The organism is Massilia soli, assembly GCF_016809835.1.
GTDB classification, from domain to species: Bacteria; Pseudomonadota; Gammaproteobacteria; order Burkholderiales; family Burkholderiaceae_D; genus Telluria_A; species Telluria_A soli.
Map to the genome: position 1 here is coordinate 569028 of NZ_JAFBIL020000002.1, position 54821 is coordinate 623848.

The window sequence follows — 54821 nt, forward strand, 5'->3', positions numbered from 1 at the left end:
CCGTGCGTGCGCTACGAAGGGCGCACGCTGGACGTGGGGCCGATCGCGACCCTGGCGCGGGATCGCTACCTGGCGTTCATGCTGCAGGAATAGGGCAGCCGCCGGCCGGCCTGGCTACTTCGCCGTCGGCTTGATGCTGCCGCAGTCGGAGGTCAGCCAGCGGCCGGTCATGTTCATGTGCATTACTTCCGGGGTGCCGGTGGCCGTCGTCGTGACCTTCATCTTCATCGTGTAATCGGTGTCGGTATTGAACGTGACCTGGCCGTCGCCGCTGGCTTCCGGCTTGCTGCAGGCGAACGAGACCTTCATGGTCTTGCCCACGACGGCCGAGCGCTTCTGCGTGCAGTGGCCGACCTCCTGCATCGGCAACTGGTTGGCCGCCGCCATGTCTGGCGTAATGCACATCTTGATCTGCAACGCCCCGTCCTTGCCCTGGGTCGGCATCTGCATGCCGTTTTTGGCCATCATGCCCTCAAGCTGCTTGCGCTGGTCGGGCGGCAGGTTGGCCAGGTGCTGGTGCACCATGCTCACCGCTTCGTCCATCTGCCTATTGTCGCTTTGCATCTTGTTATTGACTTCCCACAAACCTGGCTTGATGTTTTGCGCAGAAGATGGCACGGCGATCAAAAGGGTTGACGTGAAAACGGCAAGTGCGATCGGTCGGACTGGCATGGCGACTCCTGAATGGTTGAATCGGTCCAGCATAGCGGAAAACGCGCAAACGCCACCACGCGCTCGCGCGATGTATGCACATAAAAGAGGTTTGCCAGCCCATCCGCGTATGGCATACTTTTCTCTCGTCACTTACTCTTACCGATAGGAAGTACCACGTGAAATTACTCACCGCTTTCATGCTCAGCGCCGGCATCCTGACGCCCGCTTTCGTTTCCGCCGCAGGCGCGCCAGCCGCCCCGGCCGCAGTGAAGTCCGCGCGCCTTGCGGCGCCGGTCAAGGTGACGAGCGTGGAAGGCATCACCGAATATCGACTGGGCAACGGCATGCGCGTGCTGCTGTTTCCTGACAATAGCAAGCCAACCCTGACCACCAACATCGTCTACATGGTTGGATCGCGCCACGAAAATTACGGCGAGACCGGCATGGCGCACTTGCTGGAACACTTGCTGTTCAAGCCGACCGCCAACTTCGGCATCAAGAAGGGCACCAAGACCCCGGTCGAAGTGCTGAACTCGACCGGCGCCGAATTCAACGGCACCACCTGGTACGACCGCACCAACTACTACTCGACCTTCCCGGCCAACGAGGAAAACCTCGCCACCATGCTGGCGCTCGAGGCCGACCGCATGGTCAACGCGCCGATCGACCAGAACGACCTGTGGAACCCGAAGACCCAGAAGGGCGAGATGACGGTCGTGCGCAACGAGTTCGAGATGGGCGAGAGCGATCCGATCGGCGTCACGACCGAGCGCCTGCAGGCGGTCGCCTTCGACTGGCACAACTACGGCAAGTCGACGATCGGCGCGCGCTCGGACATCGAGCAAGTCAACATTCCGCGCCTGCGCGCGTTCTACAAGAACTACTACCAGCCGGACAACGCGGTGCTGATGGTGGCGGGCCGCTTCGATGAAGCCAAGGTGCTCAAGCAGGTCAACGACCGGTTCGGCCGCATTCCCAAGCCGGCGCGCGTGCTGCAGCCGACCTACACGGCCGAGCCGACCCAGGACGGCGAGCGTTCCGTCACGGTGCGCCGCAACGGCGGCACCCAGTTCGTCGGCGCCGGCTACCACGTGGCGCCGTCCGGCCATGCCGACGAGGCGGCGTTGTCGCTGCTGGCGCGCATCCTGGTCGACGCGCCGGGCGGCCGCCTGCACAAGGCGCTGGTCGAGACCAAGCTTGCCACCCGGGTCCAGGTCGATGCCGTCAACAACCTCGAGCCGAGCTACCGCATCTTCGGCGCCGTGGTGCCGAAGGACGTCAAGCTCGACGCCACCCAGGACGCGATGCTGAAGGTGCTGGAAGACCTGAAATCGCAGCCGATCACCGAAGCGGAAGTGGAGCGCGCGCGTATCGCCATCAACAAGCAGATCGAACTTGCCACCAACGACACCGCCCAGCTGGCGATCGCGCTGACCGAATCGATGGCGGCCGGCGACTGGCGCCTGTTCTTCCTCGAGCGCGACCGGGTCGAAAAGACCGACGCTGCCGCCGTGCAGGCGGCGGCGCTGAAATACCTGAAGCCGACCAACCGCACGCTCGGCCGCTTCATCCCGACCGACACGGTCGACCGCACCGAGGTGCCGGGCACGCCGGACATCGCCGCCCTGGTCAATGGCTACAAAGGCCGCGCGGTGGTGGCCCAGGGCGAAGCATTCGATCCGAGCCCGGCCAATATCGAAGCGCGCACCGAACGCTTCACCTTGCCGAACGGCCTGAAGGGCGCCTTGCTGCCGAAGAAGACCAAGGGCGGCATGGTCAGCGCCAACCTGGTGCTGCGCACCGGCAGCGCCGACAGCCTCAAGGGCAAGGCCGATGCCGGTTCATTTGCCGCAGGGCTGCTGATGCGTGGCACTGAACGCCTGTCGCGCCAGGAAATCAAGGATGCCTTCGACAAGCTCAAGGCACAAGTGTCGGTCGGCGGCGGCGCCGAAGGCGTCAGCGCATCGGTCACCACCACGCGCGAGAACCTGGCGCCGGCGCTGGCGCTGCTGGCCGAGGTGCTGCGCAAGCCGGCCTTTGCCGACAGCGAGTTCGCCGAACTGCAGCGCGAGCGCGTCGGCCGCATCGAGCAAGACATGCCGGAGCCGCAACCGCTGGCCTTCAACGCCTTCCAGCGCTTGCTCGACGCCACGCCGGAAGGCCACGTCAAGCACGTCGACACCTTGCCGCAGAAACTGGCCAACGTGCGCGCGCTGAACGTCGCCGACGTCAAGGCATTCCATGCCGCGTTCTACGGCGCGGGCGACGCGACCTTTGCCGCGGTGGGCGACTTCGATCCGCAGCAGGTCAAGGCGCAGCTGGCGAGCTTGTTCGGCGACTGGAAAGCGGCCCAGCCTTACCAGCGGATTCCAAGCACCATCAAGAACGCCGCGGGCGAGAAGATCGCGCTGGAAACACCGGACAAGGCCAACAGCGTGCTGATCGCCGTGCATCCGCTGGCGCTGAAGGATGACGCGCAAGCCTTCCCGGCGCTGCTGATGGCCAACCACATGCTCGGCGGCGGCGCGCTGCGCAGCCGCCTGGCGGACCGGATCCGCCAGAAGGAAGGCCTGTCGTACGGGGTCGGCTCGCAGCTCAACATCCCGGCGCGCGACCCGGCTGGCCTGTGGCTGGCGTACGCGATCAGCGCACCGCAAAACACCGCCAAGGTCGAAGCGGCGCTGCGCGAAGAGATCGACCTGGCGATCAAGGATGGCTTCACCGAGGCCGAACTGGCCGAAGCGAAAAAGGGCTGGAAGCAGGGCGAGGAAGTGTACCGCACCGAAGACGGCCCGCTGGCAGGGCGCCTGGCCAGCTACCTGACGCTGGACCGCACGATGGCCTTCGACAAGGACCTCGACGCCAAGGTGGCTGCGCTGACGGTGGCGCAAGTCAACGACGCGCTGCGCAATAACGTCAAGCCTGGCGCGGTGTCGATCGTCAGCGCCGGCGATTTCTCGAAGGCAGGCAAGCCAGCCGACGCCAAGAAGTAAGCGCCATCGTCGTTCCCGCGAAAGCGGGAACCCATCCTGACAACGCGCTGTCCTGTGCTGCTCCGATGGTATGGGCTCCCGCCTGCGCGGGAACGACGTTGTTGATCGAGGCAATAAAAAAGGACGCCGCGCCCCGCGAAACATCGCGGTGGCGGGGCGTCCCCGGCAGCCAGTCCCGCGAACGGGAGGCCGTTATTTAGCCGCGTTCCGCGACGTAGATCTCGACACGGCGGTTGCGTGCACGGCCGTTTGCGTCATCGTTGGACGCGATTGGCTCACGCTCGCCGCGGCCTTCGATGGTGATGCGGTTCGGCGATACGCCGCGCTGCGCCAGGTAGCTGCGGGTGCTCGCTGCGCGGTTGACCGACAGCGGCTGGTTGATCGATTCGCCGCCGACACTGTCGGTGTGGCCGATGATGGTCACGGTCGCGCCAGGGTTTTCGTTCAGCGTCTGGGCGAAGCGCTCCAGTACCGGGCGGAAGTTCGACTTGATGTCGTAACGGCCGGTGTCGAACGACACGTCGGCCGGGATTTCCAGCTTCAAGCGGTTGTCCGAGGTCTGGGTAACCTGAACGCCGGTTCCCTGGGTTGCCTGTTCCATCGCCTGCTTCTGCTTTTCCATGCGGTTCGACCAGATGTTGCCGATCAGCGCGCCAGCTGCGCCGCCGATGACAGCGCCTTTGGCTGCGCGGCTGCCGCCGCCGCCGCCGGTGGTGCCGCCAAGGATGGCGCCGAGGCCCGCACCGACGCCGGCGCCGGTTGCGGTGCCGCGCTGGGTGGCGGACATGTCAGCACAACCCGATGCGACCAGGGCGAAGACAGTAGCTGCGATGATGGACTTGTTCATAATTTTTTTCATGGGGTGCTCCTTATAATTTGATCCGTTTCGCCGTCACACCAGGCTGCGCCTGGCACGACCGCGAAACGGATCTTAGCGAACATCAAACGATGTCTATTGTCGTAATTGTTACTAAATCCCTCGGCCGGTGATCAGGCGCACCAGGATCATGATGACTGCGACAACCAGCAGGATGTGGATGAAGCCGCCTACGGTGTAGGAAGTAACCAGGCCCAGGAGCCAGAGAATCAGGAGAATGACTGCGATTGTATAAAGCATGATTTGTCCTCGGTGGATGTTTTAGAAGACCCGTAGGCCGTAACTGCAGTATGGACAGCGGTGTATTTGCGCTCTGTACGGTGCCGTACATTAAGCGCAAGAATTTTGTTCATTGCGCAACCCCGGCACCCAGCCCATCAATCCCATCAGGCCAACCAGGCCGATCAGGCAGGTCAGCAGTCCGCCGGCGATCAGGAAGACCACGTCTTGCGCCTGCATCGCCGCCTGCGCTTCCGGCGGCCCGGCCATGGTCAGGCCGAAGACAGTCAGTACCAGGCCCCAAACGATAATGCCAATCCAAGCAAGGCTATTCATAGTGTCGACCCTCAATGTTATGTTCCCACCGGATTTGTTTCCGACGTGAATCTATTCTGGGCTTTGCTCAGCAATAGGTCCGTGCGGTGGCTCACATTGCACAAATGAAAAGACAAACGCCCCGGGGCGCAGGCCGCGGGGCGTTGTTTTTCGTGGTCAGGCGGCGCTGCCGCCCGCTTCAGGAGACCGAACGCAGCTCGCCGTTGACGATCTTGACGCGCTGGCCGGTGCTCCAGCGCGGCGCATTGTCCTGGCGGAAGCTGCGCGAGCTGCCATCGTCGAGGCGGACCGTGATTTCATAGCTGGTCGTCGCTTTCATGTTGCCCTCGACCTGGTTGCCGACCACGGCGCCGCCGACCGCACCGGCGACCGTCGCCAGTTTCTTGCCGTTGCCGCCGCCTACCTGGTTGCCCAGCAGGCCGCCGAGCACCGCGCCGCCAGCTGCGCCCAGGCCGCTGCCTTCGGCACGCTGCTTGATCGCGCGGATCGACTCGATGTTGCCGCAATTGCCGCACCATGCTTTGGTCGCGGCAACCTTGGCAGGCGCGCGCTTGACCGGCTCTTCATAACGGTCGGCACGGGCGGCGCGTTCGGTCACGCGTGGCTCGTCGCGCAGGTCGATGCCGGCCGGGGCCAGCTGCGAGGCGGTCGCCGGCGCCATTTGCGACGACAGGGCCAGGCGGTCCGCTTCGGTCAGGTCGCCGCGCGGGGTGGTGCCGCCGACCGACGACGGGATCCAGCCCATGATGGCGGCAGTGCCGGCCAGGCAGAACAGGATGACGGCGATTGCTGCCAGGATCAGCATCGGATGCATGCCGCTGCGGGCTTGGGTGCTGTTGATTGGTGTATTCATGATGGTGGTTCCTTTTTTTTAGTACTTGCTGTTTTTGTTATCCGGCCATTACCGGTGGCAGACAGGCCCAGCACGTGGTCCGTCCGATGCCGCCATTCTCCCTATGTAGTACGGGCGCTTCCGTGCGTCACCGTACATACCTTTACTATTATTGCCGCTACGCTGATTGAAATTGTTTGCAAATGTAAGCTCTACTACAAGCAAGCTCCATTCACGTATGTTTGTAACCGGTCCCGAATTATGTTTGAACACACGCAACGCATTCGGGAGGGGCCGATGAAAGCAATTGCTCCTCCCGACTCAGCGCAGCCCAATGACAACAAGTTGCTGGCGGCGCTACCGGAGAATGATTTTGCGCGCCTCGCTCCCATGCTCGAGCAAGTACATATCGACGTGGGCGCGGTGCTGTGCGAACCGTCCGAACCATTGCAGCACATCTACTTTCCGCACGACAGCCTGATCTCCTTGCTGGGTGTGGCCGAAGGCCGGATGACGCTCGAGGTGGGCCTGGTCGGCAGGGAAGGGATGCTTGGCGCCACCGTGGCGCTGGGCCATGAACTGCCGCAGGTGCGGGCGGTCGTCCAGCGTGCCGGCCATGCCAGCCGCATGGACAGCGCCGAGTTCCGCAGCGAGTTCGCGCACAATCCGTCCTTGCAGCGGGTGCTGTACCGCTACACCGACACGCTGCTGGCACAGGCCATCCAGATCGCCGTGTGCAGCCGCTTCCATGTGCTGGAGGCGCGGCTTGCGCGTTCGCTGCTGGTCACGCGTGACAGGTTGCAGTCGGATAAGTTCCACCTCACGCACGAATTCCTGGCGCATGCGCTGGGGGTGCGGCGGGTCGGCGTCACCAAGGCGGCCAGCGCCCTGCAGCAGCAGGGATTGATCATCTACAGCCGCGGCAATATCGAGATCCTCGATGTGCCGGGACTGACCGCGGCCTCGTGCAAATGCTACGAGATCGTCAAGGATGCCGGCGAGGAAGCGCTTTCCACGGCGTTCGTGTAGGCCACGCCACGCAACGCGGGTGGCGCCGCGCCGTTGGTGCAACAGGCGCGACCGCCAGCCGGTCGCGCATTCGCGCGGACTATCGCCTGAGCGTGCCGTTCGTCGCATTGGCCGCCCGGCTGCTGGTCGTTTCTGCAATGATGAATCTTTCATTATTGCAAAGGAAAGCCAGTGGGCACTCTCGCTTTTGACCGTTCATCCGCTTGGCGGCTGCCGTTGACGCTTGCCCTGTTGGCATCGGTTGCCAGCGGCGCGGCGTCGGCGGCCGCGGCGCAGGCGCGCATCGACCTCATCGATGGGCGAAAGGTGGAATCGGTGACGATCAGGCACCCGGACTCGCACAATGTGGTGGTGTTCGAGAACGGCTTGCGCGGCACGCTGGACCAGTGGGGCAAGGTGCTCGATGGCGTCAGTGCCGAGGCCTCGGTGTTTGCCTACAATCGCCCCGGTTACGCCAACAGCGAGGCCAGCGAGACGACCCGCGACGGCCAGACGATTGCCAAAGAGCTGCGCCAGGTGCTCAGGCACAAGGGCCTGGCGCCGCCGTATGTGCTGGTGGGCCACTCGCTAGGTGCGCTATACGTGCAGCAATTTGCCAGGATGTATCCACAAGAGGTGGCGGGCATCGTGCTGGTTGATGGCCTGTTGCCGCGGATGGTCAAGAAGCCGGAGGAATTCCCGTTCACGACCCGCCTTGCCAAGCGGGTGCTGCTGTCGAACACCGTCAGCCGCGAGGTCGACAACATCCATGCGACCGGCGAGCAAGTGCTGGCCTTGCCCGGGATCGACAGCAAGCCGATGATCCGGCTGATCAATGTGCCCACGGCGAGTACCGCCATTCCGGTCGACTTCGGCGCCTTCAACCGCGATGCCAGCAATCTGGCGTTCATCCGGGCACTCTATCCGAACGCCAGGAAAGTCATGGTCGATTCCGATCATCAAATGCAAAGCGCCAATCCGGAGGCGGTGGTCAAGGCGATCCGCGAGCTCCTCGAGCGCCAGCCGGCCGCGCATCCCCACTAGATCCGGCGCGCCATGAAAAACGCCCCGGCCAGCGGGGCGTCAGGTAAGCGTGCTAACAGATCACTTCGATGGCTTGACCTGGTTGCCGATCACGCCGCCGACGGCTGCGCCGCCAACGGTGCCAACGGTGCTGCCGCCGGTCAGGACGCCGCCGATCACTGCACCGGCGCCAGCGCCGATTGCGGTGTTCTTGTCCTGTGCGGACATGCTGGAGCAGCCGCCCAGGCCCAATGCCACGGTTACGAGTGCTGCGGTTGCTGCGAGGTGTTTAATGGTTTTCATCTTGGGTACTCCTTAGTTGGTTTTATTTCAGGCGGATGTCGTTTTTGACCGATTTCACGCCCTTGACACTGCGCGCGACCGATGATGCGGTAGCGACGCTGTCCGCCGACGACACAAAGCCGCTCAGCTGGACCACGCCCTTGAAGGTCTCGACATTGATCTCGGAGACTTTCAGGGTAGGTTCGTTCAGGATTGCTGCCTTGACGCCGGCAGTGACCGCTGTATCGTCGATGTATTCGCCCACGCTGGCTTGTTTGTCAGTGGCGGCGCAGCCAACCACTTGGGTCAGCATCATGGCGGCCAGCAGGGGGGCGGCAAACTTCAGGTTTTTCATATTGTTATCCTCTGTCGTGGTGGAGTCGCTTGTTGCGGTGCGGCCAGGCCAGCACCGTTATGGCTAGATTAGAGGCAGGCACGTGCGTGGTCTGTACGCCAACGCACGTAGTGCTGATGAGCTAATTCCCTTGGGTATCAGCGACCTTTGCGCTTGCCTGGCGGCGGGGCGGTCGGCTTTTCGCGCGATGCGGCCAGCAGCTTGCCGCACTCGCTTGCTTCGCCGGGACCGGAGTTGACCAGTGGCAGCAGTGCGGCGGCCGGCGCGGCCAGCGTGGCCAGCGCCAGCGCACCGCCGGCCTTCATCGCCAGCACGCCCTTGTCGACGCTGACCGATGGCTTCTTGAACGGGCCGCGCACATACAGCGGCGAGCGCAGCGAAATGATGCGCAGGCCCTTGGTCTTCGGGTTGATGGTCAGGTGCAAGGTTTCGTCGGCCAGGCTGATCACGCCGTCGACGTTGATGACCGCTTCTTCGGTGTCGATGATGAAGGTGCGCGAATACATGATGCCGCGGTCGACCGCGAAGTCGGTCGCCATGCAATTGATGCGCACCTGCTTGTCGCCGAATAAGGTGGTCAGCACGATGTTGCCAATATTGAGGCCCATCTTTTCCAGCAGCATCTTGCTGACCGTGCCCTGGTCGATCAAGGTATGGATCTCGCCGTTGGCGCCGCCCAGCAGGGTGGCGATCGAATTGCCGGTCGCCGACAGCGCGGCGTCGCCGTTGATGTGGCCCACCGAGGCCTGCAGGCCTTCGATGGCAGGGAACAGCTGCTTGATCTGCAGGCGCCGCGCGGTCACCTTGGCGGTGGCCTTGATGGCGTTCTTGCCGCCGCGTCCACTGCCGTCGAGCTTGATGGTCGAGTTGAGCGTGCCGCCGGCCATGTCGAAGGTCAATGGCGCCAGCGTCAGCACGCCGTCCTGCATGATCAGGTGAGTCGAGAGCTTGCGGATCGGCAGCTGCTTTTCGCGCACGATGCTGTCGGCCGAGTAGCGCACATCGGCGTCAATGGCGGTCCAGCGCTCGGTGCGGAAGGTTTCGACCGGCAACACCTTGTTGGCCGGCTGGACCGCCGGCATCCCGCGTTTGAGCTTGCTGGCGTTGGAATCGGCGCCGATCAACGGGCCCAGATCGTCGAACTGCAGCAGCTTCGAGCGCACGCTGCCGCTGAGCTTGCCGCGCGGTTTGCCGGTCTGGAAGGTCAGCGTGCCGCCGAGGTCGCTCGAACCGACCTTGCCGGTGAATTTTTCGTAGGTCCAGCGGCGGCTTTCCGGGCCCAGCGCGCCGATCAGCCTGCCGGAGGTGCTGTAAGCCGGCGTTTCCGGCAGCAATACACCGATCAGCGGATACAGGCGCGCCATGCTCGGGCCCGACAACTTCAGGTTCATGTCGAGCGCCGCCAGCCTGGTCGGCTTGGTCAAGGTGCCTTCGAAAACGATGCGGGTGCCGCCCATGCGGAAATCGCCCTGCAGCGGGTAGGGCGTGGTTTGCTGCTTGAGCGAGAGCACCGCGCCGGCTTTGCCGGTGCCGGTCACCCGGGCGCCATTGGAGGTGCCGCGCACGGTCCAGCCGATACCGTAGTCGGCGTCGCCCGACAGCGTGGCGACATCGGCGCTGGCGTCGATGTTCCGCACCGCATCCTTCAGCGAGACGACGCCCTTGGTGAACACGATCCGCTCGAGGTCGAGCACCCAGGGCGACTTCTTTTCCTTCTTCTCGAACGTCCAGTTGTTGATGCCGTCGGCATTGCGCCGCAAGTGCACCACCGGGGCCTGAAACTGCAGCAGCGGAATCGCGATGCGCTTATTGAGCAGCGCGAGCGGGTCTAGCGAGAACGAAAACTGTTTTACGCTGGACATGTCGCCAGCGGGCATGCCTTCCGGGTTGCCGACATGGACATCGTTGGCGACAAGATGCGGCCAGGGAATGAAATCGCGCCAGGTACGGTTGCGTTCCGCCATGTTTTCCGCCGGCCGCTCCCATGACAGCGACAGGTCGCCGTTGATCGCGAATGGCCTGCCGATCGCCTCGCTGGTGCGTGCGTTGAGCCACGGACGCGCCTTGTTCCAGTCATAGGTCAGCAGGATCGCCAGCGCGATGGCGGGGACCGCCACCAGTATGGCGGCGATGGCGAGCGCGATCTTGGTGCGGCGCGCCATCGGTTTGCGGGTTCCGCTGCCAGCTGTAACGTCGGTCATGGTAGTCCTTCCATTTCGAGGAGCCCAGCTTAGCCTGATTTTTAAGCGCTCTTTGTGCGCTGACGCACCCATTGCCCCGCTGATTTTTGTTATCTGGATGCTATGTGCGTCAGCGAACCGAACTCGCTCTTGATTCCGCTTATAAAGTTAACACGACATCAATAACGATGAATGGAGAACGAAATGAATATGGAATCGAAGAATCGTCTGGCAACGGTGCTGTGCGGCTCGCTGCTGCTGGCCATGGTGGGTTGTGCGTCGTCGCAAAAAGCGCCAGCTACCGCCGATGTCGCGGTCTCGAAGGCTGCGGTTGCCAACGCAGTCAGCGCCGGTGCATCCGACCTGGCCCCTGAAGAAATCAGCATGGCACGCGCCAAGATGCAGCGCGCCACCCAGGCCCTCGCCGCCAAGGATTACACCCTGGCCCGCGACCTCGCCAACCAGGCCCAGGCCGACGCCAAGCTGGCCCAGAGCAAGGCCAACTCGGCCAAGGCGACCGCCGCGTCGAACGTGCTGCAGGAAGACTTGCGCGTGCTGCGCGAAGAAGTTGAGCGCGCCAAGTAAGCAGGGCGTTGTGGCGCGCCCGGCGCGCCGGCACTTCCATCAATAACAATAAAGGAACGACCATGAAACATCATTTGCTCAAATCGGCCATCCTCGCCAGCGCCGTCATGCTTGCCGCCTGCAGCAGCACCCCGTTGACCACCCCTGTGCTGGACCAGGCCCGCGGCGACTTCATCGCGGCGAACAATAATCCGCAGGTAGCGAGCTACGCGCCGCTTGAATTCAAGCAGGCAAGCGATGCGCTGGACCAGGCCAATGCCGCCGCAGCCAAGAAGGAAAGCCTGGAAACGGTCGACAAGCTTGCCTACCTCGCCAAGCAGAAGATCGCGATCGCCCAGGAAGTCGCCAAGCAGAAGGCAGCTGAAGCCGATATCGCCAATGCCGGCCAGCAGCGCGACCAGGTGCGCCTGGAAGCGCGCACCGCCGAAGCTGAGCGTGCCCGCGCCGCCGCCGCAGACGCAGCGGCCGCCGCCGCCGCCGCCCAGGCCCAGACCGCCGAAGCGCAGCGCCAGGCAGCGGACGCCGAAGCGATGGCGCGCGCGGCCCAGGCCAAGACCGCCCAGCTGGAGTCGATGATGGCCGAGCTGCAAGCGAAGAAGACCGAACGCGGCATGATCATCACGATCGGCGACGTCCTGTTCGCCACCAACCAGGCCACGCTGACGCCGAACGGCGTTGCCACCGTGCGCAAGCTGGCCGAAGTACTGGTGCAGAACCCGGAACGCACCGTGTTGGTCGAAGGGTTTACCGACTCCACCGGCAGCGATGCGTATAACCAGGCCCTGTCCGAGCGCCGTGCCGGTTCGGTACGCGATGCGCTGCTGGGCATGGGTGTGGCCCGCGACCGCGTCGCCGCGCGCGGCTACGGCAAGGCCCATCCGGTGGCGTCGAACGATACCGCCAGCAGCCGCCAGCTGAACCGCCGCGTCGAGATCGTGCTGTCGAACGAAGGCCGCACGATTCCGCAACGCTAATTGCATGTAACGTAAGGAAGATACGATGACTGAACAGACCAACCAGCCGGCCGGCCATGGATTCGACGTCGAGGCGATCCGCGCCGCGGCGCGCGACATGGACGACGGCGCGGTCACCCAGGGCTACGCAGCCGACCGCGAAGCCGTGATCGCCATGCTCAATGACGCGCTCGCCACCGAACTGCTGTGCGTGCTGCGCTACAAGCGCCATTACTACACCGTCAGCGGCCCGAACACCGGCCACATCAAGGCCGAGTTCCTCGAGCATGCGCAGCAGGAACAGGAGCACGCCGACACGATCGCCGAGCGCATCGTCCAGCTGAACGGATCGCCGAACTTCGACCCGGCCACCCTGACTGCCCGCAGCCATGCCGAGTACGACGAATCGGAAGACGTGCAAGCCATGGTGCGCGCCAACCTGATCGCCGAACGTGTCGCCATCGAGTCTTACCGGCAAATGATCGCCGCGATCGGCGACAAAGACCCAACCACCCGCCAGATGCTCGTTGGCATCATGGCCGTGGAAGAAGAGCACGCGGATGACATGCGCGACCTTCTGTCCCAGTAATACCCCTTTTTTTAATCAACTACGGAGTCCATCATGATCGATACCAATATCCGCACCAACGGCACCTCGGCTGCAGTGAACCACAACCTCGACAACGTCCAGAGCGATGTCAAGACCCTGGTCAAGGACGCGCAGTCGCTGCTGACCGCAGCCGCTTCGCTGACCGGCGAGAAAGCTGAAGAAATGCGCGCCCGCGGCATGCAACTGCTGGACCAGGCCATGGGCAAGGGCAAGGAATACCAGGGTCAAGCTATGGTACGCGGCAAGGAACTGGCACACACCGCCGATGTCTACGTTAAGGACAACCCATGGCGCACCATCGCCGCCGCTGCGAGCGTCGGCCTGCTGGTCGGCGTCATCCTGGGCCGCAAATAATTTACGCCGGGAGAAGCCATGGACAACACGACGACAACAGTACATGGCCCCGGCTTGTTTAGCGGCCTGACCGGGCTGGCGAAAAACATCCTCGGACTCGTGGTGTCGCGCCTTGAACTGGCGGCACTCGAGCTAACCGAGGTGCGCAACCACGCCATCGCACTGGTGGCGGTCGGCGCGATGGCGCTGGTGTGCAGCTGGTTCGCGATCGCGTACGGCACCGCGACAATCGTCGCGCTGGCGTGGGAATCGATGGGATGGACGATCCTGTTGGTGATGTTCCTGGTATTCATCGCCATTACCGCGGCCCTGGTATTCAAGGCCAAGGCAATGCTCAAGGAGGGCAAGCTTGCTTTCCCCGAGACGATGAACGAACTCAAGAACGACCGCGACATGCTGCTGTGACCGGCCAATAACAAGAGGGGAACCACATGGACAAAAACAGCGAACTGATCAAAAAGGACGGCGCACCATCGGACGCGTCGGAACGCAAGGCGCGCTTGTTGCGCCAGGGCGATTTCTACCGCGCCGGCATCGTCCAGGCCAAGGCCCACATCAAGCATGGGGCCAAGCCGGAGACGATTTTCCACAATGCCATGGACCACGCTGGGTTCGCGCTGCGTTCCAGGGTCGATGGCTTGCTGCGGCCGACCGGCATCAATGTCGGCACCATCATGCCGTACGCGCTGAGCGCCGTGAGCTTCATCAACCGCCGCCGGCTGGCCAAGCCTGCGCTCGGCGTGGCGGTGCTGCTCGCCGCCGCGGGCTGGTATGCCAACCGCCACCAGGACCGCTTCGCCCACCTGCGCGCGCCGCTCGACTACCTGCGTGCGCGCTTCGCGCACATGCACGTGTAAGCGGCAGCAACATACTTTCTTTTATGGTGGGGCTTGGGCGGCGTCGCAATCGCAGATTCGGCGCCGCTTTTTTTATGGGAACCGCATGCGCTTACTTGTTTCTAACCAACTGACGGCTGGCGGCGAGGCATTCCCGTGAGCGCGCCGAATGAGCTGAACCCGCGCGGCTTGCGCATCGTGCTGGTGCTGCAGGGCGGCGGCGCGCTCGGCGCTTACCAGGCTGGCGTGTACCAGGCGCTGCACGAGCACGGGCTGGCTCCCGACTGGATCGTCGGCACCTCGATCGGCGCCATCAATGCGGCGCTGATCGCCGGCAACCCCAAGGAAGACCGGCTGGCGCGGGTGCGCAGTTTCTGGGAACGGGTGTCGCGCCAGGACCTGGTCGACATGTCGCGCATCAGCGACGCCGAACGGCGCACCCATATCCGCTTCGGCACCACCCAGACCGTGTTCCAGGGCGTGCCCGGCTTCTTCACGCCGCGCCTGTTCAGCGGCTTCGGGTTTGGCCTGGCAGTCGAGCCGGAGGCGGCATCGTTCTACGACACCACGGCGCTGGGAGAAACCCTGGCCGAGCTGGTCGACTTCGACTACCTGAACAGTCCGGAAAGCACGCGCCTGACGGTCAATGCCGTCAACGTGGCGACCGGGCAGCTGACCCATTTCGACAGCCGCGCCATGCGGCTCGGTCCCGACCATGTGCGCGCCAGCGGCAGCCTGCCGCCGGCCTTCGCGCCGGTGCGCATCGACGGCGAGCTGTACTGGGACGGGGGACTGTATTCGAACACGCCGCTCGAATCGGTGCTCGGTACCTTGCAGGAAGGTGATGCGCTGTGCTTCATGGTCGACTTGTGGAGCGCGCACGGTCCCGAGCCGACCACGCTCGACCAGGTCGAGACACGCCAGAAAGACGTGGTGTACGCCTCGCGCTCGACCCGCCATATCGCCGACTACGCCAAGACGCACCGCCTGCAGGACAAGCTGCGCGACCTGTACACGCGGCTGCCGCCGGACCAGCGCACGGTCGAGGATGAGCGCGAACTGGCGGCGCTGGGCTGCGAAAGCACGCTGCACATCGTGCGCCTGCCGTATTCCGGGCGCGACTGGCACATGGCGGCGAAAGACATCAATTTCTCGAAGGGCTCGATCGACTGGCGCTGGGGGCAGGGCTACGCCGATGGCATGCGCGCGGTGGGCGACGCGGCCTGGCTCAGGCGCGTGGAAGAAGACACGGCAGTCGTGGTGCATGAGCTGCCGTCGGACCGCGACCGCCGCCACGGCCAGCCCGGCTAGGGTCGCCGCGTTACTGGGCGGCGCCGGCCATCGACCTGGCGCGGACTTGCGCCATTTCCGTCTGATAGGTGGCGCGCGCCGCCTTCATGCAGGCCGCGCGCTCGGCGGTCGGCTGGCGCTTGCAATTTCCCTGCGCCTCTTGCAGCCCGGCGGCAATTTCCTTTTGCATCGTGCGCATGCGGGCCGCCGCTGTCATGTCTTCGCGGTACCAGCGCTGCGGATCGCCACTGGCAACCTCGGCGGCCTGCTTGCGTGCGGTCGCTGCCGGGACGTTCTGGTCGCTTGAATCCTGCGCCACCACGGTGGCGTCCGCTTGCGCCCGTGCTGTCGCGGACGCGGCAGGCTGGTCGGCCTGCTGGGCCTGCGCAGTCGCAGCAGCGAGCATCAGGGTGAGGACGGCGGGAATCGCGTGCAGCAAACTGTGCTTCGGAAATTTCATGTCAGCTCCTGTAAACGTATGTTGGAAAAGAAAAACCGGCGCACGCGGCGCCGGTTCGACTTGCTTTACAACCGCCCGGTAAGCAGCAGGATAATCAGGATGATCACCAGTACACCGGTGATCCCGACTGGCCCGTAGCCCCAGTTTTTGCTGTGGCCCCAGGTCGGCAGCGCGCCGATCAGTGCCAGGACCAGAATGATCAGCAGTATTGTTCCCATGCGTAGCTCCTCAGTAATTTCCAGACGAGATAAGCTTCGCCATCATTGTGTGTGACTGCTGTCAGATCGGTCGATTAATAGCGGTAAGCGCGGCCATCGACGATACGGACGCGGTTGCCCACGCGCAGGTCATAGACGCTGTCCTGCATCACCGAGCGGTACTCGCCGTTGTCCATGCGAATATTGATCTGGTACATGTCGCGGCCACTGTTGGCTGCGCGGTCGCCTTCGACCTTGTTACCCAGTGCTGCACCGCCGACCGCGCCGGCGACCGTTGCTGCGGTACGGCCGCTGCCGCTACCAACCTGGTTACCCACCAGTGCGCCGACCAGGCCGCCGACGACCGCGCCGGTACCGCTGGTGCTGGCCGAGCCGCGGGTGACCTGGATCGAGTCAATGGTGCCGTAGCCCATCGCCGCGGTCGACGGCGAGCCGTAGACGCTGCCGGTGTTGTACGGATTCGAGGAGGTGCTTGCGCAACCACCCAGGAGTGCTGCGCTGGCAATCATCAGTGTGGCGATTTTGGTGTTTGTGGATTTCATTTTGTTCTCCTTTTGCAAATGTGTGAGCTCAGGATAGTCCTGCCAGTTTGACAAGGTCTGTGCGTTTCCGCACCTTGGACACAGCGATTTCTCACCAGTTCATTTTTTTCATGCGCGTTTGCGTTGCGTCGTCGGCACGTTTGCGTAAATAAAAACTCCTGTGTTCGCCAGCGTACAGATCAGTAAGCGCAACACGCGTAAAACATCAACATACTGATCGTTTTGATAACTGGAGAGAAAACAATATGAGAGCTCACCTCGCCATTGCCCTGCTGTGTAGCGGCGCCTGGATGTCCGGGCTGGCCCAGGCAGCGACGGCGGAAGCGAAAGTTGCGTACAACGAAGCGCGCGACCGCGCCGCCCTGGAATACAAGACCTCGCGCGCCAAGTGCGGCTTGATTACCGGCATCCCGAAGGATGTCTGCCTGGCCGAAGCGAAAGCGATCCGCGTGCACGCCGACGAACAAGCCCAGGCGCACTACAAGAACACGCTGAAGGCCTACACCCAGGCGCGCCTGCGGATTGCCTCGGCCTATTTTGATGTCGACAAGGCCAAGTGCGCTGCCGTGACCGGCAACGAGAAGGATGTCTGCCTGCAGCAAGCCAAGGCAACGCTGGTGGCGGCCCAGGCCGACGCCCGCGCCGACCGGAAGACCATTGAAGCGCGCAACGATGCGCGCGACGATAAAAGAACGGCTGAATACAAAGTCGCACTGGAAAAGTGTGATGCGTTTGCCGGTGCGGCCAAGGACACTTGTGTCACTACCGCGAAAAACCAGTACGGAAAGTAAGGCTGTCGCCGTACCGACCAGCTCATTTGAGCATTTTTTGATTAACCACTGAAGGAGTTACACCATGAAAATCGCACAACGCATCGCTCACATGATGATCGCAGCATCCGTCCTGACCACCATGGTTGCTTGCGCACCAACGGCACAGCGTGAAGGTACCGGCGAGTACATCGACGACGCCGTCATCACCGGCAAGGTAAAAGCTGCTTTCGCTGCCGACCCTAACGTCAAGGCAACCGAAATCAACGTCGAAACCTTCAAGGGCGAAGTTCAGCTGTCCGGTTTCGTGGCTCAGCCAGGCGACGCATCGCGCGCTGCTGATATCGCACGCGGCATCAAGGGTGTAAAGTCGGTAAAGAATGACGTACGCGTAAAATAAACATTGGTCCGGCCGGACCAATCCCGGGCCGGCCAATTGGCCGGCCCTTTTTTTTTGTGAATTCACCATGCAAGTAGCAGACACGCAAGCGGTTCGCGCCACCGACGCAGTCGTCGTGGACGCCAATGTCAACGGCGCCGCCAGTTCCGATTTCCCCGATGCCGCGCCGGGCCACCCGGCCCACCTGCGCCTGCCGGTCCACGTCAATGCGCGCGGCCTTGCGCTGGGCATCATCGCCACCGTCGCCTTCATTTTCGCCCTGCAGTGGTCGCAGAAATTCCTGGTGCCGCTGCTGCTTGGCATTTTCATCGCCTATACGCTCAATCCGGTCGTGGTCTGGCTGGAACGCTGGCGCATCAAGCGCGCCATCGGCGCGACCCTGGTCACCGTGCTGATCGTGGCCATGATGGGGCTGGTGATCCACCGCGTGCAAGACCAGTTTTTCAATATTATCGACGAGCTGCCGCAGATTACCGAGAAGCTCACCCGGGTGCTGGCCAAGACCTCGGGCGGGCAGCCGAGCACGATCCAGCAGGTCCAGGCCGCCGCCAACCAGATCGAGCAGGCCACGGCCAGCGCTGGCCTTGAAGGCAAGCGCGCGGCGCCGCGCAAGCCGCCGCCGGCCGTTGGCGCCAGCAGCAGTTTCAAGGTGATGGACTGGGTGCTGGCCGGCTCGATGGGACTGGTGACCTTCGTCACCCAGGCCACGATGGTGATCTTCCTGGTGTTCTTCCTGCTCCTTGCGGGCGATACCTTCAAGCGAAAGCTGGTCAAGCTGACCGGGCCCTCGCTGACGCGCAAGAAGGTCACGGTCCACATCCTGGACGACATCAATACCTCGATCCAGCACTACATGTTCATGCTGCTGGTGACCAATACCTTGCTGGCGCTGATGATGTGGGTTGCGCTGCGCACCATCGGGCTGGAAAATGCCGGCGCCTGGGCGGTGGTGGCGGGCTTGACGCACATCATGCCGTATTTCGGCCCGCTCTTGATCACCTCGCTGACCGCGCTGGCCGCCTTCATGCAATTCGAATCGGTGCAGATGGTGCTGCTGGTAGCGGGCACGTCGCTGGCGATCGCCACCCTGGTCGGCAGCCTGATCGCCACCTGGATGACCGGCCGCATCGCCAAGATGAATGCGGCGGCCGTGTTCGTCAGCCTGTTGTTCTGGGGCTGGCTGTGGGGCATGTGGGGTTTGCTGCTCGGCGTGCCTGTGGTCGTGATGATCAAGGTCGTCGCCGAGCGGATCGAAGGAATGGAAGTTATTGCGGAGCTGTTGGGCGAGTAAGATTGGCCTGGTATTCCTCGACTTTTTCCGCCTTTTTGGCGGCGCCGGTTTCCTCGTCCGACTTGTGGCGCAGGCTGCCCAGCTGCAGCGCATACTGGCGGGCAAACTCGGCGCCGAGGAAGAAGATCTGCGCCGAGTAATACACCCACAGCAGCAGCGCGATCATCGAGCCGGCGGCGCCAAAGCTGTCGGCCACGCCGCTGTTGCCGATATACAGTCCGATCACAAATTTACCCAGGGTGAACAGGGCCGCCGTGCCGAGCGCGCCGACGACCACGTCGCTCCACGAGAGCTTGATGCGCGGCAGCAGCTTGTAGATGGTGCCGAACAGGGTGGCGATCACCAGGAAGCTGATCAGATGGGCGATCCATGACAGCAGCACGGTGGCGTTTTGCCACACGCCGGTGAAATAATTTTCCAGGATCGCCAGCACCGCGCTGACCACCAGCGACACCATCAGCAGGAAGCCCAGCACCAGGATCAGCCCGAACGACAGCAGGCGCGTGCGCACGATGTTCCACCAGCTGGCGTTCTTGGGCGGCGGGACATTCCAGATCTCGTCCAGACTGTCCTTGAGCTCGGCAAACGCGCTGGTGGCGCCGAACAGCAGCAGGGCGGTGGCGACAATGGTCGCCCACATGCCGCTTTCCTTGTCGCGCGCGCCGGCCAGCACCAGCTGCACGGCTTCGGCGCCTTGCGTGCCCACCAGGCCTTTGAGCTCGCTGATCAATTGCCCCTGGGCCGCCTCATGCCCATAGAAAAAACCGGCCACGGCGATCACCACCACCAGGATGGGCGCGATCGAAAACAGGGTGTAGAAGGCCAGCGCCGCTCCCTTGCTGGCGGCGCGGTCGGCGAACCATTCGGTCACCGTGCAACGCAGCAGTTGTACCATTTTTGTGGAACTCGGCGCCCAGTCCTTCGCTACATCCATCGATCGTTCTCCTAAAAAAATAAATGGGGCAGGATTTGCCCCGGGTTGTCACCGGCCGGCTTATGGCGAGATCCGCCGCTCGATCGTGATCTGCTCGACCTCGACGCGGCGATTCGGCTCCAGGCATTTAATTAGTTCAGCCCGGTTCTTGTTATCGCAGGTTACCACCGGGTTGGTCTCTCCCTTGCCGTACGCTTTCAACCGTGCGCCATCGATTCCCTTGGCGACCAGGTAATCGCGCACCGCGTTGGCGCGCTGCTCGGACAATGTGAGGTTGTATTTTTCCGAGCCCAGGCGGTCGGCGTAGCCGGTGATGTCGACGTCGGTGATCGACGGGTCGGCCGTCAGCGCGGCGGCGATCTCGTCGAGGCGCGGCTGTACCGGACCCAGCTTCGCGCTATCGAACTCGAACAGCTCGGTGGCCGTCAGCGTGATTTTTTCAAACCGCGGCGGCGGCGGCGGCGGCACCGGGGCCGGCTCGGGCGGCGGCGCCGGCTGCTCGACGGGCGCGGGCGGCGGCGGCGGTGCGGGCGGCTTGTTGAAGGCGTAATTGAAGCCGATGGTCAGGTATTTATTGTTGGACTTGTCGAAGCCGAAATCTTCGTCATGGCGCAGGCGCCCGCGCACGCTGCGCAGGTCGGCCTGCATCGACCACTGCTCGGTCAATCCCACCTGGAAGCCGAGCCCGGCGGTGAGATAGGGCGAGGTCGCATGGACCCGGCGCAGCGGGTTGTCGACCTTGTCGTGCTGGATCCCGATGCCGAACAGCAGGAATGGGCGGAAGGTGCGGCGCGACATCATCAGCAGCGCGTCGGCCCCCAGCAGCGACTGGCGGTAGCTGGCCGGGCCGGTCTCGGTGCGCGCATGGCTGGCGCCGATCTGCAGGTCCCACATGTCGGACAGCGGCTTGCCAAGGCGCAGGCTGCCGCCGTAGTCGCGCTCGTCGACGCCGAACTCGGTGTCCGGTTCAGCATAGGTAATGCCGGGCTGAATGTACCAGGAGGGGTTGACGGTCTGGGCGATGGCGCCGGCGCAACAGCTCAGGCCGGCAGCAAGGGCGATATTTTTAATATTGTTCACAGGAACTCCCAAAATGTAATCAAACGTAATTGTTGACAGTGTTCTGTGAGGTTCGACTGGAGAATACGGGCACGAGTTCAACCGTTTGGCGCGGCGGGTTCCGGTGACGCGTTGGTTGTCATTTTTTTACAACAAACCGTGGGTTTCGGACAACGCAGGACGAAAAAAAGCGCTGTACCTGAACTTATCGGGTACAGCGCGGTCTGTTACTACGAAAGCTTACTTCGCTGGCTGTTCCGGAACGACGATGACGGTATCGCCTTCCTTGCCTGGCTCACCAGGTTCGCCTTTTTCGCCAGGAGCGCCAGGCGCGCCGGCAGGGCCTGGTACTGGCACTGGTACCACGGCAGGCGAGGCTACCGGGGTTTCAACGACGGTGGTCGATGGCGGCATAACGGTGGTGCTTTCGGTCTTTTCGCAAGCGGTCAGGCCGACGACGGCCATCAGTGCTGCCAGTAGGGTGATCTTCATGGTGGCTTCCTTATAAAAATTGTTCATCGATGTCGCTGCGCACGCTTGCAGCGCGGACAACCACAGAATAAATACTTTGACCCGCTCGCTCTGTACGGGAACGCACACAGCAGCGCCTGCTTTCATGATCGTCAGAAAAAGATGACGGGAGGCAGGAAATTTCTTGAATGTTCGATGGCGCACAGACCTGAAGATGTGAAACAGGCATTCTTCATCACAAGGAGTACGGAACCAGCGATGTTGTCAGGCAGTCAAATGGCATAGGCGGTTCGTACCACATGACTATCTTAAAGATGGAGTAACTCAACATGCATGCAACGACACCTCAATCCCACGCGGCGCAAGGCGACATGAATGTCTCGCGCTCGGCAAATTCCACCCTGATCGAGCGCGTCGCGCCTCAGCCGGCGGAACGTGCCCCGATTTCGATGGCGCCGATTGAGCGCGTGCGTTCGACCTCGGCCACCCAGCGCCGGATTGAAAATATGCAAAAGCTGATCCAGGAACTGTCGACCCACGAAATGCTGGCAGACGAAATCGCCTGGTTCCTGAAGTTTTCGCCGTCCGGCGCACGTAAATATATCCGCGACCTGCGCGAAGCGGGCGTGATCGAACTGGCGCGCTATATCGAAGGCACCGCTACCTACCTGGGCAAGGCGGTCTACCAGATCTCGCCAGACCCGGAGCGCGTCAAGGCCTTCCTGGCCGCGATCGTGCAGCCGAAGCGCGAAGGCGCCGCTCCGCGCAAGGAGCGTCCAGGCCTGCGCGAGCAGAGCATGGCAGGCAGCGGCCGCCACTTCCACATCCTGGCCGACGACACCCATTATGCGATCCGCGTCAACCGCAGCCCGGTGGCCCGCGACCCGCTGGTGGCAGCGCTGTTCGGCGCCGCGCCGAATGCCAAGCAAGAAGGCAACTCGTAATTCCCGACCGGGCCCTGTCCTTCGCCCGAGCAACGCCGCCGCACCACCTGGTGCCGCGGCGTTTTGCATTTTGCGAAGCAATGATTGAAAAGACGCCAACACACCCCACCTGAGCCACTGCGGCGCCCTTGACGCCATCCACCCACGAACATCTTCGAAAAGGCACACCATCATGTTACCGACTCCCGAATCCCTGGAAGGCAAACCTGTCCCGCACGTCACGTTCAAGGCCAGGCCGCACGACCAGTGGCAGGATGTCAGCACCGAGCAGTTGTTCAAGGGCAAGACCGTGATCGTGTTCTCGCTGCCGGGCGCCTACACCCCGACTTGTTCGTCCAGCCACTTGCCGCGCTATAACGAGCTGGCGCCGGTATTTCGCGCCAGCGGCGTCGACGATATCGTCTGCATGGCGGTCAACGATGCCTTCGTCATGAATGAATGGAAACAGGGCCAGGACGCGGCCAGCATCACCTTCATTCCTGACGGCAACGGCGACTTCAGCGAAGGGATGGGCCTGCTGGTGGACAAGCGCAACCTCGGCTTCGGCATGCGTTCGTGGCGTTATTCGATGCTGGTGCGCGACGGCATTATCGACAAAATGTTCATCGAGCCGGAGAAGGAGGGCGATCCGTTCGAAGTATCGGACGCCGAAACCATGCTGCGCTACCTCAATCCGCAGGCCAAGGTGCCCGAGCCGGTGGTCATATTTTCCAAGCCTGGCTGCCCGCACTGCGCGCGCGCCAAGGCGGCGCTGGATGAGCGCGGCCTGCGCTACACCGATATTTCGCAGAGCCAGCACATCAATTCCAGCGTGCTGCGCGCGGTGGCGGGCGCCTCGACCTGGCCGCAGGTCTTCATCGGCGGCACCCTGATCGGCGACGCCGACGCCCTCGAACAGCACCTGGCCTCGACTGCGGTTTCCGGCACGCCATGAGGCTGTCCGTCCTCGACCAGTCGCCGGCCATCGCCGGTATCGACGCTGCGGAAGCGATTCAAGCCTCGCTGGCGCTGGCGCGCCATTGCGACGCGCTCGGCTACAGCCGCTACTGGCTGTCCGAGCATCACAACAGCACCAGCATCGTCGGCAGCGCCCCCGAGGTGCTGATGGGGGCGATCGCCGCCACCACCCACCGGATCCGCATCGGCAGCGGCGGCATCATGCTGCCGCATTATTCCGCCCTCAAGGTGGCCGAGCAGTTTCGGGTACTGGAAGCGCTGGCGCCCGGCCGCATCGACCTGGGCGTCGGCCGCGCGCCGGGATCGGACCGCCTGACGGCGCGCGCGCTGAACCCGCACGCCACCCCGGGCGCCGATGACTTTCCCCAGCAGGTGCTCGACCTGCGCGACTGGGTCGAGGGCCGGCGCCTGCCGCCCGACCATCCGTACCGCGCGATCAGCGCGCAGCCGCAGGGCGCCGGCAGCCCGGCCATCTGGATACTGGGCAGCTCGCTGTATGGCGCGCAGCTCGCCGCCCATCTCGGCCTGCCGTATTCGTTCGCCTATTTCTTCAGCGACGGCAAGGGCGTCGAACAGGCGCTCGACCTGTACCGCAGCAACTACCAGCCAAGCGAGCGCTATCCGCACCCGCAGGCGACGATCAGCGTGTGGGCGCTCGCTTGCGAGACCGAACAGGAAGCGCTGCACCAGCTGCAGACCCGCGAGCACTGGCGCGTGCGCTTCGAGCAGGGCCTGCCCGGGCCGCTGGTGTCGCCCGAGGACGCCGCCGCCTATCCCTACACCACGGCCGAGCTTGACCGGATCGCCGAGATGCGCCGCAGCGCCATCGCCGGCAGTGCCGAACAGGTCGCCGAAACGCTGCGCGCGCTGGCCGCGCGGCTCGATTTATACGAACTGGTCGTCAACACCTGGGCGCACGAGCGCGCGGTGCGGTCGCGTTCCTACAGCCTGCTGGCGCAGACCTTCGAACTGACGGCGGAGGGCCCATGGAGGCGCTGATCCTGTCGCTGGCCGCGGCCCTTGTGCTGGGCGCGCTGGCGCTGCCGAAGTGGCGCCTGCGGCGCGCGCTGGCCGAGCCGATGTCGGCGCACCACCTGCAGATCCTCGACGCGAACGTCCCGGTGTACCGCCACATGGACGGCGCGCTGCAGCTGCAGCTGCAGCGCCTGATCAAGCAGTTCCTGTACCAGAAGAAGTTTATCGGCTGCGCCGGCCAGCACATCGACGATGAAGTGCGCGTCACCATCGCCGCCCAGGCCTGCATGCTGCTGCTGAACCGGCCCAGCCGGGTCTATGGCGGCCTCGAGACCGTGCTGGTGTATCCGAGCGCGTTCATGGCGCCGCGCAAGCACGTCGATGCCGCCGGCGTCGTCACCGAGGCGCGCCAGGACTTGCTGGGCGAATCGTGGGGCGATGGCCGGGTGGTGCTGGCCTGGGACCATGTGCTGCAAGGCACCCTGAACTGGACCGAAGGCCACAATGTGGTGCTGCATGAATTCGCCCACCAGCTCGACAGCGAGTCGGGCAGCAACAACGGCGCGCCCTGGCTGGGCGACCGCGCCAGCTACCAGCGCTGGTCCGAAGTGCTGTCGCGCGACTTCGCCAACCTTCAGGTGGACGCGATGTACCGCCAGCAGAGCGTGCTCGACCATTACGGCGCGAGCAGCCCGGCCGAGTTCTTCGCGGTGGCCACCGAAGCGTTTTTCGCGCGGCCCTACGAGATGGCCAGCCATCACCCGCAATTGTTCGACCAGTTCCTGCGCTATTACCGGGTCGACCCGCGCGCCTGGCTGGCGCCGCCGGTTGCGCCTGAGCCGGCCGCGTATTACGGCCAGCCGGCGTATGGCCAGTGGCAATGACGCGATCGCGTTTCGGACCCATTAGTGCGTTAGCGAACAGAGAAATCCGGGCAAAAGGCGCATCCTGAGAACATCATTGATGCAGGAGGGTTTGAGCATGTCCACAATTATTGCAGGTCATTTCCAGCTCCAGGACGAAGTCGACCTGGCGCGCCGCGAGCTGGTCAACGCGGGCTTCCCGGAAGACCGCATCAGCGGCTTCTTCGTTAACCAGCCGGGGCAGCACGACCTGACCGAAATCGGCGGCGACAACATCCTGTCGCCAGGCGCCAAGGAAACGCCGGAAGGCGTGGTCGAAGGCGCAGTGGCTGGCGGCGCGGTCGGCCTGGCCATCGGCGCGGCGACTTCGCCAGTGACCGGCCCGATCGGACCGGTCGTCGGCGGCTTGCTCGGCGCCCACGTTGGATCGCTGTTCAGTTTCTCGAAAATGAAAGATGCGGGCGAGCGCGAAGAGGGCGGCGAAAACCGCGTCGAGCCGCGCATGTCTGGCATGCTGCTGGCCGTCGCGCTGCCCGACGGCGCCGACGAAGACCGCGCACTCGAGGTGCTGCGCCGGGTCGGCGCCCACCACATCGAACGCGCCGAAGGCACCGTGGAGAATGGCGACTGGGTCGACTTCGATCCGCTGAGCATCCCGGTACCGGTGCGCTAAGCGTACGCCGCCTACAAAAAACCCAGCTGCGTGCTGGGTTTTTTGTTGCTGCATCAGGTCCTGCTCAGGCCGTCATGCGCGCTTCCTCGGGGCGCAGCGTCAGCACCGACACGCCGGCCGCGGTCACCGCAACGGTGTGCTCGAACTGGGCCGACAGCGAGCCGTCGCGGGTCACCACGGTCCAGCCGTCGGCCTCGGTCCTGACGCTGCGCCCGCCCTTGTTGAGCATCGGCTCGATCGTAAATACCATGCCCTCGCGCAGCACCAGGCCGGTGCCGCGCTCGCCGAAATGCAGCACCTGCGGTTCTTCGTGCATCTTGCGGCCAATGCCATGGCCGCAGTATTCGCGCACCACCGAATAGCCGTTGCGCTTGGCGTGGCGCTCGATCGCCCAGCCGACGTCGCCCAGGCGCGCGCCAGGACGCACGGCGCGGATGCCTTTCCACATGGCTTCGTAGGTGGTCTGAACCAGCCGCCGGGCGGCCAGGTCGACCTCGCCCACCAGGTAGGTCTTGCTGGAGTCGGCGATATAGCCGTTCTTTTCCAGCGTCACATCGAAATTGACGATGTCGCCGTCCTTGAGCACCTCCGCCTGCGATGGCACGCCGTGGCATACCACCTGGTTGACCGAGGAATTCAACACGAAACCGTAATCGTACTGGCCCTTGCTGGCGGGCCGCGACGCGAGCTCGCCGACAATGAACTGCTCGACCAGGGTGTCGACCTGCAGCGTCGTCATGCCAGCCAGCTGGAGCCGGTCCAGCATGCCGAACACGCGGGCCAGCAGGCGGCCCGATTCGGCCATCAGGGCAAGCTCGTGCGGCTGCTTGGTCATGCCGCGCTCAGCATCGGTTGGTCGGCGGACACGCCGGCGGACTGGTACTCGCGCCGGATGATCTCGCTGAAACCGAGGGTCGGGTTGGTTTCGCACAGCATGCCGACCTTGATCCAGAATTCCGCCTGCGCGTTGATGGAACGGCAAGATACTTTGCTGGCCCTGCGCAGCTGCTCGTGCAGGTCCTGGTCGATGTTGACAATGCCCATTTGTTGCTCCATATACGTTTCGTATGCGAATTGTATACGTTCCGCATAGAAAAGCAAGCCGGCTTGCCTCCGTCAATGGGCCATCAGTACCGGGACGGTCATGCCTTCGAGCACAGTGCGGGTGGCGCCGCCCAGGATGGTTTCGCGGAAGCGCGAATGGCCGTACGCCCCCATCACCAGCAGGTCGGCGCCGCGATCGGAGGCCAGCGTCAGCAGCGCATCGCCCACCTCGTGGCGCCGGTGGCCGCGCTTTTGCTCGACCGGCACCACCGTCAGTGTCGCCTGAATGCCGTGCCGGGCCAGGTAGCGGACCGGATCGGCCGCGGTCGCGTCGGCCACCGTGCGGGTTCCGCTGCGCGTGTCGAACACGGCGATCGTGACCGAGTCGGCGCGCGCCAGCAGCGGGATCGCCAACTGCATCGCGCGCGCCGCCTCGCGGCTGGCGTCCCACGACACCAGCACATGGCGGCCGGGATCGGCTGCCCCGATGGCATACGGCAGCAGCAGCACCGGCCGCCCCGAGTGGATCACGACGTAGGCCGGGAAGTCGGCCATCAGCGGGGCGGTGGCCTGGCCGGGCTCGGCCTGGCCGATCACCACCAGGTCGGCGGCGCGCGCGTGCAGGCTGATGCCGGCGCCGGCTTCATCGTCGATCAGGCGGCCCTCGTACGAGGGCACGCCGCTGGCCGCCATGTGGCCGTCGAACAGGGCCAGCGCATCGCGGCCGCGCTCGCGCAGGAAGTCGAGATGCAGCGCCAGGGTCGGGTCGTTCGCTTCCGATGGCATCGCCTGGTACAGGAAGCGCGACACGCCGCTGAGCGCGGCGCCGATGACATGCGCGCCGCTGCGCCTGGCGATGGCCGCCGCCGCGCCAAGCCGGTCGGCGCAACGCGCGCCATCGTCGACATGCACCAGGATCGTCTTGTAGTCCATCTGTTACCTCCGTCGTGGTGAATTCTTCAGTCCGATTGATCTTTTGATATCGCTCAATGTTACGGGGCGTAAGCACTCCTAGACTTGGCCCTTCACGCCGCGCGCACACGCGTGAACGGACAACTGAGAATGGAGACAAGCAATGGAAAACAATAAAGTAGCTTTGGTCACGGGCGGCATGGGTGGCCTCGGAACCGCAATTTGCCGGCGCCTGCACGATGCGGGATTCAAGGTCGCGGCGACCTTCTCGCCTTCCAATCCTACACCCGAAGCCTGGATGGCGGCGCAGCGCGACGACGGCTACCGCTTCATGTCGTACAAGGTGGACGTGAGCAACTACGCCGATGCCGAATGGATGATGCAAAAGCTGCTGTCCGAGTGCGGCCGCCTGGACGTGCTGGTCAATAACGCCGGCGTCACCCGCGACCAGACCATGCGCAACATGGAATATGCCGACTGGAGCGCGGTGATCCGCGCCAACCTCGACAGCGTGTTCAACATGAGCAAGCAGGCGATCGAGCCGATGATGGCGCAGAAGTGGGGCCGCATCATCAACATTTCGTCGGTCAACGGCCAGAAGGGCGCCTACGGCCAGGCCAACTACGCGGCGGCCAAGGCCGGCATGCACGGGCTGACCAAGTCGCTGGCGCTGGAGCTTGCGCGCCACGGCGTCACCGTCAACACCGTCTCGCCAGGCTACCTGAACACCAAGATGGTGCAGCAGGTGCCGCAGGATATCCTGGTCGGGCGGATCCTGCCGCAGATCCCGCTGGGCAGGCTGGGCGAGCCGCGCGAAGTGGCGGCGCTGGTGGCTTACCTGGCCTCGCAGGAAGCCGGCTTTGTCACTGGCGCCAACATCGCCATCAACGGCGGCCAGCACATGTCGTAGCGCCGTCAGGGCGCGCGCTTTTCGGCGCGCGTCTGGCAGGTGATGCACAGGCGCGCGTCGGGCCGCGCCTGCAGGCGGGAAAAACCGATCGGGTTGCCGCATTCTTCGCACTCGCCATAGCTGCCGTCGGCCAGCTTGGCGATGGCGTGCTTAACCGACAGCATCTGCGCGGCGTTCATGCCGGCCGCTTCCAGCGCGAGGTCATTCAGCAGGCGCACGGTGGCCTTGTCGGCGGGCGATGTTTCCACCTCCTGTACCGGCAGGTCGTGCGCGCTCTCGACGACGTCGATATCGTCCTGGCGCGCCAGCGCCGCGCGGCGCTGCTCCAGCAAGCCCGCGAGAGTCGCGATCTGGCCCTGGTCGAGACCATGCATGGCGTGCAGGCCGCTCATTGTGTGTACCCCGCGTTGTGGAAAAAAAGCGCGCTGCCGCCATGGCAGGCTGATACCAGTGTAGCGCGTTCAGGCGGTAATGAACATGGGCGCACGCACGTGCGCGGCTGCCGCGGCCGGGCGGCCTCAGGCGGATTTCTTGACCTGGTGGGCGTCGAGGGCCTCGACCTTGTTCTTGATTTTCTCAAGCGCAAGAATGATCGGCGCCGGCTGGCCGGTGGCGACCGCTCCGGCGAGCCCGAGCACGCTGGCAACCAGCCCGCTGATGTCCTTGATCAGAGCGATCTTGCGGATTTTCTCGGCGGCCCTGGTGGTCAGCTCGGCCAGCTGGCGCTGCGGCTGGCCAAGCGCGCTGACGACCAAGCTGGCGGCGTCGGCATACAAGCCGTTGGCGCGCTGGCGCAGCACCAGTTCCTGGTCGAACAGGGCGCGCAAGGCCGCCTGCCGCGTCGCGCTGGGCGGCTTGCTGCGGTCTTGCCTGATTTCATCCATGATGCGCTGGTGCAGCTCATCGGCAATGACCGACAGCTGGTCGGCCAGCGCCTCGACTTCTTCCACTGTGGACAGGCCGTCGGTTTCCTTGTTCATCGCTCACCTCGTGGTTTCAGTTGTCGGACAGGTTGTCGCGAATCACGCGCAGGTCGCGGCCAAAATTCCTCAGCACGCCGCGCAGCTCGGCGCCGGACACGTTGTTCAGGTTTTCGCGCAGTTTCTGGTGCCCCAGCGACACCTTGGTCAAGCCCTGCTGCGCCAGCGAATAGCGCTTGTCGACCAGCTTGTATTCGCGCGCCTTGTCGAGGTAATGCACTTTCGCCAGCGTCACCAGCATGCGGTCGTTGGGCCGGCTCGCATACGGGATCTCGATGTCGAAAATACCCAAAATCGTCTTTTTCTCATTCTCGTTGGTCTTGGCGTACAGCCGCGTGATCGAGATCATGGCCCCAAGCAGGGTCTGCAGGTCGGCGTCGCCGTCGCGCACCATCGTCTCGACGCTGCGGCCCTGGTAGCCCGAGGCGATGGCCCGGGTCAGCAGCCGCGTCAAGCCGGTGTAGGCGGCGATGTGGCGCTGCTCGAGGCCGCTTTCGGCATTGGCTTTCAGGCCATTGCCAAGATCGTCGAGCTGGGGCGTGAGGTCGAAGCGGTCCTCGCCTGCCAGCAAGGCCAGCGTCTGCATGTACAGCACCACCGATTTTTGCAGGCTGCGGAAATCGTCGTACACGGCGCGGCGCTTGGCGTCGTTTTCCTTGGCGATCTTGTCGGCGGCCGGGGTCAGGTAGGGCTGTTCGCGCAGGTAGGTGTCGCGGTAGCGGGTCGACAGTTCGGCGTAGCCGCCAAGGCGCGCCGAGGCGCCGGCGAACTCGCGCACTTCGACCAGGCTGACATGGGTTCCCGCGCAGCCGCCCAGCACCAGGCAGGCGGCGAGGGCGGCGACACGGGTGACACGGTTGAGAAAATTCATGGGGATCCTCGCAGGCAGCATGGTTGCGTACCGGAAGTCCCTATTCTTACGCCTCTATCCGTGAGGCATCTTGCTGAAGGTCAACCCTGTAGAGTGCCCGACAGCAATTGGCCGCGCCAGGCCAGGCTGCTGGCGGTATCGCCAGTGGGGGAATATTCGCAGCCGACGTGGCCGTCGTAGCCCAGTTCATCCAGCAGCGCGAACAGGGCAGGGAAGTCGATCTCCCCGGTGCCGGGCTGGTGGCGCCCGGGCGCATCGGCGAACTGGACGTGGCGAATCAAGGGGAACAGCGCGCGCAGCGATTCGCGCACGCCGCCCTCCATGCGGTGGGTGTGATAGATGTCGTACTGCAGGAACAGGTTCGGCGCGCCGCAGTCGGCGATGATGTCGGCCGCTTGCTGGGTTCCGTTGAGGAAGTAGCCCGGCACGTCGTAGCTGTTGATCGGCTCGATCAGCACGCGCATCGCGCGCGGATGCAGCTGTTCGGCCGCGAACTTCAGGTTGCCCAGGAACGTGTCGCGCGCCTGCGCGCGGCTGACGCCGGGCGGCACGATGCCGGCCATGCAGTGCAGCTGGCGCACGCCGAGCGCGACCGCGTACTCGAGCGCGAGGTCGACGCTTTCCTGGAATTCGTCGACCCGGCCGGGGTCGCAGGCCATGCCGCGGTCGCCCGCCACCGGGTCGCCCGGCGGCATGTTGAACATCACCAGGTGCTGGCCGGCACGGTCGATCCGTTCGGCCAGCTGGCCCGGCACGAAGGCATACGGGAACTGGAATTCGACGGCGTCGAAGCCGCACTCGCGCGCCGCCGCGAAGCGGTCGAGCAGGGCGACTTCGGTGAACATCGTGGACAGGTTGGCGGCAAATTTGGGCATCTCACGATGATACATCTGCTCAGGCTTATCCGCTTGCCGCCGTGTCGCTGACGCGCGAGATATTGGTGAATAGATAGGCCAGCGCCGAATACGCGACCAGGAACACGCCGGCGCCGGCGAACATCTGGCCGAGCGACAGATAGGCCAGCAGGAAGCCGGTCAGCGCCGCCGACATCGGCGCCAGGCCCATGAAGATGAACATGAAAATGCTCATCGCGCGGCCCAGCATCGCACGCGGCACGCGCTGCTGGATCCAGCTGAACACCGCCACCTGCATGCAGCCGCCGATGACACCCAGCAGCACCAGCACGGCGGCGGCCTGCCAGGTCGCATCGACCAAGCCCATCGGCAGCAGCACCAGGCCCGAGATGGCATCGGCAAGCAGGATGGTGGTGCCGAACGTGCCGATACGTACCTTGCCGAGCCAGCCGGTCAGCGCCATGCCCGCCAGGGTGCCGGCGCCGTGCACGCCCATCAGCAGGCCGAGCGCGGAGGCGCCCTGCAGGCGGGTGCTGGCCAGCACTGGAAGCGCCACTTGCATCATGCCGCCGACGACGAAGGTGCATACCGCCCAGTACAGCATGCAGCTGCGCAAAGTCATATCGTTCCACACCATCGCCAGCCCATCGCCGATGGCGCGCAGCATCGGCGCCGCATCCAGGCCGCGCGGCGGCGCATGCAGCGTGCGCACCCTGGACAGGGTCCATGCGGTGAACAGGAAGGTGAAGGCGTCGAAGCCGAAGGCGATCGCCATGCCGTTGCCGGAATCGGCGCCGCTGCCATCGCCGAACAGCGCGAACACCAGTGCCGCCAGCAAGGGGCCGGACAGCATCGTCACCTGGCGCACGCCCATCAGCATGCCGTTGGCGCGCGCCAGCAGTTCGGGCGCCACCACGTGCGGCAGCAAGGAGGTACCCGATGGAATGCTGAACGCCGACGCCAGCCCGAGTCCCAAGGCCAGCGCGCACACGGCCGCCAGCGACGGCGCGCCGAGGTACACCAGCGTGGCCAGCAGGGTCAGCAGGATGGCGTTGGCGAACTTGCTCAGCATAAGCACCGACTTCGGCGAGTAGCGGTCGACCAGCGCGCCGCCGACCAGCATGAACAGCGCGCGCGGCACGCTCATCAGCGCGATCACCAGGCCCAGGGTCAGCGCGTCGCCGGTCATGGTCAGCACCAGCCAGGGCAGCGCGACCATGGTAAACTGGTCGCCCAGCGCCGAGATCAGCGCGCCGCCCATCATCCAGCGGAAATTGGCGTCGCGCCGCAACGGGGCCGGTTCGGCTGGCGTCACGGCCTGCCTCACGCGGCGCCGGTGGCCATGCCGGCCAGGCCGCCCAGCGCCTGCGCCATCGTCTCGACCTGTGCGGCCGGCAACGAACGCAGCACTTCGCGGCTGACCAGGTTGACGGTGACGCCGGCGTTGGCCACCAGTTCCTGGCCGGTCGGGGTGATCGCCGCGTAGCCGACGCGGGCGTCGCGCGGATCGGCTTCACGCGTGACCAGGCCGATTTTTTCAAGCGGCAGCAAGCTGCGCGTGACACCCGACGCCGTCAGGCCCAGCTTGTCGGCCAGGTCGACCCGGCGCAGCCGCGCACCCGGCGCCGTGCGCAGGTGGTTCAGCAGCTGGAAGTCGCCGAAGCTGATGCCGTGATGGCTGCCGAGCGCGGAATCGAAGCGCCGCTGCAGCAGGGCGTGAACGCGGGCGATGATCAGGCACAACTCGCTGGCGCTGCTGGGTTCTTGTGGCACGATCATGCGTGTCTCCTTATTGGTTAACTGGTACTTGATTGCGCAAGTATATTCCTGCCACCAAAAATTGCAACAACATTCAAGGCCGCTTCGCGGCGCGCGCAGGCGAAAAAAAGCCACCCGGGACCGCAGTCCGAGGTGGCTTGTTCGTTTAGAGCGGGGCTGCTGTTAGCGGCCGCGGCCGCCGCCGCCGCCCGAACGGGCTGGCGCCGACGAGCGTCCGCCGCCACCGCTGCGGGCGCCGCCGCCGCCGCCAGGACCGGCGGTGCGTGGCTTGGCCGAACCGCGGCCGCCTGCGCCGACGCGGATCACCTGTCCACCGCCACCGCCGCCGCCCGGACGGCCGCCGCGGCCGCCATGGCCAGGGGCGCCGCTGCGCAGCTGGATCGGCTGGGCACGCGCGCTCGGATCAGGCTCGAAGCCCGGGATCACCTGGCGCGGCAGGGTTTGCTTGATCAGCTTTTCGATATCCTTGAGCATGTCGTGCTCGTCCACGCACACCAGCGATACCGCTTCGCCGGTGGCGCCGGCGCGGCCGGTACGGCCGATGCGGTGCACATAATCTTCCGGGATGTTCGGCAGGTCGTAGTTGACCACGTGCGGCAGCTGGTCGATGTCGATGCCGCGCGCGGCGATGTCGGTCGCAACCAGCACCTGCAGGTCGCCGGTCTTGAACTCGGACAGCGCCTTGGTGCGCGCGGTCTGGCTCTTGTTGCCGTGGATCGCCATGGCGCCGATGCCGTCCGCGCCCAGCTGTTCGACCAGCTTGTTGGCGCCGTGCTTGGTGCGGGTGAAGACCAGCACCTGGGTCCACTTGTTCGACTTGATCAGGTGCGCCAGCATCGGGTGCTTCTTGTCGCGGTCGACCGGGTGGATCTTTTGCGCGATCACTTCCACGGTCGAATTGCGGCGCGCCACTTCGATCATCGCCGGCTTGTTCAGCAGGCCATCGGCCAGCGCCTTGATCTCTTCCGAGAAGGTGGCCGAGAACAGCAGGTTCTGGCGCTTCGGCGGCAAGGCCGCCAGCACTTTCTTGATGTCGCGGATGAAGCCCATGTCGAGCATGCGGTCGGCTTCGTCCAGGATCAGGATCTCGACCTTCGACAGGTCGACGGTGCGCTGTTCCATGTGGTCGAGCAGGCGGCCCGGCGTGGCGACCAGGATGTCGACGCCTTGCTTGAGCTGCTTGATCTGCGGGTTGATGCCGACGCCGCCGAACACGCAGGCCGAATTCAGGTTGGTGTACTTGCCGTAGGTGCGCACGCTTTCCTCGACCTGGGCCGCCAGTTCGCGGGTCGGGGCGAGGATCAGCGCGCGGATGCCGCGCTGGCTGGTCTTGTTGGTCAGCGCGGCGCCGATCTTGTCGGTCGACAGGCGGTGCACGATCGGCAGCGTGAAGCCGGCGGTCTTGCCGGTGCCGGTCTGGGCGCCGGCCAGCAGGTCGCCGCCATTCATGACAGCAGGGATGGCCTGGGTCTGGATCGGGGTCGGCTGGGTATAGCCTGCTTCAGTAACTGCACGAACGATGGCGTCGGACAGCCCGAGAGTGGTAAATGACATGGGTAACTTTATTGGTAAGATCGGCCCGTCGCCATGAATTTCTGGCGCCAGTCGCAGGCAATCGATTGAAAAATCAGAGGCGGCAGGGAGACTGGAAGCGGTGCCGCTTAATGTTGCAGTATAAACACAACTATTCCGAATGGAAAGATAAAGTTCGCTGTGGAAATTACTGCTGGGAAGAAGGGGTTGGGAGCCCCTTCGTCAGGTCAGGCCGTATTTTACGCCAAGTAGCGAAAGCGTGCTTAGGCGAACGGCGACAGCAGGGTGACCATCTGGCCGAACACCTTCGGGCTGGCCGCGATGATGTCGCCTTTGTGCAGGTAGTCGGACTCGCCGTTGAATTCGCCGACGATGCCGCCCGCTTCCGTCACCAGCAGCGCGCCGGCAGCGATATCCCACGGCTTTAGGCCTTTTTCGAAGAAGCCATCGCTGCGGCCGGCGGCCACGTTGGCCAGCTCGAGCGCGGCGGCGCCAGCGCTGCGGATGCCGTGGCAACGCTCGGCCATGACGCCGTACATCTTCAGGTAGTCGGCCAGCGCGCGCGGACCGGCGCCGTGGCCGGACGACAACAGGGCGGCGCCCACGCGGTCGTGCTTGGTCACGCGGATACGTTTTTCGTTGAGGAAAGCGCCGGCGCCCTTGGTGGCGGTAAACAAGTCATTGCGCACCGGGTCGTAGACGACAGCCTGGGTGGTCACGCCGCGCTGCTGCAGCGCGATCGAAATGCAATAGTTAGGGTAGCCGTGCATGAAGTTGGTGGTGCCATCGAGCGGGTCGATGATCCACGAATATTCACTCTCGTCGTTCAGGTTGGCAGATGCACCGGATTCCTCGGCCAGGATCGCGTGGCCGGGATAGGCCTTGAGCAGGGTCTCGATGATCGCCTGTTCGGCCGCCTGGTCAATGTCGGTCACGAAATCATTGTGTTGTTTTTCGGTGACAGTCACGCGGTCGACATCGAACGAGGCGCGGTTGATCACGGTGGCGGCGCGGCGGGCGGCCTTGATCGCCGTATTGAGCATTGGGTGCATGTGGGCTTCCGGTAAGAGAACGCTAACGCGCACGGCGCCCCGGCAGGGCGCTATGTGCGCTAGTGAAACAAGAATGAATTAAAGAGCGGTGCGGCGGCAAGAGGTTAAAATCGCGGGCTTGGAAGCCCCGGCTTTAACCACTCGACGTGGCGCGATGGCGCTATTTTAAATGAACATGCCCGAAACCAGCACATCTCTTTTCACTCGCCTGCGCTTTATTCTGGTCGAGACCAGCCGCGCCGGCAATATCGGCTCGGTGGCGCGCGCCATGAAAACCATGGGATTTTCCGAGCTGGTGCTGGTCAATCCGCGCTTTCCCGGCGCCCTCGAGGACCCGGAGGCGGTGGCGTTCGCCAGCGGCGCGCTCGACGTGCTGGCCGGCGCGCGCATCGTCGGCAGCATGGCCGAGGCGCTCGACGGTTGCCAGTTCGCCGCCGCCGTGTCGGCGCGGCTGCGCGAATTCTCGCCGCCGGTGTGGGCGCCGCGCGCCTTTGCCGGCCATGTGGCCGGGCAGCAGGGGCTCAACGCCGCGCTCATCTTCGGCAATGAGCGCTTCGGCTTGCCCAACCATATCGTCGAACAGTGCAATGTCCTGATCAATATTCCCGCCAACCCGGCCTATTCGTCGCTGAACCTGGCCCAGGCGGCCCAGGTGCTGGCCTACGAGTGCCGGATAGCGGGCGAGACCGGCGCGGCCGAGCCGAGCGCGATCGGCTTTCACGGCGACGCGGCCAGCGTGACCGAGATCGAGGGCATGTACGCCCACCTCGAGCGGGCGCTGGTGTCGATCGGCTTCCTCGATGCCGACAATCCGAAAAAGCTGATGCCGCGCCTGAAGCGGCTGTTTTCCCGCACCCAGCTCGAAACCGAGGAAGTCAACATCCTGCGCGGCATCGCGCGCCAGATCCTCAGGGACCGGGTGGACTGATGAGTGCGCGCCTGCTGCTGCGATTGCTATTGCTGCTGCAGGCGGCGGCGGCCGGCCTGATCGCGTGGGTGCTGGCGCGCCACCACGGCGTCGGGCCGCTGCTGGCGCTGGGCGCCGGCCTGGCGGCCGTGGTGCTGGTGCGGGCGCTGATCTCGGCCAATAATTTCTTGATGAGTAGCCGCGCGGCCAGCCCGACGCCGCCCGAGTTCCGGCTCGGCGCCGCGGCGGGGCTGCGCCTGTTTGGCGAAGAATTCCGCGCCTCGATGCTGCAATCGTCGTGGATCATGCCGCGCGCGCGGCCATCCCGGCGCATCTTCCCCGGCTCGCCGCGCTTGCCGGTCCTGTTGTTGCACGGCTATGGTTGCAACAGCGGCTACTGGGCCCACCTGTTGCCGCTGCTCGACGCGGCAAGCATCAGCCATGCCTGCGCCGATCTGGAACCGCTGGGAGGCGACATCGACGGCTACGTGCCGGCCGTGGCCGCCGCCATCGACGCCCTGTGCGCCGACAGCGGCGCGCCGCGGGTCGTCATCCTGGCCCACAGCATGGGCGGGCTGGTCGCGCGCGCCTACCTGCGCCGGCACGGCGCCGCGCGGGTGGCGCACCTGATCACGCTGGGCACGCCGCACCATGGCACCAGCCTGGCCAATCTCGGTCTCGGCGCCAATGCGCGCCAGATGCGCCGCGCGCGCCGCGCCGACCTGCCGGAAAGCGACTGGCTGCGTGCGCTGTCTGGGGAGGAGGGCGAGGCCGCGCGCGCGCTTGTCACGTCAATCTATAGCCACCACGACAACATCGTCGCGCCGCAAACTTCCAGCCACCTGCCGGGCGCGCGCAATATTGCCGTTGGCGGCGTCGGCCACGTGGCGCTGGGCTCGAATAAACAGGTCCTTTTATGCATCATGCATGAACTCGCACGGGACAGCGCGCCGCGTGAATAAGGTGACACGGAAATGATACATTTTGATGAGACTTTGTCAGCGATTCTGTGACATCATGCATTTGCTTACCTAGGTGAAAGTGTGTCACGATGTAACAAACGGACGCGGGGGCGTGATCCTGGCCGTTCCTGGCGGCCTGACGCATTCACGCGGCAGCGCCAGACCACCTGGCAAGGTTAACCATCGGGAGTGCATCAGTGCCAGCACGCATCCTCATCATTGAAGACAACCCCACCAACATGGAGTTGATGGTCTATCTGCTCAACGCGTTTGGCTTCACGCCGCTGACTGCGAGCGACGGCATCGGCGGTATCGAAGCGGCGCGCGAGACCCTTCCCGACCTGATCATTTGCGACGTGCACCTGCCGCGCCTGGACGGCTACGGCGTGGTCGCGCAGCTCAAGCAAGACCCCGCCCTGCGCCACATTCCCGTCCTCGCCGTCACCGCGCTGGCGATGGTCGGCGACCGCGAGCGGCTGCTGGAGGCCGGCTTCGACGGCTACATCGCCAAGCCGATCGAGCCGGACACCTTCGTCGTGCAGCTGGAAGAATTCCTCGCCCCGCAACCGGCGCCCGCGCCCACCGTCTCTGCCGGCCAGGCCACCATCCTGATCGTCGACGACCACGTGCTCAACCGCGAATTCCTGCGCACCCTGCTTGGCTACGGCGGCCACCTCCTGATGGAGGCGGCCAGCGGTGCCGAGGCGCTCAGGCTGGTCAGGGAGCGCAAGCCGGACCTGGTGATCTCCGACGTGCTCATGCCCGGGATGGACGGTTATGAACTGGTCGGCCGCCTGCGCGCCGATCCCGACACCGCCGACCTGCCGGTGATCTTCTACACGGCGCTGTACCGCGAGCGCGAAGCGGCCCGGCTGGCCGACTGCGGGGTGCGCTGGGTGCTGCCCAAGCCGTCCTCGCCGGACGTCATCCTGCGGACCGTGCATGAGGCGCTGGGCATGGGCGAACCGGCCAGCATCGATGGCGACGACGCCGGCGATGCGGCGCGGCCGACTTTCGTGGTCGGCGCGGCGGTCGCCGATTTCCTCGACGAGGCCGACGGCGCGCGCGATGGCGACGCCGCGCCTGACGGGCCCACCGAACGCCAGCAGATGACCCAGCGGCTCTCGACCTCGCTGTCAAGCCTGCAGGCGGTCAGCCTGCGCCTGACCGCGCTGATCGAGCTGGGCATCGAGCTGGGCGCCGAGCGCGACCCGGCCGCGCTGATCGAAAACGGCTGCCGCGTCGCGCATGGCATCTGCGCCGCCAGGTACACCTGCATCGGCATACTCGAGGAGGGCATGGACACGCTGCAGTACTTCGCGGCCTGCGGCGACGAGGGCAAGGCGCGGGTGGTGCGCGATGCGCCGCGCGCCGGCGTGCTTGGCAAGCTGCTCGGCCAGCACGCGCCGGTCAGGGTCAGCGGGATTGACGGCGATCCGAGCGTGCTGGGACTGCCCAGCGGGCATCCGGCGGTGCATTCCTTCCTTGGCGTGCCGATCGCCTCGCGCGAGCGCGTGCACGGCTGGCTGTACCTGGTCGACAAGGACGACGCTGCCGAATTCTCCGAAGTCGACGAACGGGTCGCCGTGACCGTCAGCGCGCAGATTGCCGCCGCCTACGAAAACCTCGCGCTGTACGAGGAGATCCGGCGCCATCACGCGCAGCTGACCGCGGACATGCAGGTACGGATCCGGCTCGACGAAGACTTGCGCCGCTTCCGCACCGCGATGGACGCCACCGGCGACGCCATTTTCCTGGTCGACCGCGCCAATGCCCGCTTCGTCGACGTCAATGCCACCGCCTGCAGCATGCTCGGTTACACGCGCTACGAATTCATCGGCAGCGAAGGCCCGGCCCCGCACGTCGAGGTGCGCTCGCGCCTGCGCGACCTGCTCGGCAAGCTGGAAGGCGGCGAGCACGCCGACGCGATGGCCGAACTGCTGATCGAGCGCCGCGACGGCTCGACCGTGTCGGTCGAGGTGCAGCGCCGCACCTTGCGCTCGGGCGCCAACTGGATCCTGGTGGCGGTCGCGCGCGACATCACCGAACGCAAGCATGCGCAGGAACAGCTGGTGCAGCTGGCCCACTTCGACACCCTGACCGGGCTGCCGAACCGCAGCAAATTTTACGAAAAGCTCACCGGCGCGCTGCACTACGCCGAAGAGCACCGCTGGGCGGTCGGCGTGCTGTTCCTCGACATCGACCGCTTCAAGACCGTCAACGATACGCTCGGCCATCCGATCGGCGACGAGCTGCTGCGCCAGTTCTCCAGCCGCCTGGTGCACAGCGTGCGCTCGCGCGACACCGTCGGGCGCTTCGGCGGCGACGAATTCGCGGCCATCATCGCGCTGCCCGACGGCCCCCAGGGCGCCTTGCCGGTAATCGAAAAAATCCGCGAGGTGATGCGCGCGCCGTTCGACTTGCACGGCCACGAGGTTACCGCCACGGCCAGTATCGGCATCACCATCTTCCCCGACGACGGCGCCGATGCGCAGACCCTGATCAAGTTCGCCGACACCGCGATGTACCGCGCCAAGGAAGCCGGACGCGACGCGTTCCGCTTCTTCACCGCCGAGATGAATGCGCAGTCGCTGGCCCGCCTCGATCTCGAGAACGCGCTGCGCCGCGCCATCGACCATGACGAATTCGTGCTGTACTTCCAGCCCAAGGTGCACATCGGATCGCGCCGCATCAGCGGCGCCGAAGCGCTGATCCGCTGGAACCGGCCCGGCCACGGCATGGTGTCGCCGGCGCTGTTCGTGCCGATCCTCGAAGAGACCGGCCTGATCGTGCGGGTCGGCACCTGGGTGCTGAACGCCGCGTGCCGCCAGATCAGCGAATGGGGCAGGTCCGACGTGGGCCCGGTGCGCCTGTCGGTCAACGTATCGGGCATCCAGTTCTTCGCCGGCGGCCTCGAGGAAGAGGTGCTGGGCGCGATCAAGCGGCACGCCATTTCGCCCGGGCTGCTCGAACTGGAACTGACCGAAAGCTCGCTGATGTCCAACGCCGAGGACACCATCGCCGTGCTGCGCAACCTGAAGGCGCTCGGCATCGAAATTTCGATCGACGATTTCGGCACTGGCTACTCGAGCCTGGCGTACCTGAAGCGCTTCCCGATCGACAAACTCAAGATCGACATCGCCTTTGTGCGCGAGGTGACCTCGAATCCCGACGACGCGGCGATCGTCCTGGCGATCATCAATATGGCGCACAGCATGAAGCTCGAAGTGGTCGCCGAAGGCGTCGAGACCGAGGCCCAGTTGTCCTACCTGCGCCGCCACGGCTGCGACGAAATGCAGGGCTACTACTTCAGCCGCCCGGTGCCGGCCACCGAATTCGAGCGCATGATCCGCGAAGGCAAGGCGCTCAACGCGCCGCAGGACGAGCCCGGCGAATACCAGCAAACCCTGCTGATCGTCGACGACGACGCCTTCATGCTCGACGTGCTGGCCGACTTCCTGGCGCAGGACGGCTACCGCATCCTGACCGCGCAAAGCGCCGCCGACGGCTTCGACATCCTGGCGCGCCACAACGTGCAGGTGATCCTGTGCGACCAGTGCATGCCGGTGATGAGCGGGACCGAGTTCATGGAACGGGTCAAGCACCTGTGCCCGACCACGTTCCGCATCATGCTCTCGGCCTACGCCGACCTGGCGCCGATCATGGAGGCGATCAACCACGGCGCCATCGACCGCTTCTACACCAAGCCATGGGAAGGCGCGGTCCTGCGCGAGAATATCCGCGAAGGCTTCCGCGCCCATGCGCAGCTGCACGGCGCAAGCGGCAAAGGGACGCTGCACTGAACTGAGGGTTTGCGTTCAGGCGGGCCGGTACGGTAGGCTATGCGTCTGCCGCACCGGCCTCGATTGAAATGGACCCTGGTTTGATCCGAAAAAATTACAAACGCATGTTGCTCGCCGCGCTGGCCGGCTCGCTGGCCGCCGCCGCGTTCTTGTGGCCGCTCGGGCCGGGCTCGCACATCGGCACAAAAATCGGCGCCATCGTTGTGCCGCGCACCGAACTTGGCTGGCCGGTGTACGTCACCACCGTCGCCGGCGGTCCGGCGGCCGGCTTCGCCGATCCGTTCGGCGTTGCCATCGACCGCGCCGGCAACCTGCTGGTCGCCGACGGCGGCGACAATAATCGCATCGTCAAGGTCGGTCCGGACGGCGCCATCACCAGCCTGGCGGGGCGGCGCGAAGGCTTTGCCGACGGCGCCGGCGCCGCGGCCGCCTTCCACACGCCATCGGCGCTGGCGATCGACAGCGCCGGCAACCTGTACGTCGCCGACACCGGCAACCATGCGATCCGCAAGGTCACGCCGGCCGGCATGGTGACGACGATTGCCGGTAACGGCCAGCCCGGCTACGTCGATGGCGCGGGAAGCGCGGCGCGCTTCAACGGCCCGGTCGGGGTGGCGGTCGACAAGGACGGCAACGTGTTCGTCGCCGACACCTACAATGACCGCATCCGTCAAATCACACCGGGCGGCGTGGTGACCACCGTCGCCGGCGACGGCTTGCCGGGCAACGCCGATGGCGCCGCGCTGGCAGCGCGCTTCGATACGCCGACCGCTCTGGCGGTCGATGGCGCCGGCAACCTGTATGTGGCCGACACCCAGAACGGCGCGATCCGCAAGGTGACGCGCGCCGGCGCGGTATCGACCCTGGCACGCGCGCCGCTGGACGCCGATAAGCCGCTGATGCGGCGCCCCGCCAGCCTGGCGCTGACGCACGACGGCTTCCTCTACGTCGGCGACCTGGCGCGCGGGCGCATCCTGCAAGTATCGCCCGATGGCCAGCTGCGCGGGCTGACCGGCATCGGCATCGATTTTCACGTGGGCGACGAGCGCGCGGCTCGCTTCGGGCGCCCGGCCGGCATCGCGCTTGGCCCCGACGGGTCGCTGTATGTGGCCGATGCGCTCAAGCGCGCGCTGCGCAAGGTGGCAAGGCGCGAGGGCGCCGCGGCGCCAGCGCTGGAAGAGCCGCCTGCGCCGGCCGCCGCCGCCGCGCCGCAGGCGCCGTTCCCATGGCCGGTGCGTCCGCAGCAAAGCTGGCACGAAGTGGTCGGCGTGGTCGGCGAGGTGCGCGGCAGCTACGGCGGCGAGAGCCGCCACCACTTCCACAATGGCCTGGACGTGCAGGCGCCGATGGGCGAGCCGGTGCTGGCGGTGGCCGCCGAAAAGGTCAGCAGCCCGGTGCCCAACTGGGACTTTGGCGGAGTGGGCGAGGGCATCGCCGTCGACCACTTCAGCTACATCCACATGCGGGTCGGGCGCACCGTGCGTGACGAGATGCTCGATCCTGCGCGCTTCGCCGCGGTCCGCGACGACGCCGGCAAGCTGCTGCGCGTGCGGGTTCGGCGCGGCGCGCGCTTCGCAGTGGGCGACGCGATCGGCAGCGTAAACCGGATGTACCACGTGCATCTGGTGTACCGTCCGGGCGGCGTCGAGCGCAACGCGCTGGCGCTGCCGTTTTCCGGCTTGTCCGATGCGGTGGCGCCGCGCGTCAACAGCATTTCGCTGGTCAACCGCGACGGCAAGCAGCTGGCCGGGAAGCGCGCCCGGCGCCTGGCCGTGCCCGCTGGCGCCGGCCCGCTGGCAATCGTCGTCGATGCCTTCGACCAGAGCGACGGCAATGCCGCGCGCCGCAGGCTGGGACTGTACAAGGTCGGCTACCAGCTGCTGGGCGCCGACGGCGCGCCGCTGCCCGGATTCGACACGCCGCTTGTCAACATCGAATTCAACCGCCTGCCGCCGGACGAGGAGAGCGTCAAGGTGGCGTACGCCGACGGCAGCGGCATCACGGTCTACGGCAGCAAGGCGACGCGCTTCCTGTACCAGGTGACCAACACGGTGCGCGACGGCGTCGCGCGCCAGGGCAGCTGGGATCCGGCCGGGCTGGCGCCGGGCGACTACACCATCCGCATCGTCGCCGCCGATTACGCCGGCAATGTGGCGCTGGCGGGACGCGATCTGGCGATCACCGTGTATTGAACTGGCGGCGTGGCCCGGTATTAGGGTTGCGCCGTCATTCGGTGGTATGCTTCCAGCAGAAAAACACCGTCTCCACGCCATGCTCCAGAAAGCCCCACGCCGTACCCGCGAACGCATCCTCGAACTGTCCCTGGGGCTGTTCAACGAGTTCGGCGAGCCCAACATCACCACCACGGTGATCGCGGAGGAGATGAACATCTCGCCGGGGAACCTGTACTACCATTTCCGCAACAAGGACGATATCGTCAACTCGATCTTCGTGCAGTTCGAAGCCGAGATTGAACGCATCCTCACCGTGCCGAACGGGCGCCGGTCGAATATCGACGACGTCTGGATCTACCTGCACCTGATGTTCGAACTGATCTGGCGCTACCGCTTCTTCTACCGCGACCTGAACGACCTGTTGTCGCGCAACCGCAAGCTCGAACTGCATTTCAAGCTGATCCTCGCGCACAAGATCAAGGTCGCCACCCAGCTGTGCGAAGACCTGCGCAGCGAGCAGTCGCTGGAAGCGTCGGACGCCGAGATCAATGCGATGGCCACCAATATGGTGGTGGTGGCGACGTACTGGCTGTCGTACGAATACGTGCGCAATCCGCGCAAGTACACCGAGCAGCAGGCCATGGCCGACGCGCTGGCGCGCGGCTGCTACCAGGTGCTGTCGCAGCTGGCGCCTTACCTGCGCGGCGAGACCCGGGTCCTGTTCAACAAGCTGTCCGACGACTATCTCAAAAAACTCAAGTAAGCAGGTATCCCATGAAGTCGATTGCCGTCTATTGCGGCGCCTCGCACGGCGCCTCCCCGATCTTTGACGACGCCGCGCGCGCCATGGGCCGCGCGCTGGTGGCGCAGAATATCAACCTGGTCTACGGGGGCGGCAACGTTGGCCTGATGGGCGTGATCGCCGACGAGGTGCTGCGCCTGGGCGGCGAAGTGTCCGGCGTGATTCCGCGCCAGCTGGTCGAGCGCGAACTGGCGCACGCCGGCCTGACGCGCCTGTTCGTGGTCAAGGATATGCACGAGCGTAAGGCGATGATGGCCGAGCTGTCGGACGGGTTTATCGCACTGCCGGGCGGGATGGGCACGCTGGAAGAACTGTTCGAGATGCTGACCTGGTCGCAGCTTGGCATCCACAGCAAACCGATCGGCGCGCTCAATGTGGACGGCTTCTACGATGGCCTGGTGAGCTTCATCGGGCACCAGCGCGAGCAAGGTTTCGTGCGCCCGCACCACGCCAGCCTGCTGCTGGTCGAAGACCAGCCCGACGCGCTGATCGCGCGCCTGCGCGGCGCCTAGCCGGCGTTCAGCCGACGCCGATCTGGTTGCGGCCGTTGGACTTGGCGCTGTAGAGCGCCTTGTCGGCACGCGTGATGGTGTCGGCAAACGGCTCGCCGTGGCGGCGCTCGGCCAGCCCGGCCGAGAAGGTGATGTGGACGTCGCTGCCGGCCACCGTCACCGGCGCCGCGGCCACGCGCGCGGCCATGCGCTCGACCACGGTCACCGCCTGCGCCAGCGGGGTCCCGGCCAGCAGCAGCAGGAATTCCTCGCCGCCCCAGCGCGCCAGCACATCCTGCGCGCGCAGCTCCGAGCGCGCCGCTTCCGAGAACCTGCGCAGCACCGCGTCGCCGGCGGCGTGGCCATAGCGGTCATTGACGCTCTTGAAGAAATCGAGGTCGATCAGCGCGATGCAGGTCGGCTCGCCCGCAGGTTCGAGGCGCCGTTCCTGGGCCACCAGCAATTCGTTCATGTGGCGGCGATTGGCCAGCGAGGTCAGTTCGTCGAGCGTGGCCAGCTTGCCGATGGTGGTCATCGCCGCGACCAGGTCTTCCTTCTGCCGCTTCAGGCGCAGGCGCAGTTTGCTCATTTCGCCGGTCAGCAGCGTCACCGACACCAGCGCGCACGCGGCCGAGGCGAAATGCACGCCTTCGACATACGCCGGATACGTCGCCGGATAGGTCGCCACCAGCCAGAGCATGGTGGCGCCCAGCATGCCCAGCGCGTAGGTGCACAGCAGCATGGTATGGCGCGGGCGCAGCGAGAACGCGCAGAACACCATTACCACCAGCAGGAAAATCAGGTACACGCCGCGCAGCGGCCCGGTGACCACGTACGCGCCGACGTTGATGGCCATGGCGTACATGGCCTGCCAGATCGCCAGCGTCGATGGGGCGATGCCCAGCGCGGCGCTGGCCCGCACCAGCAGCGCGAACGCGGTGACGCCGGCGCTGCCCATGGCGACGACGATGAGTGCGCTGCGCTGGTCGGCGGCGCCGGCGCGCACCGACAGCAGCAGCAGGATCCCGCCGATGATGTAGAGCAGGCAGGTGGCGGCCCAGTAGCCGAGCATGCGCGGCAGGCGCGGGTCGGACCCGAGCAGCAGCCGGCGCATCGGCGAAGGCTGCGGGTTCAAGCGGCCACCTCCAGCGTGGCCTGCGCCTGCGCCTGGGCCAGCAGCATCGTCTGCATTTCTGCGGCCGGCACCGGGCGGCTGAACAGGTAGCCCTGCATTTCGTCGCAGTCGTTCTCGAGCAGGAAGCGGCGCTGCTGTTCGGTCTCGACGCCCTCGGCCAGCACCCGCAGGTTGAGGCGGTGGCCCAGCGAGATCACGGCCAGCGCGATGGCCTGGTCATCGGCGCTGTCGGCCAGGTCGCTGACGAACGACTTGTCGATTTTCAGGGTGCTGATCGGGAACGATTTGAGCGCCGACAGGCTGGAATAGCCGGTGCCGAAGTCGTCGATCGACAGCGTCACGCCCATCGCCTTGAGCTCGCTCATCTTGCCTACCGATTGGGCCAGGTCACGCATGATGATCCCTTCGGTCACTTCGATTTCCAGCGCATGCGCAGGCAGGCCGCTGTCGCTGAGCGCCTGGGCGACGCGTTCGACCAGGCGCTTTTCCTCGAACTGGCGCGGCGACACGTTGACCGACATCGTCACCTGCGGCAGTCCGGCGTCGCTCCATGCCCTGGCCTGCAGGCAGGCGGTCTGCAGCACCCAATCGCCGATCGGGATGATCAAGCCGCTTTCTTCGGCCAGCGCGATGAACCGCGCCGGCGAGACCATGCCGTGTTCCGGATGCTGCCAGCGGATCAGCGCCTCGACGCCGAAGATGCGGCCGCTGCGCAGGTCGACCTTCGGCTGGTACAGGAGGCTGAACTGGCCGCAGTCGAGCGCATTGCGCAGGCCTTCGAGCAGCACCAGTTTTTCTTCCACGCTGGCGTTCATCTCGCGGGCGTAGAACTGGAATACGTTCTTGCCCTGTTCCTTGGCGCGGTACATCGCGGCGTCGGCGTTCATCATCAGGGTGTTCGGGTCGGCGCCGTCGCGCGGGTACATCACCACGCCCATGCTGCAGCCAACCTGGACTTCCTGGCCGTCGAGCAGGATCGGCTCGTTGACGGCCTGGCGGATCTTTTCGAGCACCGGGGTGACCGACAGCGGGTCGTCCGGCTGGTCGGCCAGGATCACCACGAATTCGTCGCCGCCGAAACGCCCCAGCATGTCGTTGTGGCGCAGGCAGTCGCCCATGCGCATGCCGACCAGCTTGAGCAGTTCGTCGCCGGCGTTGTGGCCTAGGCCGTCGTTGACCAGCTTGAAGCCATCGAGGTCGATGAAGGCGACCGCGACGCAGCGGCCGTTGCGGCTCGCCTGGCGGATCGCCTGGTCGAGCCGGTCGCGGATCATGCTGCGGTTGGGCAGGCCGGTCAGGTCGTCGTGATGGGCCATGTGGCGGATGCGTTCTTCGGCCAGCTTGCGCTCGGTGATGTCGCGCACGATCGCCACCACGCCGCCTTCGACCGGCACCACCTGGCGATGCAGCCAGAGCTGGGCGACGGCCGGGTGGCTGCTCTGCCACTCGGCCTCGTGCACGCCGCCCAGGATCGCGACCTTGACCAGGTCGTCGAACATGCCGTTGGCTCGGTAGCCCGGCATCACTTCGCACAGCAGCTTGCCGCGCAGTTCCTGTTTGCGCATCCCGCTCATTTTTTCGGCGCGGGTGTTGGTTGCCTCGATGACGAAGTCGGTGATGGTGCCCTTGGCGTCGAACTGGCTGCGCATCACAAAGAACGCATCGACGCTGGCCTCGGACGCGGCCGCATAGGTCTCCTGGAAGCGGCGGATGCGGCGCCGGGTCCTGGTCATCTGCCATGACAGCACGCACACCAGCGCCACCACCAGCACCAGCGCCAGGCTGCCGCTGCCGGCCAGCCACAGGTAGTTGCGGCGCCGCTGTTCGAATCCGGCCAGCTGCTCGGTTTCCGACAGTCCGACCAGTGCGGTCAGCGCAAAGCCGTGCAGGGGGCGCATGCTGGTGTAGCGCCGCACGCCGTCCCACGCGCTGGCGGCAAGCTGGCCGGAATCGTCCAGCGCTGCCGGGATGGCGCCGCCCCACGATATCGTGTCGCCCACGCGCAGCGAGCGGAGCATGCCGTCGCTGCCGAACAGGCCGAGCGCGCCATGCCCGCCCATGCGCGACCGCTCGTAGCCGCTGGTGAAGTAGGCCGGGTCGACGGCGACCACCACCACGCCGGCGAACTGGCCGTTGCGATCGCCGATGCGGCGCGAGAAGTGCATATGCCAGTCGGGATTGGCCGCGTCGGTGGTGGTCTGGCTGACGTAGGGCGTGTCGGCCTTGCTGGCGCTGTGGACCTGGAAGAACGGCTGGTCGGCCACGCTGACCTGGCGCACCGCGGGATTGCTGGCGGCCACGATGCCGTCGCGGTCGACCACCATCACCGAGAACACCAGTCCCGAAGGCAGCAGTCCATGGCGGTTCAGCTGGCGCAGCGCATCGCTGGCGCCATTGAGCTCGACCGAATACTTCAGCACCTTCAGGGTCTGGTCGATGCTGCCGAGGTTGCGCGCGAGCTGCGCTTCGTAGGTGTCGATCAGTTCGCGGCTGGAAGCGCGCGCCGCCTGCTGCGCCGCCTCGCCCTGGTTGGCGATGGTGCGCAGCGTGACGACCCAGATCACCACCAGCAGGATGGCGGCGAAAATCGGCAGCGAGATGTGGGTGTCCATGCCGCGTCCGAGCCAGCGGCGCAGGCCGGCCTGGGCGCCGGACGCGCGCGCGCCGCCGGGCATATCGGCGAGCATCTTGAGTCGGTCTACCTGCGTCTGCATGCGCCCCCGCTACCTGACGAACAGCACCGGACGCACGGATGCGTCGAGCGCGATCCGTTCAATATAGCCGATCAGGGCCGGGTTGGCAGCCACTTCCTTGCGCACCGTGGCGCTGTTGGGAAGTTCGCGCGGCGGCTTGCCGCGGCCGGTGAAGATCATCTTGGTCCAGTAGGCCTTGACCAAGGCCGGCGACTTCGACGTCACCCGGGCATAGAACTCGTTGCGCAGCGGCGAGCCGATGCCCTGGTCGAGCGCGACGGCTTCGGCGCCGTCCGGGAAGTGGCCCGCGTGCCCGAGGAAGATGTCGGCCACCTGGTCCGGGCGCAGCGCCTGCACCGGGCTGCGCGCCGACACGATCACCACCATCTCCGAGGCGAGGGCGGCGTGGCATGGCATGGCCAGCAGGGCCGCGGCCAGAAGCGAGCGCAGGGTCGTTGAACGCATGGTGCCCCCTCAGAAGACGAAGTCGATCGCCGCGCTGGCGACATGCACCGGGCGGCCCGGCGTGAAGTCGTCGCGCAGGTTGATCAGGGAGCCGCGCGAACCGGACTGCGTGCGCAGCCGTTCGAGCTGCAGCGTCATCGCCACGCCGGTGACGATATCCCAGCGCGCGCCGAGCGCGATCGTCGATTGCACCGGGATGCTCGACAGCAGGCGATTCAGCTGGCCGTTGAGAAGTCTGGCCACGTGTGCCTGGGCTGGCGGCAGCGCCGTCGTGGAGAGCCCGGGATCGCTGGTCGCGCTGTCGCTGTCGACCAGCGAGTACGAGGCATACGGCGTCAGGTCGCCGAAGCGGTAGCCTGCGCTGGCGTAGGCGGTATAGGTATCGCCGAAGTAGGAATCGGTCTTGATCCGCCCAAGCTCGCTCATGACGAACCAGCTGCCCGGATCGTAGTTGATGCCGGCGCTGAAGGCGTACACGCGGCGCTCGTCGATGTCGTAGCGTTGCGCCAGCCGGATGCCGGGTGCGCCGAACTGGCGGTAGGCGTCGAACAGCGCGGTTGCCAGGTTCAGGGTCAGGTCGGCCTGGAGCACGCTGGCGCGGATGGTGGTGTCGCGCCAGGTGGCCGTATGCGACAGGCCCGCGACGCCGCGTGCCTTGAGATGGGTGTCTACCGCGACCGTCCTGCTGGTGCGGCCGAGGAAGGCCTGGGTCATGTGCTTGACCGCGCCGTATTTCCAGCGGTAGCTGATGTCGACGCCATCGCTGTTCGACAGCGGGATCGCGTTGTAGACCTCGACCGGCGGGCGCACCAGCGCGTAGGCGTAGCCGATCTTGCGGTAATCGGCGGCCAGGAATACCGGCAGCGCGATGCGGCCGAAACGCAGCGACAGGTCGGGCGTGGCCTGGTATTTGATATTGGCCCACTCGATCGCGGGACGGTACGAACCGCTGTACCCCTGTTCGCTGACCGCCTGCACGACCGCCGACCACTGTTTGTCGATCGCCACATCGAGCTGCGCGCCGAGGCGGCTGTCGACGTGCGGGCTCCAGCGGTCCGAACGACCGGCGCCCGAGCGCTTCAGGATGCTCGACGTGAAATCGGCATCGTCGATGCGGGCGTGCGCCACGCCGATGGTGCCAAAGCCGCTGAAACCAATCTCGGGAAAGGCGCCAGCATCGCCTTGCGCGGCCGACGCGGCGCCGCCGGCCAGCGCGGCCACGACGGCGGCGCACCAGATGCGGGGAGGGCAGGCGAAGGGGAGGAGTTGCAGGTGCATTACTGGTGTTCTCGCTGTGTGCCGCCACGCCGGTGGCGCCGCAGGGCAAGTCTGGTATCGGGAAGAATGACGTGCCGGCGGGGATATGGCAGGCGAATCGCACGCGTGCCGTGGACAGTCATCACTCTATAGTGACGCACGGCAATTGTCGAGCGATTCGGCCCCTGCCTGGACGCGGCGCCAACTAAGTGTGCGTATTTGCAACGATTGATTGTCGTCACAGAAACTGTGACAAAAGACGCAGCCCTGGCGCCGCCGTTCCGGCTTACCAGAGGCACTTGCCGGACAGCTCCAGTTCGGTCAGGTACAGGCGCAGGTCGAACTCGTACTGGTGGTAGTTCGGCTCCATGTACGTACACAATTTGTAAAAGGCCTTGTCATGTTGCTTTTCTTTTACGTGCGCCAGTTCATGCACCGAGATCATGCGTAAAAATTCCAGCGGCACGTCCTTGAACATGCTGGCGACCCGGATCTCGTGCTTGGCCTTGAGTTTGCTGCCCTGCACCCGCGAGATCGCGGTATGCAAGCCCAGCGCATGCTGGATCACATGGATCTTGCTGTCGAACGCCACCTTGTTGATCGGCTCGGCGTTGCGCAGGAATTCGGTTTTCAGGTCCTGGATGTAGTCGTACAGCGCGCGGTCGGTGCGGATGCCGTGGGCGGCAGGATAGCGCTGGCGCAGCACGCCGGCCAGCTTGTTCTGCTCGATCAACAGGCTGACTTGGGCGCGCGTCTGGTCCGAATAATGGCTGAGATATTTCATCGGTTGCATGGCGCGCAATGTATCACATCGGCGCCATGCAGCGCGGTCAGGCGGCGACGATGCCCATCTGAAGCAGCGCGATGACGACCAGGCCGAGCACGATGCGGTAGATCACGAACGGCCAGTAGCCGCGCTTGCTGACGATGCGCAGGAACACCACGATCACGCCGTAGCCGACCAGGAAGGCGACCACGGTGGCCAGCGCCGTCGCGCCCGGATCGACCGGGCCGGGCACGCCCCAGCTTTTATACAGCTGGTACAAGCCCGACGCGAACACGGCGGGAATGGCCAGCAGGAAGGAGTAGCGCGCCGCCGCTTCGCGCGTATAGCCCATCAACAAGCCGGCGGTGATGGTGCCGCCCGAGCGCGACACCCCGGGAATCAGCGCCATGGCCTGGGCGAAGCCGAACAGGATGCCGTCGCGCCAGGTCATCTGGTCGAGCGAGCGCGCGCGAACGCTGTAGCGGTCGGCCACGCCCAGCAGCACGCCGAAGAAGATCAGCATCGCGGCGGTCAGGTAGAGGTTGCGCAGGTGGGTCTCGATGGCGTCCTGGAACACCAGCCCGAGCAAGCCGATCGGGAGCGAACCGAGGATCACCAGCCACCCGAGGCGGGCATCGCCGCACAGCGGAGCGCCGCCGAACACCGTGCCCAGCCAGGCCCGGGCGATGCGCACGATGTCATGCCTGAAATACACCATCACGGCAAGCTCGGTGCCGATCTGGGTGATCGCGGTAAATGCCGCGCCCGGGTCGGTGCCGGACGGCAGCAACGGGCCCAGGATGCGCAAGTGGGCGCTCGATGAAATGGGGAGGAACTCGGTCAGGCCCTGGATCAGGCCAAGCAGGATGGCTTCGAGCCAGCCGACGGGCGAGGCGCCCATCATGCCGCACCGGCCCTGTCGACCTCAGCGGAGCGGCTGGGTGAGCGGGCGGCCTGGGAAAGTAAGGCGAAAAACCGTGTCATGCAAAACCTTTGTGTCGTCTGTTGCGTCTAAAGTATCGTACGGGAAACCATGAAAATTATACCTTTGATAATTCCCCACACGACGCCCGATACGACGACGGCCGACGCGACGGCCGAAACGAGGCCGACGCCGATGGCCCAGCCGTCGCGCGCCAGCAGGCCGAGCGCGAACAGGCTGATCGACAGCGCAGGCAGCATGTTGCCAAACGGCACGGGCAAGGTCAGCACGATCGCCAGCAGCAGGCAGACCAGGCCGACGGCATATTCGACCGGTGGCAGCGCCAGGACTGTGCAGCGCGGGCGCATCAGTTTTTCGGCGCGCTCCAGCCACGGGGCAATCCGCCCCACCATGCCGAGAAAGTCGGTGCGCGCCATCGAGCGCTTGCTGATGATGGAAGGCAGCCATGGCCGCATGCCAAACGTCAGCTGCGCGGCGAGGAACAGCAGCGGCGCACCCAGTACGGCTGAGGTTCCGGGTGGCATCGGGAGGATATTGGGAACGGCGAACACGAACAGCAGGGCGCCGATGGCCCGGTCGCCGAGGGCATCGAGCAGGTCGCCGACGGCGATGCGTTCGCCGGTGGCATCGTTTGCCACCTGGCGCAAAAGTTCGGACAGGGCCAGGCTGGGGCTGGCGGCTGTCATGTGGTTACGTCACTGTTCGGCATAAGGTTGTCAGGGCCACGACGCAGCTGGTCGTCGGGCATGATTGTACCTAAGCAAGCTTAATCAGGGCTTAATATTTGGGCGCGCGGGGATCGCGGCCTGCGATCGGCAACAGTTGTTTGCGTCGATACTACTATTCCAATATAATGGAACTATAAAATAGAGGACAGACATGATGGATACGAAACCTGCAATCGCCGCCCTGGCGGCACTTGCCCAGGAGTCGCGCCTTGCGACTTACCGCTTGCTGGTCCAGGCCGGTCCGGCCGGCATGCCGGCGACCCGGATCGCCGAGGCGCTCGGCCTGCCTCCCTCATCCCTGTCGTTTCACCTGAAAGAGCTGGCGCACGCCGGCTTGGCAGCGGCCCGCCAGGATGGCCGCTTCATCATTTATTCAGCAAATTACGAAACGATGAATGCCTTGCTGGGCTTCCTCACCGATAACTGCTGCGGCGGCAATCCCTGTTCGCCAAGCGCCGCCGGCACTCCCGAATAAACTCCCTTGACCCGAGGCTTACCGTGAACGTACTTTTCCTTTGCACCGGCAACTCTTGCCGCTCCCTGATAAGCGAAGCGGTCTTCAACCATCTCGCGCCGGCCGGCTGGCGCGCGATCAGCGCTGGCAGCCAGCCGACCGGCAAGCTGAATGACAAGGCGCTCGCGCTGCTGGCAAGCAAAGGCATTTCCACCGAGGGTTACTACAGCAAATCCTGGGATGACTTGCCGCTGACACCAGAGCTCGTCGTGACCGTGTGCGCAAGCGCCGCCGGCGAAACCTGCCCGGCGTATCTTGGCCCGGTGCTGCGTACCCATTGGGGTGTCGAGGATCCCAGCCATGTGGCCGGCACCGAAGGCGAGATCGACGCGGCCTTCGAGCAAGCATACGCAACGTTGCGCGCACGCATCGAGGCCTTCCTCGCCTTGCCGCTGGCCGAGTTGCAGGGCGACCGCGCAGCATTCAAGGCCGCGCTCGACCGAATCGGCCACATCGACGCCTGAACCCATGCCTGCCGCTGGCCGGGCATGCACCCGGCCAGCTTGCTGGTGACCGCTTGCTCATCGAAGGATCCCTGTGCTGACCGCTTTTCTCATTTTCTTTACCACCCTGATCTTCGTCATCTGGCAGCCGCGCGGCCTCGGGATCGGCTGGAGCGCCTCGGCCGGCGCCGTGGTGGCCCTGCTCGCCGGCGTCATCGAGGTCAGCGACATTCCGGTTGTCTGGAACATCGTCTGGAACGCCACGGGCGCCTTCGTCGCCGTGATCATCATCAGCTTATTGCTCGACAAGGCAGGCTTTTTCGAATGGGCCGCATTGCATGTGGCGCGCTGGGGCAGGGGCAACGGCCGCCGCCTGTTCATCCTGCTGGTTCTGCTGGGCGCTGCCGTCGCCGCGCTGTTTGCCAATGACGGCGCGGCGCTGATCCTGACGCCGATCGTCATCGCCATGCTGGTGGCGCTGCGTTTCTCCGCACGCGCAACGCTGGCGTTCGTGATGGCTGCCGGCTTCATCGCCGACACCGCCAGCCTGCCGCTGGTGGTCTCGAACCTGGTCAATATCGTGTCGGCCGACTACTTCGGCATCACGTTCGCGCGCTATGCCGCCGTGATGGTGCCGGTCAACCTGGTGTCCGTGGCCGCCACGCTCGCCGCGCTGGTCTGGTTCTTCCGCAAGGACATTCCGGAAAACTACGATCTGACCCAGCTGAAGCGCCCGCAAGAAGCGATCCATGACCGCGCGACCTTCGTCACCGGCTGGTGGGTGCTGGGCATGCTGCTGGCCGGCTTCTTCTGGCTGGACGACCTCGGCGTGCCGATCAGTGCCGTGGCCGCCGCCGGT

The 54821-nt window shown here is 65.2% G+C and carries 61 protein-coding genes (2 of these 61 cut by a window edge); 29 read left to right on the forward strand and 32 right to left on the reverse strand.

Annotated elements, in window-relative coordinates; translation table 11 throughout:
- Positions 1-93, forward strand: partial view of a branched-chain amino acid aminotransferase gene (locus I4X03_RS07045; protein WP_223467481.1) — the 3' end only. It extends 744 nt beyond the left edge of the window; the window shows 93 of its 837 coding nt (coding positions 745-837); the start codon falls outside the window, past its left edge; its stop codon occupies positions 91-93.
- A gap of 21 nt (positions 94-114) precedes the next feature.
- On the opposite strand, the gene I4X03_RS07050 is transcribed toward I4X03_RS07045, so the two are convergent.
- The gene (locus I4X03_RS07050) at positions 115-705 is read right to left on the reverse strand and encodes a DUF3617 domain-containing protein (RefSeq protein ID WP_307735342.1); all 591 of its coding nucleotides are present in this window, start codon (positions 703-705) and stop codon (positions 115-117) included.
- A 125-nt stretch (positions 706-830) separates the two neighbouring features.
- Here I4X03_RS07050 and I4X03_RS07055 point away from each other — a divergent pair, with 125 nt between their 5' ends.
- The gene (locus I4X03_RS07055) at positions 831-3647 is read left to right on the forward strand and encodes a M16 family metallopeptidase (protein WP_223467485.1); all 2817 of its coding nucleotides are present in this window, start codon (positions 831-833) and stop codon (positions 3645-3647) included.
- 196 nt (positions 3648-3843) lie between these two features.
- On the opposite strand, the gene I4X03_RS07060 is transcribed toward I4X03_RS07055, so the two are convergent.
- From I4X03_RS07060 to I4X03_RS07075, 4 genes are all read right to left on the reverse strand, one after another.
- Positions 3844-4494 carry a YiaD family glycine zipper/OmpA-like lipoprotein gene (locus I4X03_RS07060; protein ID WP_370660493.1) on the reverse strand — a complete coding sequence of 217 codons (651 nt, stop codon included), beginning with the start codon at positions 4492-4494 and terminating at the stop codon, positions 3844-3846.
- Between the two features lie 123 nt (positions 4495-4617).
- Entirely contained in the window at positions 4618-4764 is a 147-nt protein-coding gene (locus I4X03_RS07065; protein WP_131422801.1) for a lmo0937 family membrane protein, read from the reverse strand.
- Between the two features lie 90 nt (positions 4765-4854).
- Positions 4855-5079: a hypothetical protein gene (locus I4X03_RS07070; protein ID WP_223467489.1), complete on the reverse strand. Its 225-nt coding sequence runs from the start codon at positions 5077-5079 to the stop codon at positions 4855-4857.
- Positions 5080-5257: 178 nt separating this feature from the next.
- Positions 5258-5932, reverse strand: coding sequence for a glycine zipper 2TM domain-containing protein (locus I4X03_RS07075; RefSeq protein ID WP_223467491.1), 675 nt, complete (start codon positions 5930-5932; stop codon positions 5258-5260).
- Positions 5933-6208: 276 nt separating this feature from the next.
- Here I4X03_RS07075 and I4X03_RS07080 point away from each other — a divergent pair, with 276 nt between their 5' ends.
- Positions 6209-6940 (forward strand): Crp/Fnr family transcriptional regulator, encoded by a 732-nt coding sequence (locus tag I4X03_RS07080; RefSeq protein WP_223467493.1) that lies wholly within the window; start codon positions 6209-6211, stop codon positions 6938-6940.
- A 171-nt stretch (positions 6941-7111) separates the two neighbouring features.
- Complete coding sequence (locus I4X03_RS07085; protein WP_223467495.1) at positions 7112-7963, forward strand: alpha/beta fold hydrolase; 852 nt, start codon at positions 7112-7114, stop codon at positions 7961-7963.
- Positions 7964-8023: 60 nt separating this feature from the next.
- Here the strand turns inward: I4X03_RS07085 and I4X03_RS07090 are convergent, their stop codons facing one another.
- The 3 genes from I4X03_RS07090 to I4X03_RS07100 all read right to left on the reverse strand — a co-directional run bounded on the left by I4X03_RS07090 (position 8024) and on the right by I4X03_RS07100 (position 10780).
- Positions 8024-8245 carry a YMGG-like glycine zipper-containing protein gene (locus I4X03_RS07090; RefSeq protein ID WP_223467497.1) on the reverse strand — a complete coding sequence of 74 codons (222 nt, stop codon included), beginning with the start codon at positions 8243-8245 and terminating at the stop codon, positions 8024-8026.
- Positions 8246-8267: 22 nt separating this feature from the next.
- Positions 8268-8579 carry a BON domain-containing protein gene (locus tag I4X03_RS07095; protein WP_223467500.1) on the reverse strand — a complete coding sequence of 104 codons (312 nt, stop codon included), beginning with the start codon at positions 8577-8579 and terminating at the stop codon, positions 8268-8270.
- 137 nt (positions 8580-8716) lie between these two features.
- The gene (locus I4X03_RS07100) at positions 8717-10780 is read right to left on the reverse strand and encodes an AsmA family protein (RefSeq protein ID WP_223467502.1); all 2064 of its coding nucleotides are present in this window, start codon (positions 10778-10780) and stop codon (positions 8717-8719) included.
- Positions 10781-10969: 189 nt separating this feature from the next.
- On the opposite strand from I4X03_RS07100, the gene I4X03_RS07105 reads away from it, so the two are divergent.
- The 7 genes from I4X03_RS07105 to I4X03_RS07135 all read left to right on the forward strand — a co-directional run bounded on the left by I4X03_RS07105 (position 10970) and on the right by I4X03_RS07135 (position 15408).
- Positions 10970-11344, forward strand: coding sequence for a DUF4398 domain-containing protein (locus I4X03_RS07105; RefSeq protein WP_370660494.1), 375 nt, complete (start codon positions 10970-10972; stop codon positions 11342-11344).
- A gap of 62 nt (positions 11345-11406) precedes the next feature.
- Entirely contained in the window at positions 11407-12318 is a 912-nt protein-coding gene (locus tag I4X03_RS07110; RefSeq protein WP_223467506.1) for an OmpA family protein, read from the forward strand.
- 25 nt (positions 12319-12343) lie between these two features.
- Positions 12344-12886 (forward strand): ferritin-like domain-containing protein, encoded by a 543-nt coding sequence (locus I4X03_RS07115; RefSeq protein ID WP_223467507.1) that lies wholly within the window; start codon positions 12344-12346, stop codon positions 12884-12886.
- A gap of 33 nt (positions 12887-12919) precedes the next feature.
- On the forward strand, positions 12920-13261 hold the full coding sequence (locus tag I4X03_RS07120; RefSeq protein ID WP_223467508.1) for an ElaB/YgaM/YqjD family protein: 342 nt from the start codon (positions 12920-12922) through the stop codon (positions 13259-13261).
- Positions 13262-13279: 18 nt separating this feature from the next.
- Positions 13280-13666 carry a phage holin family protein gene (locus tag I4X03_RS07125; protein ID WP_223467509.1) on the forward strand — a complete coding sequence of 129 codons (387 nt, stop codon included), beginning with the start codon at positions 13280-13282 and terminating at the stop codon, positions 13664-13666.
- 26 nt (positions 13667-13692) lie between these two features.
- A complete protein-coding gene (locus tag I4X03_RS07130) occupies positions 13693-14118 on the forward strand; it encodes a hypothetical protein (protein WP_223467510.1) in 426 nt (141 codons plus the stop codon).
- Between the two features lie 135 nt (positions 14119-14253).
- A complete protein-coding gene (locus tag I4X03_RS07135; protein WP_223467511.1) occupies positions 14254-15408 on the forward strand; it encodes a patatin-like phospholipase family protein in 1155 nt (384 codons plus the stop codon).
- Positions 15409-15418: 10 nt separating this feature from the next.
- On the opposite strand, the gene I4X03_RS07140 is transcribed toward I4X03_RS07135, so the two are convergent.
- The 3 genes from I4X03_RS07140 to I4X03_RS07150 all read right to left on the reverse strand — a co-directional run bounded on the left by I4X03_RS07140 (position 15419) and on the right by I4X03_RS07150 (position 16607).
- Positions 15419-15847: a hypothetical protein gene (locus I4X03_RS07140; protein WP_223467512.1), complete on the reverse strand. Its 429-nt coding sequence runs from the start codon at positions 15845-15847 to the stop codon at positions 15419-15421.
- A gap of 65 nt (positions 15848-15912) precedes the next feature.
- Entirely contained in the window at positions 15913-16065 is a 153-nt protein-coding gene (locus tag I4X03_RS07145) for a DUF3309 family protein (RefSeq protein ID WP_223467513.1), read from the reverse strand.
- Positions 16066-16139: 74 nt separating this feature from the next.
- Positions 16140-16607 (reverse strand): outer membrane lipoprotein, encoded by a 468-nt coding sequence (locus I4X03_RS07150; RefSeq protein WP_223467514.1) that lies wholly within the window; start codon positions 16605-16607, stop codon positions 16140-16142.
- 245 nt (positions 16608-16852) lie between these two features.
- Here I4X03_RS07150 and I4X03_RS07155 point away from each other — a divergent pair, with 245 nt between their 5' ends.
- The 3 genes from I4X03_RS07155 to I4X03_RS07165 all read left to right on the forward strand — a co-directional run bounded on the left by I4X03_RS07155 (position 16853) and on the right by I4X03_RS07165 (position 19068).
- On the forward strand, positions 16853-17398 hold the full coding sequence (locus I4X03_RS07155) for a hypothetical protein (protein ID WP_223467515.1): 546 nt from the start codon (positions 16853-16855) through the stop codon (positions 17396-17398).
- A gap of 64 nt (positions 17399-17462) precedes the next feature.
- On the forward strand, positions 17463-17777 hold the full coding sequence (locus I4X03_RS07160; RefSeq protein ID WP_223467516.1) for a BON domain-containing protein: 315 nt from the start codon (positions 17463-17465) through the stop codon (positions 17775-17777).
- A 67-nt stretch (positions 17778-17844) separates the two neighbouring features.
- Positions 17845-19068 (forward strand): AI-2E family transporter, encoded by a 1224-nt coding sequence (locus I4X03_RS07165; RefSeq protein WP_370660490.1) that lies wholly within the window; start codon positions 17845-17847, stop codon positions 19066-19068.
- On the opposite strand, the gene I4X03_RS07170 is transcribed toward I4X03_RS07165, so the two are convergent.
- From I4X03_RS07170 to I4X03_RS07180, 3 genes are all read right to left on the reverse strand, one after another.
- Positions 19043-20002: a YihY/virulence factor BrkB family protein gene (locus tag I4X03_RS07170; RefSeq protein WP_223467517.1), complete on the reverse strand. Its 960-nt coding sequence runs from the start codon at positions 20000-20002 to the stop codon at positions 19043-19045. The genes I4X03_RS07165 and I4X03_RS07170 overlap by 26 nt on opposite strands.
- 60 nt (positions 20003-20062) lie before the next feature.
- Positions 20063-21082, reverse strand: coding sequence for an OmpA family protein (locus I4X03_RS07175; RefSeq protein ID WP_223467518.1), 1020 nt, complete (start codon positions 21080-21082; stop codon positions 20063-20065).
- Between the two features lie 219 nt (positions 21083-21301).
- A complete protein-coding gene (locus I4X03_RS07180; RefSeq protein ID WP_223467519.1) occupies positions 21302-21553 on the reverse strand; it encodes a hypothetical protein in 252 nt (83 codons plus the stop codon).
- Positions 21554-21861: 308 nt separating this feature from the next.
- Here I4X03_RS07180 and I4X03_RS07185 point away from each other — a divergent pair, with 308 nt between their 5' ends.
- From I4X03_RS07185 to I4X03_RS07205, 5 genes are all read left to right on the forward strand, one after another.
- The gene (locus I4X03_RS07185; RefSeq protein ID WP_223467520.1) at positions 21862-22476 is read left to right on the forward strand and encodes a winged helix-turn-helix domain-containing protein; all 615 of its coding nucleotides are present in this window, start codon (positions 21862-21864) and stop codon (positions 22474-22476) included.
- Positions 22477-22648: 172 nt separating this feature from the next.
- Positions 22649-23410 carry a glutathione peroxidase gene (locus I4X03_RS07190; RefSeq protein ID WP_223467521.1) on the forward strand — a complete coding sequence of 254 codons (762 nt, stop codon included), beginning with the start codon at positions 22649-22651 and terminating at the stop codon, positions 23408-23410.
- Positions 23407-24432: an LLM class flavin-dependent oxidoreductase gene (locus I4X03_RS07195; RefSeq protein ID WP_223467522.1), complete on the forward strand. Its 1026-nt coding sequence runs from the start codon at positions 23407-23409 to the stop codon at positions 24430-24432. Before I4X03_RS07190 ends, I4X03_RS07195 begins: the two co-directional genes overlap by 4 nt.
- Entirely contained in the window at positions 24420-25292 is an 873-nt protein-coding gene (locus I4X03_RS07200; RefSeq protein WP_223467523.1) for a M90 family metallopeptidase, read from the forward strand. The genes I4X03_RS07195 and I4X03_RS07200 overlap by 13 nt, the downstream gene beginning before the upstream one ends.
- Positions 25293-25389: 97 nt before the next feature.
- Positions 25390-25944 carry a glycine zipper domain-containing protein gene (locus I4X03_RS07205; protein WP_223467524.1) on the forward strand — a complete coding sequence of 185 codons (555 nt, stop codon included), beginning with the start codon at positions 25390-25392 and terminating at the stop codon, positions 25942-25944.
- 64 nt (positions 25945-26008) lie between these two features.
- Here I4X03_RS07205 and map read toward each other — a convergent pair whose 3' ends face one another.
- The 3 genes from map to I4X03_RS07220 form a co-directional block, all read right to left on the reverse strand.
- On the reverse strand, positions 26009-26779 hold the full coding sequence (gene map, locus I4X03_RS07210) for a type I methionyl aminopeptidase (protein ID WP_223467525.1): 771 nt from the start codon (positions 26777-26779) through the stop codon (positions 26009-26011).
- Positions 26776-26988 (reverse strand): ParD-like family protein, encoded by a 213-nt coding sequence (locus I4X03_RS07215; RefSeq protein ID WP_223467526.1) that lies wholly within the window; start codon positions 26986-26988, stop codon positions 26776-26778. Before I4X03_RS07215 ends, map begins: the two co-directional genes overlap by 4 nt.
- 72 nt (positions 26989-27060) lie before the next feature.
- Positions 27061-27921, reverse strand: a complete 861-nt coding sequence (locus tag I4X03_RS07220) for a universal stress protein (protein ID WP_223467527.1) — start codon at positions 27919-27921, stop codon at positions 27061-27063.
- A 142-nt stretch (positions 27922-28063) separates the two neighbouring features.
- On the opposite strand from I4X03_RS07220, the gene phbB reads away from it, so the two are divergent.
- Positions 28064-28810, forward strand: a complete 747-nt coding sequence (phbB, locus tag I4X03_RS07225) for an acetoacetyl-CoA reductase (protein WP_223467528.1) — start codon at positions 28064-28066, stop codon at positions 28808-28810.
- Positions 28811-28815: 5 nt separating this feature from the next.
- Here phbB and I4X03_RS07230 read toward each other — a convergent pair whose 3' ends face one another.
- The 8 genes from I4X03_RS07230 to I4X03_RS07265 all read right to left on the reverse strand — a co-directional run bounded on the left by I4X03_RS07230 (position 28816) and on the right by I4X03_RS07265 (position 35870).
- On the reverse strand, positions 28816-29202 hold the full coding sequence (locus I4X03_RS07230) for a TraR/DksA family transcriptional regulator (protein ID WP_223467529.1): 387 nt from the start codon (positions 29200-29202) through the stop codon (positions 28816-28818).
- Positions 29203-29328: 126 nt separating this feature from the next.
- Positions 29329-29790, reverse strand: a complete 462-nt coding sequence (locus I4X03_RS07235; RefSeq protein ID WP_223467530.1) for a hypothetical protein — start codon at positions 29788-29790, stop codon at positions 29329-29331.
- 16 nt (positions 29791-29806) lie between these two features.
- A complete protein-coding gene (locus I4X03_RS07240) occupies positions 29807-30661 on the reverse strand; it encodes a hypothetical protein (RefSeq protein ID WP_223467531.1) in 855 nt (284 codons plus the stop codon).
- A gap of 80 nt (positions 30662-30741) precedes the next feature.
- A complete protein-coding gene (gene otnI / locus I4X03_RS07245; RefSeq protein WP_223467532.1) occupies positions 30742-31536 on the reverse strand; it encodes a 2-oxo-tetronate isomerase in 795 nt (264 codons plus the stop codon).
- A gap of 25 nt (positions 31537-31561) precedes the next feature.
- Complete coding sequence (locus I4X03_RS07250) at positions 31562-32830, reverse strand: MFS transporter (RefSeq protein ID WP_223467533.1); 1269 nt, start codon at positions 32828-32830, stop codon at positions 31562-31564.
- Positions 32831-32838: 8 nt separating this feature from the next.
- The gene (locus tag I4X03_RS07255) at positions 32839-33294 is read right to left on the reverse strand and encodes a MarR family winged helix-turn-helix transcriptional regulator (RefSeq protein WP_223467534.1); all 456 of its coding nucleotides are present in this window, start codon (positions 33292-33294) and stop codon (positions 32839-32841) included.
- A 162-nt stretch (positions 33295-33456) separates the two neighbouring features.
- Positions 33457-34848, reverse strand: a complete 1392-nt coding sequence (locus I4X03_RS07260; RefSeq protein ID WP_223467535.1) for a DEAD/DEAH box helicase — start codon at positions 34846-34848, stop codon at positions 33457-33459.
- 242 nt (positions 34849-35090) lie between these two features.
- Complete coding sequence (locus I4X03_RS07265; RefSeq protein WP_223467591.1) at positions 35091-35870, reverse strand: inositol monophosphatase family protein; 780 nt, start codon at positions 35868-35870, stop codon at positions 35091-35093.
- 178 nt (positions 35871-36048) lie between these two features.
- Between I4X03_RS07265 and I4X03_RS07270 the strand changes: the two genes are divergently transcribed.
- The 6 genes from I4X03_RS07270 (at position 36049) to I4X03_RS07295 (ending at position 45039) form a co-directional block, all read left to right on the forward strand.
- Entirely contained in the window at positions 36049-36807 is a 759-nt protein-coding gene (locus I4X03_RS07270; protein ID WP_223467536.1) for an RNA methyltransferase, read from the forward strand.
- On the forward strand, positions 36807-37748 hold the full coding sequence (locus I4X03_RS07275; protein WP_223467537.1) for an esterase/lipase family protein: 942 nt from the start codon (positions 36807-36809) through the stop codon (positions 37746-37748). Before I4X03_RS07270 ends, I4X03_RS07275 begins: the two co-directional genes overlap by 1 nt.
- 197 nt (positions 37749-37945) lie before the next feature.
- Positions 37946-41551 (forward strand): EAL domain-containing protein, encoded by a 3606-nt coding sequence (locus I4X03_RS07280; protein ID WP_223467538.1) that lies wholly within the window; start codon positions 37946-37948, stop codon positions 41549-41551.
- 104 nt (positions 41552-41655) lie between these two features.
- The gene (locus I4X03_RS07285; RefSeq protein ID WP_223467539.1) at positions 41656-43743 is read left to right on the forward strand and encodes an NHL repeat-containing protein; all 2088 of its coding nucleotides are present in this window, start codon (positions 41656-41658) and stop codon (positions 43741-43743) included.
- A 79-nt stretch (positions 43744-43822) separates the two neighbouring features.
- Positions 43823-44488: a TetR/AcrR family transcriptional regulator gene (locus I4X03_RS07290; RefSeq protein ID WP_223467540.1), complete on the forward strand. Its 666-nt coding sequence runs from the start codon at positions 43823-43825 to the stop codon at positions 44486-44488.
- 11 nt (positions 44489-44499) lie between these two features.
- On the forward strand, positions 44500-45039 hold the full coding sequence (locus I4X03_RS07295; protein ID WP_223467541.1) for an LOG family protein: 540 nt from the start codon (positions 44500-44502) through the stop codon (positions 45037-45039).
- Between the two features lie 7 nt (positions 45040-45046).
- Here the strand turns inward: I4X03_RS07295 and I4X03_RS07300 are convergent, their stop codons facing one another.
- The 7 genes from I4X03_RS07300 to I4X03_RS07330 form a co-directional block, all read right to left on the reverse strand.
- On the reverse strand, positions 45047-46153 hold the full coding sequence (locus tag I4X03_RS07300) for a GGDEF domain-containing protein (protein WP_223467542.1): 1107 nt from the start codon (positions 46151-46153) through the stop codon (positions 45047-45049).
- Positions 46150-48867, reverse strand: a complete 2718-nt coding sequence (locus I4X03_RS07305; RefSeq protein WP_223467543.1) for a bifunctional diguanylate cyclase/phosphodiesterase — start codon at positions 48865-48867, stop codon at positions 46150-46152. The genes I4X03_RS07300 and I4X03_RS07305 overlap by 4 nt, the downstream gene beginning before the upstream one ends.
- 9 nt (positions 48868-48876) lie before the next feature.
- On the reverse strand, positions 48877-49311 hold the full coding sequence (locus tag I4X03_RS07310) for a phosphate ABC transporter substrate-binding protein (protein ID WP_223467544.1): 435 nt from the start codon (positions 49309-49311) through the stop codon (positions 48877-48879).
- Between the two features lie 9 nt (positions 49312-49320).
- The gene (locus I4X03_RS07315; RefSeq protein ID WP_223467545.1) at positions 49321-50589 is read right to left on the reverse strand and encodes a hypothetical protein; all 1269 of its coding nucleotides are present in this window, start codon (positions 50587-50589) and stop codon (positions 49321-49323) included.
- A 265-nt stretch (positions 50590-50854) separates the two neighbouring features.
- The gene (locus I4X03_RS07320) at positions 50855-51361 is read right to left on the reverse strand and encodes a YgjP-like metallopeptidase domain-containing protein (RefSeq protein ID WP_223467546.1); all 507 of its coding nucleotides are present in this window, start codon (positions 51359-51361) and stop codon (positions 50855-50857) included.
- Between the two features lie 37 nt (positions 51362-51398).
- Positions 51399-52238: an undecaprenyl-diphosphate phosphatase gene (locus I4X03_RS07325; protein ID WP_223467547.1), complete on the reverse strand. Its 840-nt coding sequence runs from the start codon at positions 52236-52238 to the stop codon at positions 51399-51401.
- Between the two features lie 107 nt (positions 52239-52345).
- Positions 52346-52963, reverse strand: coding sequence for an exopolysaccharide biosynthesis protein (locus I4X03_RS07330; protein WP_223467548.1), 618 nt, complete (start codon positions 52961-52963; stop codon positions 52346-52348).
- A 196-nt stretch (positions 52964-53159) separates the two neighbouring features.
- Between I4X03_RS07330 and I4X03_RS07335 the strand changes: the two genes are divergently transcribed.
- From I4X03_RS07335 to I4X03_RS07345, 3 genes are all read left to right on the forward strand, one after another.
- Complete coding sequence (locus tag I4X03_RS07335) at positions 53160-53480, forward strand: ArsR/SmtB family transcription factor (protein WP_223467592.1); 321 nt, start codon at positions 53160-53162, stop codon at positions 53478-53480.
- Positions 53481-53503: 23 nt separating this feature from the next.
- Positions 53504-53983, forward strand: coding sequence for an arsenate reductase ArsC (locus I4X03_RS07340; protein ID WP_223467549.1), 480 nt, complete (start codon positions 53504-53506; stop codon positions 53981-53983).
- 73 nt (positions 53984-54056) lie between these two features.
- Positions 54057-54821, forward strand: partial view of an arsenic transporter gene (locus tag I4X03_RS07345; protein ID WP_223467550.1) — the 5' portion only. 516 nt of this gene lie beyond the right edge of the window; the window shows 765 of its 1281 coding nt (coding positions 1-765); the start codon lies at positions 54057-54059; its stop codon lies off the right edge, out of view.

Coding starts and splice junctions, on each gene's coding strand:
- I4X03_RS07050 (WP_307735342.1), bottom strand. CDS start 705: ATGCTGGACCGATTCAACCATTCAGGAGTCGCCATGCCAGTCCGACCG.
- I4X03_RS07060 (WP_370660493.1), bottom strand. CDS start 4,494: ATGAACAAGTCCATCATCGCAGCTACTGTCTTCGCCCTGGTCGCATCG.
- I4X03_RS07065 (WP_131422801.1), bottom strand. CDS start 4,764: ATGCTTTATACAATCGCAGTCATTCTCCTGATTCTCTGGCTCCTGGGC.
- I4X03_RS07070 (WP_223467489.1), bottom strand. CDS start 5,079: ATGAATAGCCTTGCTTGGATTGGCATTATCGTTTGGGGCCTGGTACTG.
- I4X03_RS07075 (WP_223467491.1), bottom strand. CDS start 5,932: ATGAATACACCAATCAACAGCACCCAAGCCCGCAGCGGCATGCATCCG.
- I4X03_RS07080 (WP_223467493.1), top strand. CDS start 6,209: ATGAAAGCAATTGCTCCTCCCGACTCAGCGCAGCCCAATGACAACAAG.
- I4X03_RS07090 (WP_223467497.1), bottom strand. CDS start 8,245: ATGAAAACCATTAAACACCTCGCAGCAACCGCAGCACTCGTAACCGTG.
- I4X03_RS07095 (WP_223467500.1), bottom strand. CDS start 8,579: ATGAAAAACCTGAAGTTTGCCGCCCCCCTGCTGGCCGCCATGATGCTG.
- I4X03_RS07100 (WP_223467502.1), bottom strand. CDS start 10,780: ATGACCGACGTTACAGCTGGCAGCGGAACCCGCAAACCGATGGCGCGC.
- I4X03_RS07105 (WP_370660494.1), top strand. CDS start 10,970: ATGGAATCGAAGAATCGTCTGGCAACGGTGCTGTGCGGCTCGCTGCTG.
- I4X03_RS07110 (WP_223467506.1), top strand. CDS start 11,407: ATGAAACATCATTTGCTCAAATCGGCCATCCTCGCCAGCGCCGTCATG.
- I4X03_RS07115 (WP_223467507.1), top strand. CDS start 12,344: ATGACTGAACAGACCAACCAGCCGGCCGGCCATGGATTCGACGTCGAG.
- I4X03_RS07120 (WP_223467508.1), top strand. CDS start 12,920: ATGATCGATACCAATATCCGCACCAACGGCACCTCGGCTGCAGTGAAC.
- I4X03_RS07125 (WP_223467509.1), top strand. CDS start 13,280: ATGGACAACACGACGACAACAGTACATGGCCCCGGCTTGTTTAGCGGC.
- I4X03_RS07130 (WP_223467510.1), top strand. CDS start 13,693: ATGGACAAAAACAGCGAACTGATCAAAAAGGACGGCGCACCATCGGAC.
- I4X03_RS07140 (WP_223467512.1), bottom strand. CDS start 15,847: ATGAAATTTCCGAAGCACAGTTTGCTGCACGCGATTCCCGCCGTCCTC.
- I4X03_RS07145 (WP_223467513.1), bottom strand. CDS start 16,065: ATGGGAACAATACTGCTGATCATTCTGGTCCTGGCACTGATCGGCGCG.
- I4X03_RS07150 (WP_223467514.1), bottom strand. CDS start 16,607: ATGAAATCCACAAACACCAAAATCGCCACACTGATGATTGCCAGCGCA.
- I4X03_RS07155 (WP_223467515.1), top strand. CDS start 16,853: ATGAGAGCTCACCTCGCCATTGCCCTGCTGTGTAGCGGCGCCTGGATG.
- I4X03_RS07160 (WP_223467516.1), top strand. CDS start 17,463: ATGAAAATCGCACAACGCATCGCTCACATGATGATCGCAGCATCCGTC.
- I4X03_RS07165 (WP_370660490.1), top strand. CDS start 17,845: ATGCAAGTAGCAGACACGCAAGCGGTTCGCGCCACCGACGCAGTCGTC.
- I4X03_RS07170 (WP_223467517.1), bottom strand. CDS start 20,002: ATGGATGTAGCGAAGGACTGGGCGCCGAGTTCCACAAAAATGGTACAA.
- I4X03_RS07180 (WP_223467519.1), bottom strand. CDS start 21,553: ATGAAGATCACCCTACTGGCAGCACTGATGGCCGTCGTCGGCCTGACC.
- I4X03_RS07185 (WP_223467520.1), top strand. CDS start 21,862: ATGCATGCAACGACACCTCAATCCCACGCGGCGCAAGGCGACATGAAT.
- I4X03_RS07190 (WP_223467521.1), top strand. CDS start 22,649: ATGTTACCGACTCCCGAATCCCTGGAAGGCAAACCTGTCCCGCACGTC.
- I4X03_RS07195 (WP_223467522.1), top strand. CDS start 23,407: ATGAGGCTGTCCGTCCTCGACCAGTCGCCGGCCATCGCCGGTATCGAC.
- I4X03_RS07200 (WP_223467523.1), top strand. CDS start 24,420: ATGGAGGCGCTGATCCTGTCGCTGGCCGCGGCCCTTGTGCTGGGCGCG.
- I4X03_RS07205 (WP_223467524.1), top strand. CDS start 25,390: ATGTCCACAATTATTGCAGGTCATTTCCAGCTCCAGGACGAAGTCGAC.
- map (WP_223467525.1), bottom strand. CDS start 26,779: ATGACCAAGCAGCCGCACGAGCTTGCCCTGATGGCCGAATCGGGCCGC.
- I4X03_RS07215 (WP_223467526.1), bottom strand. CDS start 26,988: ATGGGCATTGTCAACATCGACCAGGACCTGCACGAGCAGCTGCGCAGG.
- I4X03_RS07220 (WP_223467527.1), bottom strand. CDS start 27,921: ATGGACTACAAGACGATCCTGGTGCATGTCGACGATGGCGCGCGTTGC.
- phbB (WP_223467528.1), top strand. CDS start 28,064: ATGGAAAACAATAAAGTAGCTTTGGTCACGGGCGGCATGGGTGGCCTC.
- I4X03_RS07230 (WP_223467529.1), bottom strand. CDS start 29,202: ATGAGCGGCCTGCACGCCATGCATGGTCTCGACCAGGGCCAGATCGCG.
- I4X03_RS07235 (WP_223467530.1), bottom strand. CDS start 29,790: ATGAACAAGGAAACCGACGGCCTGTCCACAGTGGAAGAAGTCGAGGCG.
- I4X03_RS07240 (WP_223467531.1), bottom strand. CDS start 30,661: ATGAATTTTCTCAACCGTGTCACCCGTGTCGCCGCCCTCGCCGCCTGC.
- otnI (WP_223467532.1), bottom strand. CDS start 31,536: ATGCCCAAATTTGCCGCCAACCTGTCCACGATGTTCACCGAAGTCGCC.
- I4X03_RS07255 (WP_223467534.1), bottom strand. CDS start 33,294: ATGATCGTGCCACAAGAACCCAGCAGCGCCAGCGAGTTGTGCCTGATC.
- I4X03_RS07260 (WP_223467535.1), bottom strand. CDS start 34,848: ATGTCATTTACCACTCTCGGGCTGTCCGACGCCATCGTTCGTGCAGTT.
- I4X03_RS07265 (WP_223467591.1), bottom strand. CDS start 35,870: ATGCTCAATACGGCGATCAAGGCCGCCCGCCGCGCCGCCACCGTGATC.
- I4X03_RS07270 (WP_223467536.1), top strand. CDS start 36,049: ATGAACATGCCCGAAACCAGCACATCTCTTTTCACTCGCCTGCGCTTT.
- I4X03_RS07275 (WP_223467537.1), top strand. CDS start 36,807: ATGAGTGCGCGCCTGCTGCTGCGATTGCTATTGCTGCTGCAGGCGGCG.
- I4X03_RS07285 (WP_223467539.1), top strand. CDS start 41,656: ATGTTGCTCGCCGCGCTGGCCGGCTCGCTGGCCGCCGCCGCGTTCTTG.
- I4X03_RS07290 (WP_223467540.1), top strand. CDS start 43,823: ATGCTCCAGAAAGCCCCACGCCGTACCCGCGAACGCATCCTCGAACTG.
- I4X03_RS07295 (WP_223467541.1), top strand. CDS start 44,500: ATGAAGTCGATTGCCGTCTATTGCGGCGCCTCGCACGGCGCCTCCCCG.
- I4X03_RS07305 (WP_223467543.1), bottom strand. CDS start 48,867: ATGCAGACGCAGGTAGACCGACTCAAGATGCTCGCCGATATGCCCGGC.
- I4X03_RS07310 (WP_223467544.1), bottom strand. CDS start 49,311: ATGCGTTCAACGACCCTGCGCTCGCTTCTGGCCGCGGCCCTGCTGGCC.
- I4X03_RS07315 (WP_223467545.1), bottom strand. CDS start 50,589: ATGCACCTGCAACTCCTCCCCTTCGCCTGCCCTCCCCGCATCTGGTGC.
- I4X03_RS07320 (WP_223467546.1), bottom strand. CDS start 51,361: ATGCAACCGATGAAATATCTCAGCCATTATTCGGACCAGACGCGCGCC.
- I4X03_RS07325 (WP_223467547.1), bottom strand. CDS start 52,238: ATGATGGGCGCCTCGCCCGTCGGCTGGCTCGAAGCCATCCTGCTTGGC.
- I4X03_RS07330 (WP_223467548.1), bottom strand. CDS start 52,963: ATGACAGCCGCCAGCCCCAGCCTGGCCCTGTCCGAACTTTTGCGCCAG.
- I4X03_RS07335 (WP_223467592.1), top strand. CDS start 53,160: ATGGATACGAAACCTGCAATCGCCGCCCTGGCGGCACTTGCCCAGGAG.